The 57,671-nt window shown below is 40.1% G+C and carries 53 protein-coding genes, 8 tRNA genes and 1 pseudogene (1 of these 62 running past the window's edge); 51 read left to right on the top strand and 11 right to left on the bottom strand.

The annotated features are described in order from the left end of the window. From nikB to VRHSUH09_RS05515, 6 genes are all read left to right on the top strand, one after another. Positions 1 to 517, top strand: partial view of a nickel ABC transporter permease gene (nikB, locus tag VRHSUH09_RS05540; RefSeq protein WP_105081627.1) — the 3' portion only. It extends 422 nt beyond the left edge of the window; the window shows 517 of its 939 coding nt (coding positions 423-939); the start codon falls outside the window, past its left edge; its stop codon occupies positions 515 to 517. Then, complete coding sequence (nikC, locus tag VRHSUH09_RS05535; protein WP_054748248.1) at positions 517 to 1,338, top strand: nickel transporter permease; 822 nt, start codon at positions 517 to 519, stop codon at positions 1,336 to 1,338. The genes nikB and nikC overlap by 1 nt, the downstream gene beginning before the upstream one ends. 160 nt (positions 1,339 to 1,498) lie before the next feature. Then, positions 1,499 to 3,067 carry an ABC transporter substrate-binding protein gene (locus VRHSUH09_RS05530; RefSeq protein ID WP_054748250.1) on the top strand — a complete coding sequence of 523 codons (1,569 nt, stop codon included), beginning with the start codon at positions 1,499 to 1,501 and terminating at the stop codon, positions 3,065 to 3,067. A gap of 12 nt (positions 3,068 to 3,079) precedes the next feature. After that, positions 3,080 to 3,877, top strand: coding sequence for an ABC transporter ATP-binding protein (locus tag VRHSUH09_RS05525; protein ID WP_054748253.1), 798 nt, complete (start codon positions 3,080 to 3,082; stop codon positions 3,875 to 3,877). Then, entirely contained in the window at positions 3,870 to 4,685 is an 816-nt protein-coding gene (locus tag VRHSUH09_RS05520; protein WP_054748255.1) for an ABC transporter ATP-binding protein, read from the top strand. Before VRHSUH09_RS05525 ends, VRHSUH09_RS05520 begins: the two co-directional genes overlap by 8 nt. Positions 4,686 to 5,044: 359 nt before the next feature. Continuing rightward, complete coding sequence (locus VRHSUH09_RS05515) at positions 5,045 to 6,598, top strand: ABC transporter substrate-binding protein (RefSeq protein WP_105081626.1); 1,554 nt, start codon at positions 5,045 to 5,047, stop codon at positions 6,596 to 6,598. A 42-nt stretch (positions 6,599 to 6,640) separates the two neighbouring features. Here VRHSUH09_RS05515 and VRHSUH09_RS05510 read toward each other — a convergent pair whose 3' ends face one another. Continuing rightward, positions 6,641 to 7,576 (bottom strand): YiiG family protein, encoded by a 936-nt coding sequence (locus VRHSUH09_RS05510; protein ID WP_105081625.1) that lies wholly within the window; start codon positions 7,574 to 7,576, stop codon positions 6,641 to 6,643. Between the two features lie 315 nt (positions 7,577 to 7,891). On the opposite strand from VRHSUH09_RS05510, the gene VRHSUH09_RS05505 reads away from it, so the two are divergent. The 7 genes from VRHSUH09_RS05505 (at position 7,892) to VRHSUH09_RS05475 (ending at position 15,195) form a co-directional block, all read left to right on the top strand. Beyond that, entirely contained in the window at positions 7,892 to 10,795 is a 2,904-nt protein-coding gene (locus VRHSUH09_RS05505; RefSeq protein ID WP_105081624.1) for a DEAD/DEAH box helicase, read from the top strand. Positions 10,796 to 10,803: 8 nt separating this feature from the next. Continuing rightward, on the top strand, positions 10,804 to 11,208 hold the full coding sequence (locus VRHSUH09_RS05500) for a (deoxy)nucleoside triphosphate pyrophosphohydrolase (protein ID WP_054748259.1): 405 nt from the start codon (positions 10,804 to 10,806) through the stop codon (positions 11,206 to 11,208). A gap of 181 nt (positions 11,209 to 11,389) precedes the next feature. Next, entirely contained in the window at positions 11,390 to 12,208 is an 819-nt protein-coding gene (locus VRHSUH09_RS05495; protein ID WP_054748261.1) for a sulfurtransferase, read from the top strand. Between the two features lie 13 nt (positions 12,209 to 12,221). Further along, on the top strand, positions 12,222 to 12,449 hold the full coding sequence (locus VRHSUH09_RS05490; protein ID WP_054748263.1) for a DEAD/DEAH box helicase family protein: 228 nt from the start codon (positions 12,222 to 12,224) through the stop codon (positions 12,447 to 12,449). A gap of 152 nt (positions 12,450 to 12,601) precedes the next feature. Next, positions 12,602 to 13,357, top strand: coding sequence for an exodeoxyribonuclease III (locus VRHSUH09_RS05485; protein WP_054748264.1), 756 nt, complete (start codon positions 12,602 to 12,604; stop codon positions 13,355 to 13,357). Between the two features lie 68 nt (positions 13,358 to 13,425). Next, complete coding sequence (gene queC, locus VRHSUH09_RS05480) at positions 13,426 to 14,115, top strand: 7-cyano-7-deazaguanine synthase QueC (RefSeq protein ID WP_105081623.1); 690 nt, start codon at positions 13,426 to 13,428, stop codon at positions 14,113 to 14,115. Between the two features lie 588 nt (positions 14,116 to 14,703). Next, positions 14,704 to 15,195, top strand: coding sequence for a QueT transporter family protein (locus VRHSUH09_RS05475; protein WP_105081622.1), 492 nt, complete (start codon positions 14,704 to 14,706; stop codon positions 15,193 to 15,195). Positions 15,196 to 15,292: 97 nt separating this feature from the next. On the opposite strand, the gene VRHSUH09_RS05470 is transcribed toward VRHSUH09_RS05475, so the two are convergent. From VRHSUH09_RS05470 to ispE, 4 genes are all read right to left on the bottom strand, one after another. After that, positions 15,293 to 16,549 (bottom strand): Glu/Leu/Phe/Val family dehydrogenase, encoded by a 1,257-nt coding sequence (locus tag VRHSUH09_RS05470; protein ID WP_054748267.1) that lies wholly within the window; start codon positions 16,547 to 16,549, stop codon positions 15,293 to 15,295. Between the two features lie 399 nt (positions 16,550 to 16,948). Further along, on the bottom strand, positions 16,949 to 18,388 hold the full coding sequence (locus VRHSUH09_RS05465) for an alanine/glycine:cation symporter family protein (protein WP_105081621.1): 1,440 nt from the start codon (positions 18,386 to 18,388) through the stop codon (positions 16,949 to 16,951). A gap of 283 nt (positions 18,389 to 18,671) precedes the next feature. Then, positions 18,672 to 19,370: a GntR family transcriptional regulator gene (locus VRHSUH09_RS05460; protein ID WP_054748271.1), complete on the bottom strand. Its 699-nt coding sequence runs from the start codon at positions 19,368 to 19,370 to the stop codon at positions 18,672 to 18,674. Then, positions 19,367 to 20,263, bottom strand: a complete 897-nt coding sequence (ispE, locus tag VRHSUH09_RS05455) for a 4-(cytidine 5'-diphospho)-2-C-methyl-D-erythritol kinase (protein WP_105081620.1) — start codon at positions 20,261 to 20,263, stop codon at positions 19,367 to 19,369. Before ispE ends, VRHSUH09_RS05460 begins: the two co-directional genes overlap by 4 nt. A 205-nt stretch (positions 20,264 to 20,468) precedes the next feature. Here ispE and VRHSUH09_RS05450 point away from each other — a divergent pair, with 205 nt between their 5' ends. From VRHSUH09_RS05450 to VRHSUH09_RS05365, 18 genes and pseudogenes are all read left to right on the top strand, one after another. Then, a complete protein-coding gene (locus VRHSUH09_RS05450) occupies positions 20,469 to 21,401 on the top strand; it encodes a YitT family protein (protein ID WP_105081619.1) in 933 nt (310 codons plus the stop codon). A 205-nt stretch (positions 21,402 to 21,606) separates the two neighbouring features. Then, positions 21,607 to 23,244 (top strand): phosphoglucomutase, encoded by a 1,638-nt coding sequence (locus tag VRHSUH09_RS05445; RefSeq protein WP_105081618.1) that lies wholly within the window; start codon positions 21,607 to 21,609, stop codon positions 23,242 to 23,244. A 114-nt stretch (positions 23,245 to 23,358) separates the two neighbouring features. Beyond that, a pseudogene (locus VRHSUH09_RS05440) lies at positions 23,359 to 23,538 on the top strand (ACT domain-containing protein); the annotation flags it as partial. Between the two features lie 17 nt (positions 23,539 to 23,555). Further along, complete coding sequence (locus VRHSUH09_RS05435; RefSeq protein WP_105081617.1) at positions 23,556 to 24,878, top strand: PFL family protein; 1,323 nt, start codon at positions 23,556 to 23,558, stop codon at positions 24,876 to 24,878. A gap of 34 nt (positions 24,879 to 24,912) precedes the next feature. Continuing rightward, positions 24,913 to 26,064 (top strand): glycosyltransferase family 4 protein, encoded by a 1,152-nt coding sequence (locus VRHSUH09_RS05430; protein WP_105081616.1) that lies wholly within the window; start codon positions 24,913 to 24,915, stop codon positions 26,062 to 26,064. Between the two features lie 57 nt (positions 26,065 to 26,121). Further along, on the top strand, positions 26,122 to 27,264 hold the full coding sequence (gene wecB, locus VRHSUH09_RS05425; RefSeq protein WP_009352506.1) for a non-hydrolyzing UDP-N-acetylglucosamine 2-epimerase: 1,143 nt from the start codon (positions 26,122 to 26,124) through the stop codon (positions 27,262 to 27,264). A gap of 1 nt (position 27,265) precedes the next feature. Next, positions 27,266 to 27,460 carry an AtpZ/AtpI family protein gene (locus tag VRHSUH09_RS05420; protein ID WP_105081615.1) on the top strand — a complete coding sequence of 65 codons (195 nt, stop codon included), beginning with the start codon at positions 27,266 to 27,268 and terminating at the stop codon, positions 27,458 to 27,460. 10 nt (positions 27,461 to 27,470) lie between these two features. Further along, positions 27,471 to 27,839: a Tat pathway signal protein gene (locus VRHSUH09_RS05415; protein WP_105081614.1), complete on the top strand. Its 369-nt coding sequence runs from the start codon at positions 27,471 to 27,473 to the stop codon at positions 27,837 to 27,839. Positions 27,840 to 28,009: 170 nt separating this feature from the next. Further along, positions 28,010 to 28,708: a F0F1 ATP synthase subunit A gene (gene atpB / locus VRHSUH09_RS05410; RefSeq protein ID WP_105081613.1), complete on the top strand. Its 699-nt coding sequence runs from the start codon at positions 28,010 to 28,012 to the stop codon at positions 28,706 to 28,708. A gap of 20 nt (positions 28,709 to 28,728) precedes the next feature. Continuing rightward, a complete protein-coding gene (gene atpE / locus VRHSUH09_RS05405) occupies positions 28,729 to 28,956 on the top strand; it encodes a F0F1 ATP synthase subunit C (protein WP_004695064.1) in 228 nt (75 codons plus the stop codon). A gap of 18 nt (positions 28,957 to 28,974) precedes the next feature. Then, positions 28,975 to 29,472 (top strand): F0F1 ATP synthase subunit B, encoded by a 498-nt coding sequence (gene atpF / locus VRHSUH09_RS05400; protein ID WP_009352521.1) that lies wholly within the window; start codon positions 28,975 to 28,977, stop codon positions 29,470 to 29,472. A 4-nt stretch (positions 29,473 to 29,476) separates the two neighbouring features. After that, positions 29,477 to 30,028: an ATP synthase F1 subunit delta gene (gene atpH / locus VRHSUH09_RS05395; RefSeq protein WP_105081612.1), complete on the top strand. Its 552-nt coding sequence runs from the start codon at positions 29,477 to 29,479 to the stop codon at positions 30,026 to 30,028. Between the two features lie 16 nt (positions 30,029 to 30,044). Beyond that, positions 30,045 to 31,583, top strand: coding sequence for a F0F1 ATP synthase subunit alpha (atpA, locus tag VRHSUH09_RS05390; RefSeq protein ID WP_105081611.1), 1,539 nt, complete (start codon positions 30,045 to 30,047; stop codon positions 31,581 to 31,583). 3 nt (positions 31,584 to 31,586) lie between these two features. Beyond that, positions 31,587 to 32,441 carry an ATP synthase F1 subunit gamma gene (gene atpG / locus VRHSUH09_RS05385; RefSeq protein ID WP_009352465.1) on the top strand — a complete coding sequence of 285 codons (855 nt, stop codon included), beginning with the start codon at positions 31,587 to 31,589 and terminating at the stop codon, positions 32,439 to 32,441. 18 nt (positions 32,442 to 32,459) lie between these two features. Continuing rightward, positions 32,460 to 33,884, top strand: coding sequence for a F0F1 ATP synthase subunit beta (atpD, locus tag VRHSUH09_RS05380; protein WP_105081610.1), 1,425 nt, complete (start codon positions 32,460 to 32,462; stop codon positions 33,882 to 33,884). Between the two features lie 3 nt (positions 33,885 to 33,887). Continuing rightward, positions 33,888 to 34,295 carry an ATP synthase F1 subunit epsilon gene (gene atpC / locus VRHSUH09_RS05375; RefSeq protein ID WP_054748284.1) on the top strand — a complete coding sequence of 136 codons (408 nt, stop codon included), beginning with the start codon at positions 33,888 to 33,890 and terminating at the stop codon, positions 34,293 to 34,295. A gap of 66 nt (positions 34,296 to 34,361) precedes the next feature. Continuing rightward, positions 34,362 to 34,931 (top strand): transposase, encoded by a 570-nt coding sequence (locus VRHSUH09_RS05370; protein WP_245875992.1) that lies wholly within the window; start codon positions 34,362 to 34,364, stop codon positions 34,929 to 34,931. Then, positions 34,895 to 35,749 (top strand): IS3 family transposase, encoded by an 855-nt coding sequence (locus VRHSUH09_RS05365; RefSeq protein ID WP_233187914.1) that lies wholly within the window; start codon positions 34,895 to 34,897, stop codon positions 35,747 to 35,749. The genes VRHSUH09_RS05370 and VRHSUH09_RS05365 overlap by 37 nt, the downstream gene beginning before the upstream one ends. A 68-nt stretch (positions 35,750 to 35,817) precedes the next feature. Here VRHSUH09_RS05365 and VRHSUH09_RS05360 read toward each other — a convergent pair whose 3' ends face one another. From VRHSUH09_RS05360 to VRHSUH09_RS05340, 5 genes are all read right to left on the bottom strand, one after another. Beyond that, entirely contained in the window at positions 35,818 to 36,726 is a 909-nt protein-coding gene (locus VRHSUH09_RS05360) for a hypothetical protein (RefSeq protein ID WP_105081608.1), read from the bottom strand. Between the two features lie 102 nt (positions 36,727 to 36,828). Further along, positions 36,829 to 37,950 (bottom strand): IS1249 family transposase, encoded by a 1,122-nt coding sequence (locus tag VRHSUH09_RS05355; RefSeq protein WP_009351498.1) that lies wholly within the window; start codon positions 37,948 to 37,950, stop codon positions 36,829 to 36,831. 254 nt (positions 37,951 to 38,204) lie between these two features. Further along, positions 38,205 to 38,280: transfer RNA gene (locus VRHSUH09_RS05350), tRNA-Val, on the bottom strand. A gap of 3 nt (positions 38,281 to 38,283) precedes the next feature. Continuing rightward, positions 38,284 to 38,358: transfer RNA gene (locus tag VRHSUH09_RS05345), tRNA-Glu, on the bottom strand. 4 nt (positions 38,359 to 38,362) lie between these two features. Beyond that, a tRNA-Asn gene (locus tag VRHSUH09_RS05340) sits at positions 38,363 to 38,438 on the bottom strand. Positions 38,439 to 39,176: 738 nt separating this feature from the next. Here VRHSUH09_RS05340 and VRHSUH09_RS05335 point away from each other — a divergent pair. The 4 genes from VRHSUH09_RS05335 (at position 39,177) to VRHSUH09_RS05320 (ending at position 43,284) form a co-directional block, all read left to right on the top strand. Further along, the gene (locus VRHSUH09_RS05335) at positions 39,177 to 40,019 is read left to right on the top strand and encodes a fumarate hydratase (protein WP_105081607.1); all 843 of its coding nucleotides are present in this window, start codon (positions 39,177 to 39,179) and stop codon (positions 40,017 to 40,019) included. Positions 40,020 to 40,040: 21 nt separating this feature from the next. Further along, positions 40,041 to 40,601, top strand: coding sequence for a Fe-S-containing hydro-lyase (locus tag VRHSUH09_RS05330; RefSeq protein ID WP_009352515.1), 561 nt, complete (start codon positions 40,041 to 40,043; stop codon positions 40,599 to 40,601). Positions 40,602 to 40,824: 223 nt separating this feature from the next. Then, the gene (locus tag VRHSUH09_RS05325) at positions 40,825 to 41,376 is read left to right on the top strand and encodes a TIGR01440 family protein (RefSeq protein WP_105081606.1); all 552 of its coding nucleotides are present in this window, start codon (positions 40,825 to 40,827) and stop codon (positions 41,374 to 41,376) included. Between the two features lie 9 nt (positions 41,377 to 41,385). After that, positions 41,386 to 43,284: an LPO_1073/Vpar_1526 family protein gene (locus VRHSUH09_RS05320; protein WP_105081605.1), complete on the top strand. Its 1,899-nt coding sequence runs from the start codon at positions 41,386 to 41,388 to the stop codon at positions 43,282 to 43,284. A gap of 93 nt (positions 43,285 to 43,377) precedes the next feature. On the opposite strand, the gene VRHSUH09_RS05315 is transcribed toward VRHSUH09_RS05320, so the two are convergent. Next, on the bottom strand, positions 43,378 to 44,103 hold the full coding sequence (locus tag VRHSUH09_RS05315; RefSeq protein ID WP_009352426.1) for a Crp/Fnr family transcriptional regulator: 726 nt from the start codon (positions 44,101 to 44,103) through the stop codon (positions 43,378 to 43,380). A 272-nt stretch (positions 44,104 to 44,375) separates the two neighbouring features. Here VRHSUH09_RS05315 and hcp point away from each other — a divergent pair, with 272 nt between their 5' ends. The 16 genes from hcp to tuf all read left to right on the top strand — a co-directional run. Next, positions 44,376 to 45,941 (top strand): hydroxylamine reductase, encoded by a 1,566-nt coding sequence (hcp, locus tag VRHSUH09_RS05310; RefSeq protein WP_009352266.1) that lies wholly within the window; start codon positions 44,376 to 44,378, stop codon positions 45,939 to 45,941. A gap of 680 nt (positions 45,942 to 46,621) precedes the next feature. Further along, a complete protein-coding gene (sdaAB, locus tag VRHSUH09_RS05305; protein WP_105081604.1) occupies positions 46,622 to 47,284 on the top strand; it encodes an L-serine ammonia-lyase, iron-sulfur-dependent subunit beta in 663 nt (220 codons plus the stop codon). An 11-nt stretch (positions 47,285 to 47,295) separates the two neighbouring features. After that, positions 47,296 to 48,168, top strand: a complete 873-nt coding sequence (sdaAA, locus tag VRHSUH09_RS05300) for an L-serine ammonia-lyase, iron-sulfur-dependent, subunit alpha (protein ID WP_105081850.1) — start codon at positions 47,296 to 47,298, stop codon at positions 48,166 to 48,168. 69 nt (positions 48,169 to 48,237) lie between these two features. Then, complete coding sequence (locus tag VRHSUH09_RS05295) at positions 48,238 to 49,656, top strand: CCA tRNA nucleotidyltransferase (protein ID WP_105081603.1); 1,419 nt, start codon at positions 48,238 to 48,240, stop codon at positions 49,654 to 49,656. Next, positions 49,656 to 51,623: a penicillin-binding transpeptidase domain-containing protein gene (locus VRHSUH09_RS05290; RefSeq protein ID WP_174683238.1), complete on the top strand. Its 1,968-nt coding sequence runs from the start codon at positions 49,656 to 49,658 to the stop codon at positions 51,621 to 51,623. The genes VRHSUH09_RS05295 and VRHSUH09_RS05290 overlap by 1 nt, the downstream gene beginning before the upstream one ends. Positions 51,624 to 51,741: 118 nt before the next feature. Further along, the gene (locus tag VRHSUH09_RS05285; RefSeq protein ID WP_009350992.1) at positions 51,742 to 52,569 is read left to right on the top strand and encodes a bifunctional 5,10-methylenetetrahydrofolate dehydrogenase/5,10-methenyltetrahydrofolate cyclohydrolase; all 828 of its coding nucleotides are present in this window, start codon (positions 51,742 to 51,744) and stop codon (positions 52,567 to 52,569) included. Then, on the top strand, positions 52,562 to 52,903 hold the full coding sequence (gene hypA, locus VRHSUH09_RS05280; RefSeq protein WP_054748724.1) for a hydrogenase maturation nickel metallochaperone HypA: 342 nt from the start codon (positions 52,562 to 52,564) through the stop codon (positions 52,901 to 52,903). Before VRHSUH09_RS05285 ends, hypA begins: the two co-directional genes overlap by 8 nt. A gap of 15 nt (positions 52,904 to 52,918) precedes the next feature. Then, complete coding sequence (hypB, locus tag VRHSUH09_RS05275; RefSeq protein WP_105081601.1) at positions 52,919 to 53,572, top strand: hydrogenase nickel incorporation protein HypB; 654 nt, start codon at positions 52,919 to 52,921, stop codon at positions 53,570 to 53,572. After that, a complete protein-coding gene (locus VRHSUH09_RS05270) occupies positions 53,569 to 54,984 on the top strand; it encodes a hypothetical protein (RefSeq protein WP_105081600.1) in 1,416 nt (471 codons plus the stop codon). The genes hypB and VRHSUH09_RS05270 overlap by 4 nt, the downstream gene beginning before the upstream one ends. Positions 54,985 to 55,012: 28 nt before the next feature. After that, a complete protein-coding gene (gene brxF / locus VRHSUH09_RS05265) occupies positions 55,013 to 55,477 on the top strand; it encodes a BREX-3 system P-loop-containing protein BrxF (RefSeq protein WP_043005784.1) in 465 nt (154 codons plus the stop codon). A gap of 311 nt (positions 55,478 to 55,788) precedes the next feature. Next, a tRNA-Thr gene (locus tag VRHSUH09_RS05260) sits at positions 55,789 to 55,864 on the top strand. 10 nt (positions 55,865 to 55,874) lie between these two features. Beyond that, positions 55,875 to 55,959 (top strand) — tRNA-Tyr (locus tag VRHSUH09_RS05255). A gap of 5 nt (positions 55,960 to 55,964) precedes the next feature. Continuing rightward, a tRNA-Met gene (locus tag VRHSUH09_RS05250) sits at positions 55,965 to 56,040 on the top strand. A gap of 32 nt (positions 56,041 to 56,072) precedes the next feature. Continuing rightward, positions 56,073 to 56,148: transfer RNA gene (locus VRHSUH09_RS05245), tRNA-Thr, on the top strand. 5 nt (positions 56,149 to 56,153) lie between these two features. Further along, positions 56,154 to 56,230: transfer RNA gene (locus VRHSUH09_RS05240), tRNA-Met, on the top strand. Between the two features lie 293 nt (positions 56,231 to 56,523). Continuing rightward, the coding region (gene tuf / locus VRHSUH09_RS05235; protein ID WP_105081599.1) for an elongation factor Tu at positions 56,524 to 57,671 on the top strand (1,148 nt) is incomplete at its 3' end.

The raw sequence follows: 57,671 nt of genomic DNA, 5'->3' as shown, positions 1-57,671 counted from the left end.
AGGCGTATCTATGCCATCATTTTGGTTAGGTCTTGTACTTATTTATATCTTCGGTCTTAAACTAGGTCTTGTACCAATTGCTACATCTCGTATAACGCCAATAGGTGTAATTTTGCCAGCTGCTACATTAGCTGTCGTAATTGGTTCTAAGTATATGCGCCAAGTTCGTCTTGTTATCCTTGAAGAAATGGAAAAGGATTACGTTATCGGTGCTCGTGCTCGTGGTGTCAGTGAGATGAAGATTTTATTTGGTCATATTTTGCCAAATGCCGTCTTGCCGCTCATCACTATTCTTGGTGTTGTCATGGGCTGGCTATTAGGTGGTGTAGCAGTTGTAGAAATGGTATTCTCTTGGCCTGGCCTAGGGAACATGGCAGTTTACGCTATTACCATGCGCGACTATCCATTGATTGAAGGCTTTGTATTGTGGGTTGCCTTAGCCTATATGTGTATCAATGCATTAATTGATGCGTCATATGTACTATTAGACCCTAGATTGAAACGGGAGAGAGCATAATGGCAGAATTCATTCAAAAACATAAATTGTTCTCTTTCTATAGCACCTTAATGCTTCTTGTGGTACTCATTGCTATCTTTGCGCCTTGGCTTGCACCTGGCGATGCTTTTTCCTCAAATCTGAGTCAAGCATTACAAGCGCCAAGTAGTCAACATTGGTTTGGTACAGATAAACTAGGCCGTGATGTATTGTCTCGCATCATTTATGGTACACAATTATCCTTGTTCATGGGTGTTACCATTGTTGTCATTATGGTTAGCGTAGGCACTATCATTGGTGCAGCAGCAGGCTATTTTGGCGGTAAAGTTGAAATGGTACTCATGCGTATCACTGACATTATGCTATCCTTCCCTGGTATCGTATTGGCAATTGCCATAGCGGGTATTTTGGGTGGTAGTATCGTGAATACGATTTTAGCCTTATCTGTTGTTGGTTGGGCAAAATATGCTCGTATTGTACGTTCTATGACACTTAAGGTGCGTGGTGAGGAGTATGTAACGGCAGCTGTCATGATGGGTGCTAATACATCTACAATTCTTAGACGTCATATTATTCCTAATATCATGCCTCTCGTTATTACCACAGGGGCTTTAGATATTGGGGCCATCATGATTGAAGTAGCAGGTCTATCCTTCCTAGGTTTTGGTGCTCAGCCGCCAACACCAGAATGGGGCCTTATGCTCAATGAAGGTCGTCAGTACTTGCAGACGAGTCCTTGGCTCATGGCATTCCCTGGTATATCTATCCTTATCGTAGTAGCAATCTTTAACCTTTGGTCTGACTCTTTACGTGACGTAGTGGATCCGAAGAACCAAGGGTAATCTATGAGATGTATTCATTTTCTAGAACTGTCTTTTATGAAAGTGTCTAGGTGGATAGATTATAATGTATGTTTTTTCCATCACTGATTATGTAGGATTGTCATAGTCATGATGTTAAATGTTTTTATGTTTTGTATGTAGTGGTACAAGGAGATTTTACATGAAAAAATCTTGGAAAAAAGCCCTCTTAGCAGGTCTTAGCATTGTAATGATGGGTTCCTTCATCGCAGGTTGTGGCTCCGATAACAACGGCTCTGCAAATAAAGACGTATTGAAAGTAGGCGTAACTAACTTCGCTTCTACTTTAGAACCTACGGAAAACTTCTTCGCTTGGGTTGTAATGCGCTATGGTGTAGGCGAAACATTGGCTAAATTCGACGAGCAAATGAAACCGCAACCTTGGATCGCATCCAAATGGGAAGTATCCCCAGACCATAAAACGTGGACTTTCACAATTAACGATAAAGTAACATTCTCTAATGGTAAAAAAGTTGATGCAGCTGCTGTAAAAGCATCTATTGAACGTGCATTTGAAAAGTCTAACCGTGCGAAAACATTCTTCGAATATGACTCCATTGAAGCTAATGGTCAACAATTAGTTATTCATACAACAAAAGAATATCCTAATATGCCAGGTCTTTTGGCGGATCCACTGTTCCTCATCGTTGACGTACAATCTGAAAAAGATGGTCGTAACTTCGCTAAAGAAGGCCCTATCGGTACAGGCCCATATGTAGTTAAATCCTTCACTAAAGAACGTGCTGAAATGGCAGCGAACGAAAAATACTGGGATGGTGCAGTACCATTCAAAACTGTTGAGATTCCTTCCATCGATGATCCTAATACGCGTGCATTGAGCTTGCAATCTGGCGACGTAGATATGGCCGTTAACATCGGTCCTGGTGAAATTGGTTTATTCCAAGGCAACAATAAATTTAAAGTAGATGAAATTGCATCTCTTCGTGTAGTGTTGGCTCGTATTAACCAAAAAGGTATTCTTGGTGACGACAAGGTTCGCGCTGCTGTTATTTCTGCAGCAGACCGTAAGAGCTATGCCGATGTATTGTTAAAAGGTACATTTATTCCTGGTTCTGCTCCAATTCCGCCATCCATGGACTACGGTTTCAAGGACTTGAAAGATCCTAATGCGTATAATCCTGAACGCTCTAAACAATTGTTAGCTGAAGATGGTTGGAAAGATACTGATGGTGACGGCATCCTAGATAAAGATGGTAAACCATTAACATTTGACTTCGTAGTATATAACTCTCGTGCAGAATTGCCACTTTATGCAGAAGCAGTACAAGCTGACCTCAAAAAAGTGGGCATCGACATGAAAATCAAAACAGTTGACTATAACTTGATTGATAAAATGGGTCAAGATGGCGACTATGATATGCTTATCTCCAACATCGTAACTGCTAATACAGGCGATCCAATCTGGTTCTTAGCTAACTACTGGCATACTAATGTGGATGGTTCCAACCCTCAAAACGGTTCTGGTTACTCCAATCCACAAGTTGACCAATTATTAGATGCTGCTGAAACTGAATTCGATCCTGCAAAACGTCGTGACTATGCAATTCAAATTCAACAAATATTGATGAATGATGGTGCTGCATTGTTCTTAGGTTACCCTAAAACTAATATCGTTACTGGTTCTTACTTGAAAGGTGCTGTAATGTACCCAAGTGACTACTACTGGATTACTAACAAAATTACAAAATAGTAAGGAGCTATAATGGCAGAAAACATACTAACTGTAGAAAACCTTAACATCGCGTACCAAGGTGTGCCTGCTGTTATGGATGTGAATTTTACCTTGGAACGCGGCAAGGTGTTAACCATCGTAGGAGAGTCTGGATCCGGTAAAACTACCGTGATTCGGGCCCTCATGGGTTTACTACCTGTAGGTGGTGAAGTTACAGAGGGTTCCATGATTTTTAATGGTCATGACCTTCGCAACTTGTCTAAATCTGAATGGAGATCTTTGCGCGGCAAAGATATGGCCATGATTTTCCAAGATAGTGGTAGTGCATTAGATCCAATCGTACGTATCGGTAAGCAGTTCAGAGAATTATTTAAGTCTCATATTGAAATCGATAATGACGAATGTGATCGCCGTGCTATTGCCTTACTAGAAGCTGTATCCTTGCCTAATGGTGCTGATATATTGCGCCGTTATCCTCATGAGCTATCCGGTGGTCAGCGACAACGTGTGGGCATTGCTATGGCACTAGCCTTAGACCCAGCGTTGCTCATCGGTGATGAACCGACATCGGCACTAGATGTAACGACACAGTCTCAAGTGGTTATGCAAATGCTAGAACTTGCTAAAGAGCATAATTCTGCTATCGTAATGGTTACGCACAATCTTGGTGTAGCGGCCTATATGTCCGACTATATCATTGTTATGAAAAAGGGCCGTGTTGTTGATGCTGGCACAACGCAAGATATTTTAGAAAATCCATCTAATGAATATACGAAGCAATTAAAAGATGCGGTACCAACATTGGGAGGAGGTCGTTACATTGACTAACTACGCTGTAGAATTAAAAAATGTATGTAAACGATTCCCACTTCCTACTGGTGGTGAGCTCGAAGCGTGTAAAACTATCAATATTACCTTAGAAAAAGGCCAGTCCCTTGGGATTGTAGGAGAATCTGGCTCTGGTAAAACGACTTTGGTTCGTATGATCATGAAGATGCTGCCTATTACGGAAGGTGAGATTTACGTAGATGGCGTAGAGATTCAGCATATGAACTCTGAGCAAACAAAAGAATACCGTAAGAAAATTCAAATGGTATTCCAAGACCCATCTGCGGCGTTTAATCCGCGTATGAAGGTAAAGGATATTATTCTTGAGCCACTATACAACTTTGGTCTTCTTGAAAAGGGAACAGAGGAACAAATTGCTGGTGATTATCTTGAAATGGTAGATTTACCTCGCGAGTTTATGCATCGTTATCCTCATGAAATGTCTGGTGGTCAACGTCAACGTGTGGCCATTGCGCGTGCTATCGTGTTAGAGCCTGAAATTCTTGTATTAGACGAGGCTACTAGTGCTCTAGACGTATCTGTACAAGACTCCATTGCCTATTTATTGGCGCGTTTACAAAAAAAGAAAAACTTAACATACCTATTTATCGCTCATGATATTGCGTTTATTCGTACCATGTGCCACAAGGTGGTCGTAATGTACAAAGGTGCTATCGTTGAAGAGCTAGATGCACTCCACTTAGCTGATGCGAAGCATCCTTATACAAAGGTTCTATTGAGCTCCATCTTTGAAATTGGCCAAGACCATAAGCCACTTACACTGGAAGAGGCTGCATTAGAAGCATAGTATAAGAAATACATTTAAGCATATATATTTTTTTTAAATCTTATAGGTACATTACAATAGCAGTTAGCTTGTAAGCTAACTGCTATTTTTTATATGAAATATAGATATGGTCGTTCTAAAATAGATATATCGAAATCTTTCGTAAATATTTATTGTGTTAGCATCGAATATATAGTATAGTTGACTGTGTGAAATATACCCCTATGGGTATAATAAAATATGCTCATATGAAGTGATGTACATAGATTCCTGATGGATGTAAAGTAAGCAGGAATTATGCTAACTATATAATATTTAAACAGTTTATAGGAGTCTGAGCGAGAATAATGTTAATGTGTGTAGAAAGGTTAGGTGTGTAAATGAAAGGTTTACGCAAGGCTTTATTAATTGGTATGACCTTAGGTATGACTGTGCTAGGCACTGTTGGTTGTATGAATCAAAACGCTGCTCCGTCTAATGATGTGTTAAAGGTAGGGGCCATTAGCTTTGCTGGTACATTAGAACCAACAGAAAACTATTTCAGCTGGGCGGTTGTACGCTTTGGCGTAGGTGAAACGCTTATCAAGTTTGACGATCAAATGAAAGCGACACCATGGCTTGCTACTTCTTGGAAACAAGGAGATGACAAGCTGACTTGGACTTTCACCATCAACGATAAAGTAAAATTCTCAAATGGTAAAAGTTTGACAGCAGAGGCTGTAAAAGCATCTCTCGAAAGAACCTTTGCGAAGAGTAAACGAGCAAAAACGTTCTTTAACTATACAGAAATCTCGGCTAAGGGGCAAGAGCTTACAATTAAGACTGACAAGGAATACTATAACTTGCCAAGCTTACTTGGGGATCCATTGTTCCTAATTATGGATGTTACAGCAGAGGCTGATGGTCGTGATATTGCTAAGGAAGGTCCTATCGGTACGGGTCCATATGTAGTATCCTCTTTCACAAAAGAGCGTGCAGAACTCAAACGTAACGATAATTACTGGGATGGCAAGGTAGGCTTTGCTAAGGTTGAAATTCCATCTATTAACGATGCCAACACACGTGCCATGGCATTACAAGCGGGTGATGTAGATATGGCTGTTAGCATTGGCCCTGGCGAATACGGTATATTCCAAAATGATAAGAACTTTACTGTCTATGAAGTAGCTTCCTTGCGTGACGTATTTGTTCGTATGGGGCAAAAAGGTAAGCTTCAAAATCCTGATTTGCGTGCAGCACTCATTGCCGCTGCAGACCGTGAGTCTTATGCAAAGAATCTCATGAAGGATACATTTGTAGCAGGTAAGGCTCCATTGCCACCATCCATTGATTATGGCTTTGACCAATTGCGCGATCCTAATAAATACAATGTAGAACGTGCTAAAGAATTACTTAAACGTGCAGGCTATCAAGATACGAATGGCGACGGCATTGTAGATAAAGATGGTGAAAACCTAGTACTTGATTTCTATGCTTATACATCTCGTCCTGAATTGCCATTATATGCAGAAGCATTACAAGCAGACTACAAAAAAATCGGCGTAGATTTACAAATTAAAATCGTAGACTATGCTGTGATTGACACATTATCTCAATCTGGCGATTATGACATGATTATCTCTAGTGTAGTAACTGCTAATACAGGTGAACCAGTATGGTTCTTGAAACAATATTGGGGTACCGGTGTTGAAACTAATGGCTCAGGCTTCTCCGATCCACGTTTTGATGAATTGTTAGTCCTTGGTGAAAGCGCTAACGATCCTGTGGCACGCCGTAATGCTGTTATCAACGCACAACAACTCATGCTAGATAACGCTGTAGCATTATTCTTAGGCTATCCTAAAGTCAATATCGTAGGTAATAAGAAGATTGATGGTATTAAGATGACACCGTCTGAATACTATATTATTACAAAAGATCTTAAACTTAAATAGACAAAAAAGAAGAGGACCATTTGGTCCTCTTTTTGTATATCTTTATTTTTTATTTTTCTCTGTTACATCTAAGTCTGCCATATTTACAGAATTAGCTTTATTAATCATCTTATTATACTTAATAAATAATTGCGTATAGGCTTCGCCATAAGATGAGTTAATAATAATATAGTTGCGGGCTTCTGCAACAAACTCTTTTACAGCATCTTGATACTCTCGTACAGCATTTTGTGTTTCTGGAGTCGTACCAGGTTGTAATTTGTTAATACGTTGTGAAATTTGCTGTAAGTTAGCTTCAACCTTTTGCGTATCCGTATTTCCATCTGGATCAATAAGGTCGATAGTTTGTGCTGTCATGAGGTTTAATTCAATAAAATTAACCGCATTATCGCGTTTTTCGCCTTGATACTCGTTCATGCGCTCAGTGTAGAGTTCGTTGTTACGATTATCTAAAGCTAAATCTAATGCATTATACGTAGCATAGAATTGTTCAGCTAATGGTACATATTGTGCAGCTAGTTCATCGCTGCCTTTAAAATTATCTTTTTCAAATCGACGTTCTACATAGTAAGCTTGCAACTGATCTGCAATCGGAATAATTTGATCAAGTACGGCGAGTACGTCATTTGTTGCTTGGTTTACGTCTTCATATGGAGTAGAACTATCTTGTTTTGCTGCTTCTAAAGCGGTTTTGAGATCCTTATATTTAGGCAAGGTAATCGTCGTGTTATGGGAACTATTACGCAACTCTTCAAGAGTTGGTTGTAATTGGTTAGCATAAGCTACGCTGTACGAGTTATATGTGTCTAATGCAACAATATAAGGACGAATTGCGTTGATCTTATCGTCAACTGTTGATCGATATAAAATTGTCGTTGTATTGGATGACAGAAGTGTATACACTCCATAAATCCCACCACCGATAATAGCCGCACCGAGTACAATGGCCGCTATTAACTTGATGTACCCCTTTTTCAACTGCGTACGCTCCTTGCAAACACACTAACTCTTTTGGATCCATTTGGGCACACTACGCCCCTAAGAGTAATTAGTTACATTATATCACAACTCTAAGCGACAAAAAAGACGTATGCCAGTAATAATCATAAGGGATTGATGAAATTATTCGATGTGAACATATATTAATATTTATACATTACGATTTACAGATGAAATAGAGTGCATATCAAATGAATATATAAGGTTTTGGGTATAAAAATATATATACTCTAGACGCTGTTGCTGCGGCTGGTATAATAGCAAGTATAGTATTAATTATATGGGGAGTTCGTTATGTCAGAATCGAATCGTTTAATTAATTTTGCTACATCTTCAGAACTTATTGCTAATGGGGAAGGTCGTAATGTTTTATCAGCTATTGAAGATGGCTTACGAAGTTGTGATGAGTTTTTAATATCTGTAGCATTTATAACACCAGAAGGTTTACTAACATTAAAGCCAATTCTTAAGGAATTAGAAGAGCGTGGTGTTCGAGGTCGTATATTAACGACAGACTATCTTGGCTTTAATAGTCCAGAAGTTTTAGAAGACTTAGGAAATTTAAAGAATATTGATTTAAAAGTCTATTGCACTACAAATGGTAGTGGTCATGGCTTTCATACAAAAGGGTATATCTTTAGAAAAGATGAATCTTATCAAATTATTGTCGGCAGCTCTAACTTAACTATTAATGCATTAAAGAAAAATCGTGAATGGAATACTCGGTCTGAAGCGCATTGTAGTGATACGTATGCCCGGGAAATTACAGAAGAGTTTGACCTATATTGGAATTCCGAGTTTGCCATTCCTTATGAAGCGTTTATTCCTTGGTATAAACCTAGATGGGTACGGCCTGAGCGAGCCTCTCAAAAAACTGTAGCAGAACAATTTAGAGCTATAGATTTGGTTCAGTTAGAACCAAATAGCATGCAACAACAGTTTATTGCTAACTTCAATGAGCTAAGAGCTAATAATGCAAGAAGAGGCCTTTTGATATCTGCTACGGGTACTGGTAAAACTTATGCAGCCGCTTTTGCTATGCGAGAGATGAAGCCTAAAAGAATTTTATTCTTAGTCCATCGTGAACAAATTGCAAAGCAAGCGATTGCAAGCTTTGAACGAATTTATAACGACAGTTCAATTCAGTTTGGACTCGTATCAGGAAATGCGAAACACTATAATGCAACACATGTATTTTCGACCATGCAAATGATGGGTCGAGATGATGTAATGAAACAGTATGATCCGAAGGAATTTGATTGTATTATTATTGACGAAGTACATCGTGCAGGTTCAGATGGTTATCAACGCATAATTGAATACTTTGAACCACAGTTTTTATTGGGGATGACTGCAAGTCCAGAACGAACTGATGGTTATGATCTGTATGAATTATTTGACCACAATATTATTTACGAAATTCGTTTACAACAGGCTTTAGAAGAGGATTTACTCTGCCCATTCCACTACTTTGGGATTAGTGATTTATGGGTGGATACTCAAGAAGATATATCCGATATGGACGTATCTTTCTCGAATTTATCTACAAAGGAGAGAGTAGATAAAATTATAGAAAAGATTCGCTACTTCGGACATAGTGGTAGTCGTGTAAAAGGACTTGTTTTTTGTGCTAATAGAATTGAAGCCAAAGAGTTATCTGATGCATTTAACGAACGTGGTGCTTATCGTACGATTTGTTTAACTGGTGAAGATAGCCAAGAAATTAGGGAGAAAGCAATTGCTCGTTTAACTGGTACAGGAGAATACCAAGGTCGTATAGATGAGCAGCTTGACTATATCTTTACGGTGGATATATTTAATGAAGGTGTTGATATCCCTGAGATTAATCAAGTTATTATGCTACGTCAAACTGAAAGTCCAATCATTTTTATTCAGCAACTCGGACGTGGTTTGCGTAAATTTGAAGACAAGGAATATGTTGTTATTTTAGATTTCATCGGTAACTATACCAATAATTTTATGATTCCTTTAGCATTATCTGGTGATAGGAGCTATAACAAAGACACTTTGCGTCGTTATGTACAGGCTGGCAATCGTATTATTCCAGGTACCTCGACGGTGCATTTTGATAAAATAGCTAAACAGCGTATTTATGAGTCTATTGATACTGCTCGATTTTCAGATATGAAATTAATAAAGGAAGCGTATTTTAATTTACGTTTTAAATTGGGGCGTATTCCTAAAATTGCTGATTTTGCTGATCATGGCTCCATTGATGTAAGTAGAATTTTTAGTAAATTTAAGTCCTATCATCATTTCTTGATAAAGATTAAGGATAAGGACTATGATATATCCTTTACGCCTGTTCAGGAGCGAATGCTGCATTTTATATCTCAAAAATTAACGATAGGGATGCGTGCCAGAGATCTTATAGTTTTACAGGCATTATTAGATGGTCGTGACGATATCATTAACTATGTATCTGAAGTGCTTTATAATAATTACAATGTAGATTTATCTGAATATGGACGAATTAATCTTATCAATATAATGACAAATCGATTTGGCGTTCAAGTAGCACAAAAGACTTTTGAAGATAGTGAGTTTATTGAGTTCTCTAATGGTAAGTATGGTATATCCCAAATTTTTAAACAGGCTTTAGAAGATAATAATTTTAAAGAACAAGTTCAAGAACTTGTTACATATGGTTTCAAGCAGTTTAATGAAAGGTATAAAGATAATATTTATGGTAATACGCCATTTGCTTTATATGAAAAATATACATATGAACAAGTTTGCCTATTATTAGAGTGGCCTCAAAATGAAGTACCTCTCAATATTGGAGGATATAAATTTCATAAGGAAACAAAAACATACCCTGTGTTTATCAACTACCATAAAGCTGATGATATTCAAGATACTATTAAGTATGAGGATAGATTTGAAAATCCAGGATTACTAAAAGCTATATCTAAGAATAAACGAACCTTTACCTCTGATGATGTACAAACTGCATTTAATGCTGATGCATTAGGTGTTGCAATGCATTTGTTTGTGAGGAAGAACAAAGATGATGAGGAGTCTAAAGAGTTTTATTATTTAGGACCCATTCATTCTACCGGTCAGGAGAATGCTAAAGAAATTTCAATGGCCAACGGTACTGCGGCAGTAGAATTAGAATATGTGCTTGAAGTACCTGTACGGGATGATATTTATGATTATATTGTAAATGGATAAGGATATATATGAGTGAACAACGAAAACATATTGAAGTTGTAGCTGCTATTATAAGAAAGGACAATACCATATTAGCAACGCAACGTGGTTATGGTGATCTAAAGGATGGATGGGAGTTTCCAGGTGGTAAAATTGAACCAGGTGAAGCTCATGATGTAGCCCTTATTAGAGAAATCAAAGAAGAGCTAGAAGCTGATATTAATGTTCAAGAGCATATTATTACCATTGAATATACTGGCTATGAAAAGTTTGATTTAACAATGCATTGCTATTTATGTTCCTTAGTAAATGACTCTAATATTACGTTAGTAGAGCATGAAGCAGCTAAATGGTTATCAAAAGATACTTTATATTCTGTGGATTGGCTTCCTGCTGATATTGATGCGGTAGATGCCATACATAAATGTCTATAAGCCTAATATTGAATTATGCTTAGGCCTCTATCTTAGATAGGGGCTTTTCGTATTTGCTTTACATCTTAAGATATTAAATAACTTTCACTATACCAAAATAAATTGTATATCCTCTTGTACTCGTATATAATAATATTATCAGATTTGTATTTTTCGATATAATTATATGAAAGGAGTACCTATGTCAAATTTTATCACTCCTAATGAATTGTTAGCTTGTCTCGATGAGGTCATTATTTTAGATGCTCGAGGCTATCAAGATTATAAAAAAGGCCATATTAAAGGTTCTTACGCGGTGGATTTAAACAAGGATTTAACAGGTCCTTTGGGCGAGCATGGTGGTCGTCATCCATTGCCAGATATGGAGCGTTTGGCTCATACATTTGAGTCTTACGGGATCACTCGTGATTCCAAGGTTGTTGTGTATGACTCTTGGCTCTTCTTGGCGGGACGCCTTTGGTGGATGTTGCGTTACATGGGCTTAACTGATGTGCGCGTATTGTCCGGTGGTGTTGAACGTTGGGTTAAGGAAGGTCATAGTCTAACTAAAGAACCAACTCCGTTACCTGCAGAACCGTCTGTTTTTAACTATGAATTGCAAACGCATATGGTGATGAGTCGTGATGAGGTACTCAAGGCTAGTGAAAGTGGTGACCATGTTATCATTGATGCTCGTGCGCCTTTCCGTTACGATGGATCTCAAGTAGATACGATGGATGGCATGACAGGACATATTCCTGGTGCTGTTAATCATTTCTATGAAAGTGGCTATACAGTCGATGGTCCGAAGCCTGTGAAAGACTTAGAGGCTGAGTATTATAATGAAATTTATCAAAATCGACCTGTTGTAACCTATTGCGGTTCTGGTGTTACAGCTTGTAATGCATTGTTAACTATGAGCGAAGTTGGCTTGGAATCTGCATTATATGTTGGCAGCTCTAGTGATTGGGTAACTTATGATGGGTTCCCACTTAATACAGGTGTAGAAACATTAAACTAACACAGGAGGTCAAATGAATCTTTTAAAGCAATTGTTAACGGTTGTTGCCTTTGCCTATATGTGTTATCACATTTATAATTTTGGCCCAGGTATGTTTAATGTTACTGTGTTAGTAGTTCTTATTTTGTCTACAGTGGCTAATTATTTCCGTGAGAAACGTGAAAGCGACCTTAAGGCCAACGAAAATGCACGCAAGGCTCGCGCTGAAGCTAGACATGCAAAAAAACATAAAAAGCAGTAATATAGTCATAATATAACCCTTAGATTAGCTTATATTTAGCATAGATTAAGTGCAAATCAAGTAAAACCTTATTTTTTGTAAACGAGACTTTCACCAAGTTGAATAAGGTGAAACGTATTAGATTGATGCGAAGTATCGGAAAGGAGTAAGCATTGAAATTAATTTCTTGGAATGTAAACGGCCTTCGTGCGGCTGTAACAAAAGGATTTATGGAATCCTTTAACGAACTGGATGCAGATATTTTCTGTTTACAAGAAACAAAATTGCAACCTGATCAAATTTCTTTAGAATTGCCAGGTTATGAGCAATATTGGAATAGCGCTGTAAAAAAAGGCTATAGTGGTACGGCTGTATTCACGCGTATTAAACCGTTGTCCGTAACTAACGGTATTGGCATTGAAGAACATGATCAAGAGGGCCGTGTTATTACTGCTGAATATGACAATTTCTATTTAGTATGTTGCTATACGCCAAATAGCCAACGTGAATTGGCTCGTCTTGAGTACCGCATGACTTGGGAAGATGCATTCCGCAACTATTTGCTTGAATTAGATAAGAAAAAACCAGTCATTCTCTGTGGTGACCTCAATGTAGCACATCAAGAAATCGACCTTAAAAATCCTAAGACAAACCGTAAAAATGCAGGCTTCTCCGACGAAGAGCGTGCAAAAATGACCGAACTGTTAGGTGCTGGTTTTACAGATACATTCCGTCACCTGTATCCAGATGCTATTGAGGAATATAGTTGGTGGTCCTACATGGGTAAAGCTCGTGAACGAAATACGGGATGGAGAATTGACTATTTCATCACCTCTAAACGTCTTGACGACAAAATTCAAGAAGCTAAAATTCACCAACAAATCTTTGGCTCTGATCACTGCCCAGTAGAATTAGATATCGATTTATAATATATTGAAAGTATAATCTACAGCCTCATCTTAGGATGGGGCTGTTGTAATAGGTGAAAGGAGACCTTATGGCTCAAAAACAAAAGGCTGTTGTCTTATTCAGTGGTGGGGTAGATAGTACTACATGTTTAGCGTTAGCTATTGAAAGATTTGGCAAAGATAATGTAGTGCCGTTATCCATTCAATATGGTCAAAAACATAGTAAAGAATTAGAGGCTGCTACATCTATTCTCGCTTATTATGGAATTGAAGGTAAAACGATGAATGTCACTAAATTGTTTGCCTTCAGCAATTGCTCTTTATTGACCCAATCCACAGAGGAAATACCTCAAGGTTCATACAAGGAACAACAAGAAACAGAAGGAGAAGGCACCGTTAGCACCTATGTGCCATTTAGAAATGGCCTATTCCTATCTGCGGCGGCTTCCTTAGCCTTATCTCTAGACTGCGGCTATATCTACTATGGTGCCCATAGCGATGATGCGGCTGGTAACGCATACCCAGACTGTACAGAACACTTCTATAAATCCATGGGCGATGCTATCTTTGAAGGATCCGGTAAAGAATGCTCTCTAGAAGCACCATTTATCAACTCCAATAAAGCGGATATTGTAAAAGAAGGCCTACGACTCGGCGTACCATACCACCTAACCTGGTCCTGCTACGAAGGCGGCGACAAACCATGCGGACACTGCGGTACCTGCATCGACAGACAAGCCGCCTTTGAGGCCAACGGCGTCGAAGACCCAGCACAATAATAGAACTTCTCTAAATCCACTAAAACTGGATTATATTAGTAGTCGCCGTTTAGGCGGCTACTTTGCATATAAACTAATAGATAAGATAATATATTGAGGATTAGGTGGACTTATATGTCACTAGCTCGCCTCAACTGGCTTAGACTAGTTGAGGCGCTTTGATGAGTAATATACTTCATATTATTTATCATTTGGAGGATGCTGAGTTAAAGCGGCCTTTAGAATTACTAATATCCGTAACATTGATTTGCTAAATTCGCAGTGGTGGTAGATACCTTTTCAAAGAGCGACTTTGGCAGGTCGAGGCCCTAGGCCGATGACCGTATAGCCAGTGGAGCGATGCGGAAAGGTATCTGCCACCGCCCCGTCTATGCCTACATTAGACCGATATCAGGAGTTAGTAAAGGCCGCTTTAGTACTCTATATCTCCTCATGACTTGTAAACATCGAAAATATATGATATTATAAGTGCACAACTAAATAAGACAGTTTGAAACCATCCTGTCTCTAAACAAAACTACGGAAATTCATAAGCATTTATAGCATGGTAGTTTTGCCATGCTTTTTTTATTTGAGGAGGTGAGTGTTATGATTACTACACGTAAATTGACTATTTCTGCCATGGTTGTGGCATTGTACATCGTTGTACTATATTTAACGCAAAGCGTTTCTTTTGGAGCGTATCAAATTCGTATAGCAACATCATTATATGCACTTGCTTATGCCTTTCCGTTTTTGGTAATTCCCATGGGGATTGGCAACCTCATTTCTAACTTCCTGTTCGGGGGTCTTGGTATCCTCGATATGGTAGGCGGCTTTGGCGTTGGTATTTTAACAACAGGTATTATCGTAGGTATGCGTAAGCTTGGTCTCAGCGCTTGGTGGGCGATGCTTCCTATTATCTTTGTACCTGCATTATGCGTACCGTTATGGCTCAGCCCGTTGCTTGGCCTTCCATACTGGCCATTAGTATTGAACCTTATCGTAGGTCAAACAATCCCAGCCGTTCTTGGCTCTATTTTAGTGAAAGCATTAATCAGCCGTCCTAGTGTGGCAGCTTTGGTAGGCGCTTTCAAGTAAAATAGATAAATAAAAAGATTTATAGGCAAACAAAAAGGCGTAAGCTCAAATGAGCTTACGCCTTTTTTATGGCTAAATGTTATGGAGGTAGAATGGATTAGCAGTTATAACCGCGCCATCTAGTTTCAACTACGAGACGTTCAAGAGCAACCATGTACGCTGCTTGACGAGGTGGTACATTGTATTTATGTTGCATTTCCCAAACAGCTTCGAAGCTATTTTGCATGTTTTTAGTTAATCTTTCGTTAACTTCTTCTTCAGTCCAGTAGAAGCTTGCTTTGTTTTGTACCCATTCATAGTAGGATACAACTACGCCGCCGCCGTTAGCAAGAACGTCAGGGATGATGTCGATACCTTTTTCATAGAAGTATTTATCTGCATCATTAGTAGTAGGGCCATTAGCACCTTCCAAGATGATTTTAGCTTGGATGTTTTCCATGTTGTCTTTGTTCAATTGGTTTTCAAGAGCTGCCATGTACAATACATCAACTGGTTGAGCCAATAATTCTTGAGCGCCAATTGTAGTCATACCTGGTTCGCTGTAACCTTCAAGAGAACGACCATGGGAGTTAGCATATTCGTATGCTTTTTCCACATCAATACCGTTAGGGTTGTAGATGTTAACGCTTACGTCGCCGATAGCCACAACTTTAGCGCCTGCTTGAGCGATAAGACGAGCACCTACGGAACCTACGTTACCGAAGCCTTGAACTGCTACAGTAAGGTTTTTGATGTCTAAGTTTTTCTTAGCTAAGTAACTTTGTAATGCGATGAGACAGCCGCGACCAGTCGCTTCATTACGACCTAAGGAACCGCCTACTTCGATAGGTTTACCAGTAACGATACCAGGGCTCCATTCGCCTTTTAATGTGCTGTATTCGTCAGCGATCCAGCTCATGATTTGAGAGTTTGTATTTACGTCTGGAGCTGGAACGTCAGTATTAACACCAATGATTGGCGCAATACGACGTACGAAGTTACGAGTTAAGCGTTCTAATTCGCGAGGGTTTAAAGTTTTAGGATCAACTTTGATACCGCCTTTACCGCCGCCATAAGGAATGTTAGCGATGGCGTTTTTAATAGTCATCCAAGCTGCCAATGCACGAACTTCGTTTTCATCGGAATCTGGATGGAAGCGAAGACCACCTTTAGCGCTGCCGCGTAATGTGGAGTGTTGGCAACGATAGCCTTCGTATACGCGAACATCACCATTGTCTAGTTGAAGAGGTACTGCTACCTTTAATTCGCGTTCTGGATGACGTAATACTTCGTAATCGCTACGAGAGTAGCCGAGTTTCTCAGCTGCTACGTCTAAAGTGTTTAGCATGTTTTCATATGGGTTGTAACCGCTCATAATTGCCTCCTGAATATCAGAGTAAATTTATTAATTGTGCTAAATTTTCACATACTTATGTATTCGACGTTGTATACATAATACCCTTTTCGTTTTTATAAATATATTCTATAGTTTTAAATCGTTGAAAGTAAGTAAAAATATAGATAAATACTGTGATTTTACTCACTGCTATTAAAGGAGAAAAAATTGCTTTAGCCTTCCACGGCTAGTGTATAAAATTGCTCAGTTATTTCGATTTAATGTATAAATTTGCTTTAGTAGTTTTGGCGTAGTGTATAAATTTCTTTTAGTTGACCGAGATTAGTATGTAAATTAAAAGCTTTCACAAAAAAATAAGAGCCCTTATTCGGAGGAATAAGGACCCTTATGTGTGTAATGATTTAATTAATCGATTGATTAATGTTTTTCAGCAGCAGAGCTGTCTGTAGTTTGGCCATCGCCCCACCATACTAAACCTTCTTGAGTAGGTAGTACTTTTTTGTTGAATACAGGGACTTTGATGCCACGGCGTTTTTGATCTACGTAGTCAGCAAGTGCAGCAACTGCTTGTTTGTTAAGAAGCACGATAGCTGTTACGTTTGTAAGAACTAGAAGTGCCATGAATAAATCGGCAGCATTCCATACAAGTTCAAGGGATGCAACGGAACCAATGTAAGACATTGCTACTACACCAAGACGGAAGAGATTTAGGTAAATCTTTTTATCTGTAAGGTGAGTGATGTTGATTTCGCCATAGTAGTAGTTACCAACTAGGGAACTGAAGGAGAACATAACGATGAACAATGCCATTGCGTATGGAGCCCATGGACCAAGTTCTTGTGCTAAGTTATGTTGTACCAATGCAACGCCTGTAAGACCTGTAGTCGTGTAATCGCCAATGATAAGAACGATGAACGCAGATGCTGTACAGATGATGAATGTTGTTAAGTATACGCCGAACGCTTGGATTAAACCTTGTTCAACTGGGTGATTTGCAGTAGCTGTAGCCGCTGCGTTAGGAACGGAACCTTGACCAGCTTCGTTTGAGAATAGACCACGTTTGATACCAGTCATCATAACGGCACCGAAGAGACCGCCACCAGCTGCATCAAGTGTGAATGCATGAGAGAAGATGGAGTAGAATACATGCGGCAATTGTGTAATGTTAGTAATCATAACGTATAATGCTGTGCCGATGTAAGCAAATGCCATTACTGGAACTAGGATTTCTGCAACTTTTGCAACTGCACTTAAGCCACCGAATACGATGAATAAAATTAAGACAGCTACGATACCGCCAGTAATATGAGCAGGAACATCGAGAGTTACCAAGGATGCTGCTAATGTATTAGCTTGTACGGAGTTGTAAATCCAACCGAATGTGATCGTAATAAGTACTGCGAATAAAACGGAGAAGCCAGGGCTATTTAAACCTTGACGGATGTAGTAAGCTGGACCGCCATAGAAACCACCATTAGCTAGAGGTTTTTTGTAGATTTGGGCCAATGTACATTCTACGAATCCTGTGGAGGCACCAAGAAGTGCGATAACCCACATCCAGAAGATAGCACCAGGACCACCGATTACTACGGCAATCGCGATACCTGCGATGTTACCAACACCTACACGAGATGCTGTGGTTACGCAGAACGCTTGGAATGAAGAAATGTGATTCTTTTCAGTTTTCTCACCAGCACTACTTGCAATGAGTCGAATCATTTCACCTAAGTATCGAATTTGTACGAATTTAGTTGTAAATGTGAAATAAAGACCTGCACCGATGAGGATGAAGATAATAAGATAATCCCACAAATATCCATTGATCAAAGATATTGTAGCGTTTAACTGGGCTTGCATTGAGTATCAGTCCTTTCTCTAAATAAAGCCATATAAATCGCACGCCTTTAGAATAAATTATACAACGAATGTATGTAAAAAAGACATAGTATCATGACTAAAAGCTATGCTAATTCAGTACTAGGTTTAGTAAAAAAAATTATAACTTAGGCAGGAAAACTTTAAAAGTTCAATTAATATGGGAGTTAGAGGTATATGAGAGAAATGCATAATACTGGATACAAAATACAAAATCACAGCTCAAAGAGCTGTGATTTTATGTTTTTTCATATGTAGTTGTGTATTACTTCTGAGAATGACCGAATTCTTGGGACTCTTCCATACCTTGTAATAAGGTTTGTTCTGAATGCTCCATGTGTAGTCTAGCTAACTTGCGAGCTTGAGTAGCATTATGAGAAGCGATAGCCTCTACGAGTTGCCGATGTTCTTCCCAAGTTTTTCTAAGTCGACCAGGTTGGTTCATAGAGAAACTACGGAAGCGGTAGGTTTGTTCACGCAAGTTATGAACAATATCTGCTAGTCGTTCATTTCGAGATGCGCGGTACAGCACTTCGTGGAACTCTACATCCGCAGCTACGACAGAATCCATGTCTTTATTTTCCATGTGGTCGCCGATTTCCACGAGCATTCTTTCCAAGGTTTCAATTTCTTCTTCGGTGATGCGTTCTGCTGCAAGACCTGCGGCTAATTCTTCGAGGGCCGATCGAATTTCAAATACTTGGGTAATATCTTTTAAAGAAATATTGGCAACGTAAGTACCACGACGAGGAATCATAACGACAAAGCCTTCTAGTTCTAATTTACGAATGGCTTCGCGAATCGGTGTGCGGCTCACGCCCAACTCTTCAGCGAGAGGGATTTCCATGAGACGTTCACCAGGCTTTAACACACCATCTTGGATGGCTTGACGCAATGTTTCACTTACAACTTCTCTCAGTGGTTTATACGCATCGAGTCGTATAGGTTGTAACCGTTTTGTCATGGTAAGTCCTCCTGTGTACATGTTTTACTAATGAGGGAAAGCCAATCGTGGCCAGCTGCTTTAATTTCCTCTTGGAGCTGTAATGCCTCCATTGGTTTATTAAGTAATACTACCATCGTTGGACCGCTGCCAGTCATGATGGTTGGGTATCCACGGCTTGTAAAGAACTCTTTACAGATTACAAGTTCTTCGTGATCTGGGAATAATAGTTCTTCAAAGGTATTGGCGCTACTAGTGAAAGCAGATGTCAAGTCGTTGTTTTCAACGTGGCTTAATACGGTATCAATTGTTTTCTTAGTAGCTTCTGATTTACCGTTAAAGCGACCATAAGCAGCTGCTGTAGAAACAGATACCTTTGGTTTAACGAGTAATAACCAGTGCGGTTCTGGCGATTGTTTATAGGTTAGTATTTCGCCGCGACCTGTGCCGCGTGCTGTACCACCTTGCAATAGAAATGGTACGTCAGAGCCGAGGGTGGCACCGATTTTTAACAGCTCCTCTTGCGTGAGGCGTAAGTCCCAGAAGCGATTGAGGCCTAATAGCATGGCTGCTGCATCTGCACTGCCACCGCCGAGACCTGCTTGAATAGGAATGCGTTTTAATAAATGAATAGCAGCACCTGCCTTACAACCTGTATAGGCTTGTACTGCGCGTAACGCTTTGAGCGCTAAATTGTCTTCGTCGTAGGTTACCAGTTTTTGCATATAGTCTGGCAACTCTGGAGCACCTCCAGAAAACACTACGGAATGGTGTTTAGCAAAATAAATAGAGTCGCTAAGACGAATGGATTGGAAAATGGAATCGATATCGTGGTAGCCGTCATCACGCTTACCCGTAATAGCCAGACCGATGTTGATTTTACTGCAACCGAGTTGCTCAAAACTTTTACTCATAATAGCCTCGTTCATAATGTACATAATATATGCAGTTTATATGTTTATTTTATACTGTTATAAAGTGATTGAAAATAACCATTAAGTGGTTTATGATGATTTTGTATACACATGTTGTTCGATTCTTAACAGTATTGTAAATAGCGTATAGTTTAGTTAGTTCATTATAGAATATTTATAGTGAAATAGCAATTTGGAGGGAGCTATGTTCGCCAAGTATAAAGATGTTGTGTATCAATGCCTTATGGTCGCCGTTGGATGTGCCATATTTGGTGCCGGTATTGATGCTTTTGTATTGCCCCATAAACTAGTTAGTACTGGTATTAGTGGGGTCGGTTTGATTTTATATTATGTAACGGGCTTATCCGTTGGTTCTTGGAATGTGATTTTAAATATTCCAATATTCTGGGCTGCTTGGAAATGGCTTGGTACGCGTGTCGTAGTAAAGACGCTATACGGCACACTCATGTTATCTTGGATGATTGATTTCTTTAATTTCCTGCAGTATGACATGATTATTAAGGATCCGTTGTTGAGTTCTATGATGGCCGGTATTACGACTGGTGTAGGCCTTGGTATTGTCTACCGTGTAGGTGGCAATACAGGTGGTCTTGATCCAATTGCTCTTATCGTTCGAAAATATTATGGCCTTCAAATGGGTTCCATTAATAGTGCCATCAACTGTGCCGTTCTATTAGCTGCTGTAAGCGTTGTCGGTCTTGAAGCAGTAGCGGTAACACTTATTAGTGTGTATGTATATACTATTATTACCAATAAGGTTGTCATTGGTTTCAACCAACGAAAGGTTGCTTTCATCATCACCTATCGTACCGATGAGATTTGCGAATGTATCATCAACAAGGTAGGACGTGGAGCGACGATCATCGAAGGTGTTGGGGCCTATACTCGAACGCCAAAAAATATTGTTATGGTCGCAGTTAACCTATTACAAGTCAATAAATTGAAAGAAGTTATTGAAGCAGCAGATCCCAATGTATTTATCTTGATTACCGATGCTCAAGAGGTTATTGGTCAAGGTTTTACTCGGCCTATTTTGCCAACTGAGGTAACCAATCAGTTGAAAGCACAAGGCACAATAGCTCAAGATGCTACTGCTGTTGCGACTGATAACAAATAAAAACAACCTATAAGAAGTAAAAATGACAAATATAAATAACATTTTTTATTGAAATTGTTGTTCGTTGTCATCTTATATTAATTATGTGTAAATATAATGTTTTATGAATGTTATATACATTTTGTAAATTACTCGTATCTGATTGTAAACATATAAAATTAATAATTCCAGAGAGAGTCTCTCATGATGAGGTTAGGAGGTTCCTATGGCTCACAAATTAGCAGGTACGCCTGTACAAGAACAAGATATTATTGATGTGCAAACCCTTGTGGATGCTTATTTTGATAATGCACCGGATATTACAGATCCGACACAACTCGTATCTTTTGGCACATCTGGTCATCGTGGTACATCTTTAAATGGGACTTTCACCGATTTACATGTGGCGGCTATTACGCAGGCTATTTGTGATGGGCGTGGGCAATTTGGCGCTACTGGTCCGCTCTTTGTTGGGCAAGATACACATGCATTGTCACAGCCAGCTCTTGTGACTGTGCTAGAGGTGCTCGCTGGTAATGGCGTGACGGCTATGGTTGATGCGGATATGGATTTCGTACCGACTCCATCTGTATCTCGCGCGATTATTCGTTATAATGAAAGCCACGATCATAAGGCGGATGGTATTGTTATCACACCATCCCATAATCCTCCAGATAATGGTGGTATCAAGTATAACGCGACGAATGGTGGTCCAGCAGACACGCTCATTACAAAATGGATTGAAACTCGTGCTAATGAATATGTGCGTGCCTACTGCGAATTAGAAGGTTTCAAACGGATTAGCATTGATAATATTGAACCAGACCAACAAATTCCATATGATTATAAAGGTTTATACGTAGAAGAATTATCTTCTATTATTAACATGGAAGCCATTCAAAGTGCTAAACCGAAAGTTCTTGTTAATGCCTTAGGTGGTAGTGGCCTCGGTTACTGGCGTGCTATTAAAGAGCGCTATAATCTCAATATGGATATTATCAACGATGAGTACGATCCAACGTTCAGCTTTATGACGTATGACCATGATGGCAAGGTTCGCATGGATTGCTCCTCTGAATATGCCATGGCCGATGTTATTAAACAAATCGGTAACTATGATCTTGCCGTAGGTAATGATCCTGATTATGACCGCTATGGTATCGTTAGTGCGTATGGCCTTACCTCTCCAAATGCATTCCTTGTAACTGCGGCAGATTATCTGTTTACAACCCGTGGTTGGACAGATAAAGGGGTTGGTAAAACCGTTGTTTGTACCACCATGATTGACAAATGGGCAGCCATCAAAGACGTTCCTGTTTATGAAGTGCCTGTAGGTTTTAAATATTTCAGCTCTCTATTATTTGACGGTGAGATTGGTATAGGCGGTGAAGAATCCGCAGGTGCATCGTTCCTTAAAAAAGACGGTACCGTATGGACTACCGATAAAGATGGTATGGTAATGGCTCTATTGGCCATGGAAATGTACGCTGTAATGGGCGCTACTGTAGATAGACTATATAACAACATTGTTGAAGGTTGTGGAGACCCTCGTTTTGGTCGTATTGATGCGGCTTGTACGAAGGCAGCCAAGGCTAAGTTGAAACAGTTAAATGCAAGTTCTATTACGGCTACAGAGGTCGATGGAGATACTATTACGAATGTACGCACTACGTCCTTGTACAATGATATGCCTATCGATGGCGTTCGTGTAGAAACGGAAACAGGTTGGTTTGTGGCTCGTCCTTCTGGCACTGAAGACTTGTATAAAATTTATGGTGAAAGCTATAAAGGGGATAAAGGTCTTATTGCACTTTTAACGGCGGGTGAAGAAATTGTTACAGCCGCATTGTCTGACGAAGTGTAATCTCATAAAGATTTCACCGTCTAAAAGTAATAAATGTGATATAATATATTAATATAGTTTATTGAATGCCCTATATTGGCTATATAGTTTGTAGTGCTTAGAAAAGGTGATGTTATGAAGTTAGTTGTTACCGTTGTCGGCGTTGACCGCGTTGGTATCATAGCTGGGGTTAGTACAGTACTTGCTGACCACGGTGTAAACATTATGTCTATTAATCAAACCATTCTTGATGGCGTTTTCAATATGATTATGATGTGTGAAACAAAGTCTGAGGATATGAAAAACCTTACATCTTTTTAGAAACGAATCAGATGATTCACGATAACAAGCTTGACGTTCGTACGATTACGATGGGGATTAGCTTGTTAGAATGCGCGTCTAGCTCTGGTAAAGAGCTATGTGATCGCATTTATGATCGCATTACAAAAGAGGCAGAACATCTTGTATCTACAGGTGAAGATATTGAGCGCGAGTTCGGTATTCCTATCATCAACAAGCGTATTTCTGTAACGCCAATTTCTTTAGTGGCTGGTGGTAGTGATCTAACATCTTATGTTCCTGTAGCGGAAGCTATGGATTGCGCCGCGAAGGCCGTAGGGGTTAACTTTATCGGCGGTTTCTCTGCCCTTGTAACAAAGGGAGCTACACGAGCTGACCGCATTTTGATTGACTCTATTCCTGAAGCATTAGCAACGACGGATATCGTATGTAGCTCCGTTGCAGTAGGTTCTACTAAAACTGGTATCAACATGGATGCAGTACGTGACATGGGTATCATCGTTAAAAAAACTGCTGAGCTCACAAAGGATAATGATGCTCTTGGTTGTGCTAAGCTAGTTATTTTCTGTAATCCTGTTGAAGATAATCCGTTTATGGCGGGTGCCTTCTTCGGTGTTACAGAAGGGGATAGCGCTATTTCTGTAGGCGTATCTGGCCCAGGTGTTGTTAAACATGCTCTTGAATCTGTTCGTGGACAATCCTTTGATGTTGTAGCAGAAACCATTAAACGTACTGCTTTCAAAATTACTCGTGTAGGCCAATTGGTAGCACAAGAGGCATCTCGTCGTCTTGGTAAACCATTTGGTATTATCGACTTGTCCTTGGCGCCAACACCTGCTGTAGGTGACTCTGTAGCTCACGTTCTTGAAGAAATGGGCTTGTCCTCTTGTGGATGTCACGGCACTACGGCAGCCCTTGCATTATTGAATGATGCAGTGAAAAAAGGCGGCCTTATGGCGTCCTCTCACGTTGGTGGTCTCAGTGGTGCATTTATCCCAGTATCTGAAGATGCGGGCATGATTGATGCTGTATCTTGTGGCAGTTTGACACTTGATAAATTAGAGGCTATGACATGTGTATGCTCCGTAGGTCTCGATATGATCGCTATTCCTGGTGATACAACGGCTGATACAATTTCTGCTATTATTGCCGATGAATCAGCTATTGGTATGATTAATAATAAGACAACTGCGGTTCGTGTAATTCCTGTACCTGGAAAAACAGTAGGTGAGGTTGTTGAATTTGGTGGCCTTTTAGGTTACGCTCCAATTATTGAAGTGAGTCCATATAGTGCTGCTGAGTTCATCGCCCGTGGTGGTCGTATTCCTGCACCTATTCGTAGCTTAACGAACTAATCCCGTTTTTCAACCTAGTTGTTGGAGGTGTCTTATGAGTGATTATGTGCTCGATTATGTATGGGCCTTTGCTCTAGCGCTCATCATAACCTTTGCACTAACCCCTTTGGTGAAACGCTTTGCCGTTGCCGTCGGGGCAATAGATAAACCAGATGCCCGTAAGGTGCATCATGGCGCGATTCCACGACTTGGTGGATTAGCAATCTTTCTCGGTTATGTCGGGTCGGTCCTCTTTAATGGATCTATCCCGCATGATCATAAATTATTTGGCTTTGTACTTGGTACTGTTATTCTTGTGCTTGTTGGCATTTGGGATGATATTAAACAGATTGAGCCAAAAACTAAGTTAATGGGCCAAATCATAGCAGCCGCTATTTTGGTGGCTTATGATATTCGTGTAGATTTCATCAACCTTCCTTGGGGTGGGGTAGTATACCTTAAATATTGGGCAGCTCCATTGACGATCTTCTGGATTGTAGGCTTTACGAATATTGTAAACCTCATCGATGGCCTTGATGGGTTGGCAGCAGGTATTTCCTTCATTGCTTGTATTGCTGTATGTGCGATGACATTACAACTTGGTCAAACTGACTTAGCATGTATATCTCTTGCACTTGCAGGTGCAACAGTAGGGTTCTTGCGGTATAACTTTAACCCAGCGAAAATTTTCATGGGTGATACGGGTTCTATGCTCCTCGGTTATACTTTAGCAGCTATTTCTGTAATGGGTGCTGTTAAAACAGCAGCTACTATTGCATTAGTAGTTCCTGCAATCGTACTTGGCTTACCAATTCTAGATACATTATTTGCTATCGTACGCCGTAAAATTAGCGGTCGTCCAATTTTTAAGCCTGATAAAGGCCATGTGCATCATCGTTTGTTAGCTCAAGGTTTATCTCAAAAACAAGCGGTGCTAATGATGTATGCCGTAACAGCTCTGTTTGGTGGCGTGTCCGTCATCGTAGCAGAGGTCAATGCTTGGATTGGTATTGCATTGGTACTCGTTATCTTCTTAGGCAGTATTTTTGTGGCTCGTCGCCTTGGGGTTATTACCCATAGTGATGCGGCTGGACATCCATTACCACGTCCTACAATTGAACGCAGCGATTCAGATGAAACTATTTCCTTTGATCGTGAAGAATTGGCAAAAGCTTTAGAGGAATCAGAGGGTTCCCATAAGGAATAACCATATGTGGGGCGCTTGGCGCCCCATTTTTTCTATCCTACTATGTTGGAGGCAACTATGTTAAAAGTTATGACAATCTTTGGTACAAGACCTGAGGCTATCAAGATGGCTCCTCTTGTGAAAGCATTAGAAGCAGCACCAGATATGGAACCGATTGTAACCGTTACAGCGCAACATCGTGATATGCTCGACCAAGTACTAAACTTGTTTAATATTACCCCGGATTACGACTTAAATATTATGAGCCAAGGCCAAACCTTGTACGATGTGACAAATCGTGCCTTGTTAGGTCTTAAGGATGTACTAGAAGAAGCAAAACCTGATGTAGTACTCGTTCATGGTGATACTACAACTACCTTTGCAGGTGCTTTGGCATCTTTCTATCAAGAGATTCCTGTAGGCCATGTAGAAGCGGGCCTTCGTACTGGTGATATTTACTCTCCGTTCCCAGAAGAAATGAACCGTAAATTGACGGGTTCTATTGCGACCTATCACTTTGCACCGACTTCTAGCTCTGAAAGCAATCTTAAGAAAGAAAATATCAATACAGATCATCTATATGTAACAGGTAATACAGTTATCGATGCCCTTGATACAACCGTACAAGATAATTATGTATTCGACGATGCGGCTATTAATGGTCTAGATCCTGAAAAACGCACAGTTCTTGTTACTACACATCGCCGTGAAAACTTGGGTGAGCCTATGCGCCACGTATATCAAGCTATTCGCGATTTAATTAATGAATTTGAAGATATTCAAGTTGTGTTCCCTGTACATAAGAATCCTAAGGTTCGCCAAGTGGTGCAAGAGGAACTTGGTTCTGTAGAACGTGTTACCTTAATCGATCCACTTGATTATGAACCCTTTGCGAACTTAATGGCTAAATCTTATTTGATTCTTACTGATTCTGGTGGGATTCAAGAGGAAGCGCCAGCCCTTGGTAAACCGGTTCTCGTATTGCGCGATACAACAGAACGCCCTGAAGCTGTTGAAGCTGGTACAGTTCGCCTAGTAGGTACTGATAAAGATGCAGTACATGCAGCGGCTCATGAATTGTTGAGCAATACAGCAGCTTATAAATTGATGTCTAACTCCGTTAACCCTTACGGTGACGGCAAAGCATCTGAACGCATCATCCAAGCGTTGCGCCATGAGTTCTTAGGCGATCCTAATCGTCCTGAACGATTTGGTAAATAATATGGATAAGGATCTTGTGAAAGCCCTCGCTATGGCAACATCAGCGGGGCTCACACTCGTTTTCTGTATAGGTGGTTTCATTTGGATTGGATATACACTGGATAGTTGGTTTAGAACTGAACCGTTATGTATGATTGTATTTGGTCTTATTGGAGCTATAACAGGTTTTTATATGTTATACAAACAAGTTAAGTAGTGAGGTATATATGAATCAATATGTAAAATTCATAGTGCGTGTGCTGCTGACTTGTTTTTTTATTGCCTTTTTAGGCGGTATAATACAAGTTTTATGTGGCCTAGAACAGTATCTATGGGGATGGTTTTGGGGGATTTTTATAATGGTACTCTACTTGCTAAGTTTAGCTTTGCATGGTCAATCCATTGTATCCGGGGATCCTTACAAAGCCGTTCGTAAAGCTCGTAGACAGATGATATGGCGTCTTATGTTAGTAGGTTCATTAGTAGTCTTAGGATTAAAGATTCCCGGTATAGAGGCTATTAGCATGTTTGTTGGTGTGGCACTTATTCAGCCCGCATTATATGTTGTTTACTGGTGGCTTAGTCGACATTTTTAATCTAATGATGTGTTAAATTATAGATATATTCCAATAATGCATTATACACAATACATTTATGAGTAATTAGAATTGTTTACCTTTCAAGTGTTGATTATATATCTATAACGATGTATGATGATACATATATATTATATTTATATTTATTGTAAATATATTAGTTCTTTATTATGTCTATGGAAGGGGTTGAGAACGTGGAATTACATGCGGGACACCATGAAGTCGTGCAGTGGTTAGGGTTGACATTTAATTTGGATACTTTAATTGCTACATGGGTTACTATGGCTATTGTAATACTGATAACAGTACTAGCCACCCGGGGACGAAAATTGGTGCCTGTAGGCTTGCAAAATATAGTTGAATCTATATTGGAAGGCTTAGAGGGGCAATTAGCTCCGAACTTAGGTCGTCATTGGCCGATGGTGAGTTCCTTGTTATTTACGTTTTTCTTATTTATTTTTGTAGGAAACGAACTGGGCTTAATGCCAACGTTTAAGGCTTTAACATCACCAACATCCGATATTAATACTACAATTGCATTAGCTCTATGTAGCACATTAGTGGTATGGGTTATGGGGATTAAAGTTAAAGGCTTATCCTATTTCAATCATTTTGTTCAACCATATAAGGCTTTGTTAATCCTTAATATCTTTGAAGAAATTGCAAAACCAGTTACACTTGCTTTCCGTCTATTCGGCAATATCGTAGCTGGTGAAATTCTCTTAGAAGTATTGTACAATTTGCCTTGGTTTGTGCCGGTACCATGGGTATGGATTGCTTTTAGTTTGTTTATCGGCATTATTCAAGCCTTTATTTTTACCGTTCTTACTGCCTCCTACTTGGGGATGGCTCTTAGTGAGGAACATTAATTTTTTACGGAGGGTATATTATGGAAGCTCAAGGTTTATTCGCATTAGCAGCAGCAATCGCAGTAGGTTGTGGTGCCATTGGTGCAGGTATCGGTGACGGTCTTGTATCTAGCAAAGTAATTGAAGGTATTACGCGTCAACCTGAATTGCGTGGTCAATTGATGTCTACTATGTTCGTAGCGATTGGTTTGATTGAAGCGATGCCTATCATCGGTGTAGTAGTAGCATTTATTTTGTTATTCAGATAATAACGAGGAGGAATAACCTTGGTTGACTTAAGCCTTGGAACGATTCTTGCTCAAATGTTGAACTTTTTTATATTAGTTTGGCTATTAGCTCGTTTTGCATATAAACCATTATTGGCTATGATGACAGAACGTAAAGAACGAATTGCTAAAGACTTAGAAGCTGCAGAAAAAGCTCGTGTAGAGGCAGAGGGCTTTAAAGCTGATTATGCCGCTCAAATTGCTAAAGCACGTCAAGAAGCACAACAAATTGTTGAAAAAGCAGTTCAAGAAGCAGAACATACAACACGCGAACAATTAGCGACAGCACGTGAACAAATTGAACAAGAAAAAAATCGTGCTCGTCAAGATATCGCTATTGAACGCGATCGCGCTATGAACAGCTTGCGCAATGAAGTTGTTTCCTTATCTGTAGCTATGGCTGGTAAAGTTGTTGCTAAAGATATGAACAGCGAAACTAATACAAAATTGATCGAAGACGCTATTCGTCAACTTGATAGTAAAACGATAGGGTTGTGATACGATGAGCATAGAAATTGTAGCAGATAAATATGGTTCGGCTATGTTTGAATTAGCTCAAGAACAAAATAATTTGGAACTCATGGAGGAGCAATTAGGCTATGTAGCTTCCGTTATGGCAGAACAGCCTGAACTTCGTTCATTCCTTGAAAATCCAATCGTTACTGAAGATGCGAAGATTAAACTTGTTGGTAGAATCTTTGAATCTAGTATCGACAAAGTGGCTCTACACTTTATCTATGTGATGATTAAACGTGGACGTCATCGTTATATAGCGGAAGCTATTGCAGCGTTTATTCAAAAATCACGTGAAGCTCGTGGTATTTTGGAAGCTACTGTAACTGTGGCAGAACCAATCACAGCTGATGTAGAATCATCTGTACAAGCTAAACTAAGAGAGGTTACAGGAAAAGATGTCATCTTATCCGTGCGCCAAGATCCATCCATTATGGGGGGGATCATTATCCAAGTAGGGGATAAACGCATCGATGGCTCTGTAGCTCGCCGTTTAGAAGAATTAGAAAAATCTTTATTAAGAACGAACTCTATTAGATAGGGGTGAATGGGTATATATGAAAATGAAGCCTGAAGAAATCACTGCTATAATCAAACAGCAGATTCAGGACTATGATGTTGACCTCAATGTCGATGACGTGGGTACTGTTCTCGACGTAGGGGATGGCATCGCCCATATTTATGGTCTTGAAAGAGCCATGGCAGGTGAGTTGTTAGAATTGCCTCACGGCGTATATGGCTTGGTTTTGAACTTAGAATTAGATAATGTTGGTGCCGTACTATTAGGTGATGACTTCTTGATTAAAGAAGGCGACCAAGTACGCCGTACTGGCAAAATTATGGACGTTCCTGCAGGGGATGCCTTGATTGGCCGCGTAGTAAACCCTCTTGGGCAACCTCTTGATGGTAAGGGTGCTATCCAAGCTACTGAACGCCGTCCTGTGGAACATCCAGCACCTGGTATTGCGGATCGTCAATCTGTAAACGAACCTTTACAAACAGGTCTTAAAGCAATTGATGCGATGGTACCAATCGGCCGTGGTCAACGTGAACTTATCATTGGTGACCGTGGTACTGGTAAAACTGCGATTGCATTAGATACTATTTTGAACCAAAAAGGCAAAGATGTTATTTGTATTTATGTAGCCATTGGTCAAAAAGAATCTACTGTTGCTCGTGTAGTACAAAAGCTTGAAGAAGCAGGCGCTATGGAGTATACAATCGTAGTATCTGCTAGTGCATCTACTGGTGCACCTCTTCAATATATCGCTCCGTACGCTGGTGTTGCCATGGGTGAATACTTCATGTACCAAGGCAAACACGTATTATGCGTATATGATGACTTAACAAAACAAGCGGCTGCATACCGTGCTATGTCCCTATTGTTACGCCGTCCACCAGGGCGTGAAGCGTATCCAGGCGACGTATTCTACTTACACAGCCGTCTATTAGAGCGCGCTGCGAAACTTTCACCTGAACTTGGTGGCGGTTCCATTACAGCGTTGCCTATTATCGAAACACAAGCGGGTGACGTATCTGCATACATCCCAACAAACGTAATCTCCATCACGGATGGTCAAATTTTCTTGGGTACAGATATGTTCTACTCTGGTATTCGTCCAGCTGTTGACGTAGGCTTGTCCGTATCCCGTGTAGGTGGTAGTGCGCAAACGAAAGCGATGAAACAAGTAGCGGGCCAATTGCGTTTGGACCTTGCTCAATATCGTGAGTTGGCTGCCTTTGCTCAGTTCGGTTCCGACCTTGATGCGGCTACACGTGCTCAACTTGATCGTGGTCAACGTTTAACTGAAATGTTGAAACAAGGCCAATATGAGCCAATGAGCGTAGCTGAAATGGTTATTAACCTCTATGCTGGTACAAAAGGCTATTTAGCAGACATTCAAGTTGAGGATGTATTGGCATTCGAAGTGGAATTGTTGCGTTATGTGAAAGCTAACTATCCTGAAATTATCACAAATATTGAAACGTCCAAGAAAATCGAGGACGAAACTGAAAATCTATTGAAACAAGCAATCCCAGAATGTGTAGAAGCATTTGGTTCTACTCATACATTAGTGTCTCGTAAGGAGGCGTAATGTATGGCTAGTGCACAAGATTTGCGAAAACGCATAAAAAGTGTTACCAATACGCAACAAATTACTAAAGCGATGAAGATGGTAGCCTCTGCTCGTCTTCGTAGGGCACAAACAAAAGCGGAAGCTACGCGTCCTTACGCAGAAAAGATTGGGCAAATCTTGCGTCATATGTCTAATAGTGATTTAGAAGGCTTTGAAAGTCCTCTTTTAGATGTTCGACCTGTTGAACGTACTTGCTATATTGTAGTTGGTGCGGATAAAGGTCTTGCTGGGGCATTCTCGTCTAATGTACTTAAGTTTGCTATGGAAGAATTAAAGGGCAAAGATCCTAGTACATACCGTGTAATTACGGCGGGTAGAAAACCTAGAGACAGTATGAAATCCAGAGGTATTCATATCGATAAGTCTTATGCGGGCTTCTCCGATAAACCTTCCTATGAACATGCTCGTGCCATCATGCATGAAGCACTTTCATTATATGAACGTCATGAAGTTGACGAAGTCATCATGATCTATACACGTTTTGTAAATTCTATGACGCAAATTGCACAGGCTGAGCGCTTGTTGCCGATAGAGCAACCACAAGATGAGGTAAAGGGCGAAGAGTATGATTTCATGCCATCTGCTGTATCTGTCTTGGAGGCGTTGCTACCAAAATATTTAGAAATTACTGTTTATAATGGATTGTTGCAATCTGCAGCTAGTGAATTAGGTGCTCGTATGACTGCCATGACATCTGCTACAGATAATGCAGGGGAACTCATTGAGTCCTTAGGCCTTGAATATAACAAGTTGCGTCAATCTAGTATTACAAACGAAATTTCTGAAATCGTTGGTGGCGCTAATGCCTTGCAATAAATAAGGAGACATCTGTCGATGAGTAATAATATTGGTAAAGTTGTGCAGGTCATCGGCCCAGTTGTAGACGTGCGCTTCGATGCTGGTCATTTACCAGCCATCTACAACGCCATCCACATCTACCATGACCATAAAGCACACGATAGACAAAAAATCGTAGTAGAGGTTATGCAACATTTAGGTGACGACACAGTTCGTTGCGTTGCGATGAGCTCTACTGACGGTATGACACGTAATATGGAAGCGGAAGATACTGGCAATCCTATTTCCGTCCCTGTAGGGGAAGGCGTATTGGGCCGTATCTTTAACGTACTTGGTGAAACTGTAGACCATGATCCAGCTCCAGTTGCAGCTGATGAAAAATGGCCGATTCACCGTCCAGCACCTAAATTTGATGACCTTTCTCCAGATACACAAATCTTGGAAACAGGTATTAAGGTCGTTGACCTTATTGCTCCATACGTAAAAGGTGGTAAAATCGGTCTTTTCGGTGGTGCCGGTGTAGGTAAAACCGTATTGATCATGGAATTGATTCACAATGTTGCCACAGAGCACGGTGGTTACTCCGTATTCTCCGGCGTAGGCGAACGGACTCGTGAAGGTAACGACTTGTGGAACGAAATGAAAGAGTCTGGCGTTATCAACAAAACAGCCCTCGTATATGGCCAAATGAATGAGCCACCAGGGGCTCGTATGCGCGTAGGTCTTACAGGCCTTACAATGGCTGAATACTTCCGTGATGTGAAGAAACAAGACGTGCTCTTGTTCATCGATAACATTTTCCGCTTTATCCAAGCGGGCTCTGAAGTATCTGCCCTCTTAGGTCGTATGCCATCCGCCGTAGGTTACCAACCTACATTGGCTAATGACGTAGGGGCATTACAAGAACGTATTACATCTACAAAAGAAGGTTCTATTACTTCTGTACAAGCTGTATACGTACCTGCCGATGACTTAACTGACCCTGCTCCAGCGGCGACATTCGCTCACTTGGATGCGACAACAGTATTGTCTCGTTCCATTGCGGAACTTGGTATCTATCCAGCGGTGGATCCGTTAGATTCTACAAGCCGTATTTTGGACCCACATGTACTTGGTGAAGAACACTACGCTGTAGCGCGTGGCGTGCAAGAAGTATTGCAAAAATATAAAGATCTTCAAGATATTATCGCAATCCTTGGTATGGAAGAATTGTCTGACGAAGATAAATTGACTGTATCTCGTGCGCGTAAGATTCAACGTTTCTTGAGTCAACCGTTCTTCGTAGCTGAAGTATTTACTGGTTCTCCTGGTAAATACGTACCATTGTCCGAAACATTGAGAGGCTTTAGAGAAATCCTTGATGGTAAACATGACGATTTGCCTGAAGGTGCATTCTACATGGTTGGTACCATCGATGAAGCCGTTCAAAAAGCAAAGGAAATGCAAGAGAAGGGGGAATAATCCATGGCGGAACCTATGTCCCTACAGATCATCACACCTGATGCAGTCGTATTCGAAGGTCAGTCTACTTTTTTTGTAGGTAAGGCTATCGATGGTCAATTTGGTATCTTGCCAAATCATGCACCTATGATTATTGCATTAGACTTAGCGCCTTTACGCATTGATCAACCTGATGGAACATCTCGTGAACTTGCTGTATTTGGTGGCTTCTGTGAAATCGAACATAATAAGGTGAGTATTGTAACACCAGATTGCCAAGATCCAGAATCTATTGATGTGGAACGTGCTCAGCGTGCCAAAGAGCGTGCTGAAGGCCGTTTGGCTAATCCTACACCTGATATTGATGTAGAGCGAGCAGAAGCGGCATTGCAACGTGCCTTGTTGCGCTTGCATGTAACTAAACAACTATAAGATAAAAGGCTAGCCGAGGGTGATATGTACCCCCTTTACTGGACAACCAGTAAAGGGGGTATTTTCATGAGATATAGTTATGAATTTAAAAAAAAAGCAATTGAATTATTTAATCAAGGTGAATGGCCAGAGACGCCAACTGGAGTATTGACTCATACTTTTCACGAACAAATAATAAAATGGGCTAAACAGGAAGAGTTTAATGGCCCAGAAATCAATAAGCATAATCCAGATAAGCGATGTTGGTCTCCAGAGAAGAAATATGAGTTAGTATGCCAAGTATTATTTGGAGAATCTATCCGCTCTGTATCTATTAGGGCTGGAATTAATACTGGCCAACTGTATCAATGGGTTCATAAATACAAAACTTTGGGATACAATGGTCTTATTAATAAACCTAAAGGACGATCACCAAAGGATTGCAAAATGAAAGTACCTAAGACTATCTCACCTCGAGAGCTCAAAGAGAGTGAATATGAGGAACTCATTCGCTTACGAGCTGAAATTGCTTATATTAAAGCTGAAAATGAAGTCATAAAAAAAGAGATTGCCTTGAGAGAAGAAAAAGAGGCTGCGCGACTCAAGGCGAAAAAGCAGCGATTATCAAAACGCTCCGCCAACAAGGCTATCAACTAAAACATCTTTTGAAAGCTATGCCAATGTCCAAATCTACCTATTATTTTGAACTTACTAAAGTAGATCTTGTAGATAAAAGAAATACAGAGCTAAAAGATGAAATTCAAAAGATTTTTACAGAACATAAAGGCCGGTATGGTGTACGCCGTGTATATCAAGAGCTTCTTAATCGAGGCTTTGTAGTCAATCATAAACGAGTGCAAAGACTTATGCATATTATGGGGCTCGCAGGAAAGCGACCGAAAGAAAAGTACCACTCTTACAAAGGGAAAGTCGGTAAGGTAGCAGAAAATATCGTCAATAGAGATTTTAGTACAACTGCACCATTACAAAAATGGACTACTGATGTGTCTCAATTTAATTTCTCATGGGGAAAATGCTATTTGTCGCCTATTTTAGATATGAATACGAATGAGATTGTTGCTTATGACTTAGCATTAAGTCCTAACTTAGAACAAATTTCTCGTATGTTAGAGAAGGCATTCAAGAAGTTTACTAATCTTTCAGGATTAATCCTCCATTCTGATCAAGGATGGCAATACCAACATAAGTACTTTAGGAGAACACTCAAAGAGCATGGTATTATTCAATCTATGTCTCGAAAAGGAAATTGTTATGATAACTCTGTGATGGAAACCTTTTTTGGTAGATTGAAAACGGAAATATATTATGGTTTTGAGAGAGAATATTCATCTTTTAATGCTTTTGCAGCAGCGATAGAAGAATACATTAACTATTACAATAACAAAAGGATTCAAGCAAAAACAAAATGGATGCCCCCTGTGAAATACAGAGAAGCATCCATGTGTTTAGGCTAGTAAATAATATGTGTCCAGGAAAATGGGTACATATCAGGGGCTAGCCTTTTCTTGTGTATATTTGTTTATTATAATACGCTAACGCCTTTTAAGGAGTACGCTGTATTTCTAGGTTGTTCTACTTGGAAATCAAGTACAACTGGTGTTTCAGAGTTAATACCAGGTGCTTGGTAGCGGTCACGGTCTGTCGGAATGCGTTTGTATGGCAATTTATCAAGTAATACGGTCATAACTTTGTTCCAAACAGCCTTATGCGTTGGCATAGTCAAAGAATCATCAGTTTGATTGAAGCCTGTACGAACAGTGTGAACAACTTTGTCGTTTACATCGTAGTAGTACAATAATGCATTCACTTTTGCAGTAATGTAGATTTCACGATCTTCATCGTTATATGCATATGGACTATTAATACCATTAACTTGTACATAGATATCTTGTAATGGTACTGGCATAATAACAATTTCAGAATTTTGGGCCGCTGCAATTTGAGCAAGATCAACAGCTCTGATTTGTGCAGTTGGTGTATTAGTACTTACAATAGCAGTATCATAATACGGATATTTAAGCGTATTAGACAAGCGATCTGTCATATAATGACCAAATTGTGCTGTATTTTCATTGCGTAATTTAGCCGGTACAACAATCGTTACTTTACGGCTCGGGAAGTTCTCTAAATGGCCATCATAATTAGCGTTAGATGGATTAATAGTCGCCTTTTCTGGAGTGACAGAAATTGGTGTAGATACAGGTGTATTTGCCACCTTTGTAGTAGGCTGTGTATTGGTTTCGATATTTACGATAGGTGCAGCACTATTTTGGTTGGCTGTCGTAGAACTAATTACGACAGGTTTAGCTCCATTAGAAGTCAATTGACTCATATCAATTGTAGCAGCATTAGCTGTTGCTAATGTAGATGCAAGTAGTACACCTAGTACTGAAAGTAGGGGACGTTTACAGAGTCCGAAGTTACGAAACATAATTCCTCCTCTTAATAAAACTCTTTTAAAATCACAATTTAAAATTACAAACAAAACAACTGGTACTATTATATGGGTTATAGGACAAAACGTGTTGGTACTTTAATCCCAATCATTGAAAGATAATTTGTCATAGTTATGCAAATCACCCCAAGAAATGGCATCCCCCCAAGTTGGAATTATGCCTTGAAGTTGGGCTCTTTCATTCATAGAACTATATATTTTAGAAATACTTGCATCAGTTGGCATTACCTTAAGTATTTCTTTTGCAGAAAGCGGTCTTGGTGAGTGTAAATAACACCACCAAAAGACCGCTTTTATGCGTTTTTCTACAGACATCCCTCGATGGTAACGCAATAAACGTCTGAGTTGTGCGTTTACTCCGCCTTCAATAGGGTTATTAGTCCTCGGACATTCTTTATCCAACACCAATGTTTCATCTAAATATCGAAACATTGTCTCTGTATTAATTAATACCACTAGAGAGTTATAGGCTTTTAATAATCGTTCATGCGTAGCTCTTAAATTATCATTACTATCACGTGTCATTTCACTTAGAAACTCTTTAAAAGTCACCCTCCAATTAAATAATCGTTGAATCCATATTTTTGCATCTTCCTGTGTTTTTACGTTATATAAATCGCTTGCTAAATCTTTTAACATAATGCCTGCTAATGTCTTAGGCCGCCTAGTAGTGTAACGATGTACTTGCCATACGGCATGAACAATACAACGTTGAAGCTTGGCGGTACGCCAAACTTTTTTTAATGCTTTTCTAAGACCAGGTCCACCATCAGAAACGACCACAATGGGTGTCGCTATTCGCTGCATAAGAGCTTGCCATGAGCGAGACTGTTCTGACCTACATAAATACCACCCTAATACATATTCACCATCATAACAGATCAAAATACAAGCTTTTTTAGCTAAGTAAATACCATCAACGAATACCACATCTCTCGAGGTTTCAATTTTGGGCGGCATAGGCCATATTTGCCAGAAATCAGCTATCTGTCTACGAAATGTACGGCCCTGCCCAGGCATGTCCTGTTGTGTTTCTTTACTAAATAACCAATTTAGAAATCGATGAAAACATTTAGTAGTATTATCAATAGTTTGTGTAAAGGTGATGTTACACTGCTTACAATGCCATCGTTGTGATCCAGCTTTAGTTTTCCCATATTTTTGACAAGAAAATCCACAATTTATACATCTTACCAGCATGATTATTCCCTCCACTTAGAACACGATTTTCTAAGAAGATATAACCTTATTGAAGCCAGTAAAATCAAGGGGTTTGGGACTTTTTACCAACACATTTTGTCCACCCTCTAAGTTTATCAAAAGAACTTAAAATGGCGATGGAAGCAGTAATTTACTGGCCCCATCGCCTATAAAACCAACACGTTTTGTCCTATAACCCTATTATATCACATATACAAAAAAAAGAAGCAAGCAGTATGCTTGCTCCTTTGGTCTGGTGGACGATGACAGGATCGAACTGCCGACATCCTGCTTGTAAGGCAGGCGCTCTCCCAGCTGAGCTAATCGTCCATGTGGTGACCCGTCCGGGAATCGAACCCGGGATACCGCCGTGAAAGGGCGGTGTCTTAACCGCTTGACCAACGGGCCAGAATGGCTCCTCGAGTAGGACTCGAACCTACGACCGATCGGTTAACAGCCGATTGCTCTACCGACTGAGCTATCGAGGAATGGTACGATTGTTATTATATGTTAGATTAATTATAAAAGCAAGCCTTTTTTTTAAAATTACTATAAAATAGACCTCGTTAAGTATGACTAAAACACATAACTTTATACGTAAAATTAGTTATTAAAAATATTGATAAGAAAGTCACTAAAATTAATAAAGTCTATAGAGTTTGAAAAATACAGTTAGTTACTGTGTTTATAAGGGTTTAAATGACGATATATTAATGAGAGTTAGCAATATAAGTATATTGAAGATAATCGGTATACATATGCATTGTAGAAAAGTTTAAAAGGTTTATTTGAAAAGAAATATCAGTTAATAAAAAAGTGTATTTATCTTATTAGATATAGTCTGGGTTTGTGGTTAATTATAAACTAAATCTATATATTAGAAAGCCTCTATAGAAAAGGGGTGTGAAAATAGGATTAATGTATGATAAACTATGACTTTTGTCACATTATGAAAGAGTTTTCATCATTATAAAACATGGTATATATAGTCTATTGAAATACCGAAATATATACAAAAATATTCATGAAAACTATTCTCAGAAAGCTAAAAAGCATTGAGAAAACTGTATAGTTGAGGCGTTGAAAGGCTGTATATTGTGTGTTACGATTGATGCATAGAGTAAATCTCAATGTGTATGAGTTTTACATATCTTATACGCTTGAGAATTAAAAGTTATCTCACGGTATTAGAATTAATATTCAATTTTTCCTGAGGAGGGATTATCTTGCGCGAGATCCAAGTATCTGAAATTACAAAAACTATCCGTCAATTATGTATGGATGCAGCTTACCACTTGCCAAAAGACATCTATGAAGGCTTGAAAAAAGGTCGTGAAACAGAAGAGTCTCCAGTAGGTCGTATCGTTCTTGATCAACTCATCGAAAACGCTGAAATCGCTGATGCTGAAGATCGTCCATACTGCCAAGATACTGGTATGACAATGGTATTCTTAAAAGTAGGTCAAGACGTTCATTTCGTTGGTGGCGATCTTACTGAAGCTATCAATGAAGGCGTTGCAGCTGGTTACATCGAAGGTTACCTTCGTAAATCCGTTGTAGGTGAGCCATTGTTCAACCGTAAGAACACTCAAAACAACACTCCAGCTATTATCTACACTGATATCGTTCCTGGCGATAAAGTAGATATCCAAGTAGAGCTTAAAGGTTTCGGTTCCGAAAATAAATCTGGCGTAGCTATGCTTGTTCCTGCTGACGGCGTTGAAGGCGTTAAAAATGCAGTTCTTGAAATCGTTAAAAAAGCTGGCCCTAACCCATGCCCTCCAATCGTACTTGGCGTAGGTATCGGTGGCACTATGGACCAAGCAGCAGTTATGTCCAAAAAAGCTTTGCTTCGCGATATTAGCACACCTCATAAAGATGCTGACTATGCAAAATTAGAAGAAGAAATCATGGAAATGGTTAACAAAACTGGTATCGGTCCACAATTGGGCGGCACTACAACTTGTCTTGGTGTAAACATCGAGTGGGGTGCAACTCATATCGCTGGTCTTCCTGTTGCAGTTACTATCATGTGCCATGCAGCTCGTCATGCTCACGCAGAACTTTAATCGATAGGAGGTAACATTACAATGGCTGAAACAATTCGCATTAACACTGAAGAATATAATGAAGAGTTTTCCCGTAAATTAAAAGTTGGTGATAGCGTTCTTATCACTGGCAAAATTTACTCCGCTCGTGACGCTGCTCATAAAGTTATGACTGAAGCTTTAGCACGTGGCGAAAAATTACCAATCGATTGGACTAACAAATTCGTTTACTACCTTGGTCCAACACCTGCAAAACCTGGTGATCCAATTGGTTCCGCTGGTCCTACAACTTCTGGTCGTATGGATGCTTACACACCAACAATGCTTGATCAAGGTATCAAAGGCATGATTGGTAAAGGTTCCCGTAAACCAGCAGTAGTTGAATCCATGAAGAAAAATGGTTGCACATACTTCGCAGCAGTTGGTGGCGCTGCAGCATTGATTGCAAAATCCATCAAAAAATACGAAGTACTTGCTTATGGTGAGCTTGGTCCAGAAGCTTTGGCTGAATTGACAGTTGAAGACTTCCCTTGCATCGTAGTTGGCGATACTGAAGGTAACAACTTCTACGAAGAAGGCCAAAAACCTTACAGAAAAATCTAATATCACCGTTGAGTGATTAAAAGAGGCTTGCATTTGCAAGCCTCTTTTTGTTGTCTTCATTCTTTAATAGTATGATAATAATATAAGGATATACTTTTACAGTTTATAAGTTAATATCAGGAGATGTTCACTACCTATATGTAGAGTAAAGTCTACCGATTTTGTCTATTTTATGATAATATACATATAGATTTTATACATTCAAAGTGAGTGAGGCGATAACATGACTTCTGTAGAAACTATTCGTCAGTCAGTTCGCACAGCGATGGCTGAATTACTTGATTTGGCAAGGGTTCGAGAAGGTCAACTATTCGTTGTGGGCTGCTCCACTAGCGAAATTATAGGTAAAAAAATCGGCACTGATTCCCATCTAGATGTGGCGCAGGTCGTATTTGATGAAATATATACAGCTGTTAAAGCGAGAGGTCTTAATTTGGCCGTTCAATGCTGTGAACATATTAATCGTGCTCTTGTTATGGAGCGTAGTGCAATGACTTGGGAGGAAGAGGTAAATGTAGTACCTCAACGTCATGCAGGTGGCGCTATGGCAGTAACTGCGTATGAACGTTTTGATGATCCTGTAATGGTTGAGTTTATTCAAGCTGATGCAGGAATCGATATTGGGGATACTTTCATAGGCATGCACATGAAACATGTTACAGTACCAGTACGGCTTAGTTTAAAGGAAATTGGGGAAGCCCATGTAACTGCTTGTCGTGTTCGTCCAAAGAGCATCGGCGGCGAACGTGCTGCATATAATGAAGCGTTGATGTAGGGGGATAGTATGTCAAACGTAATACCATATTTTGTATTAGCCGTCGTAGCATTAGGCTTCTTTGCTATTTGCTACGCCGTTTTTAGTCGAGGTGATGGTGAAAGTCAATCAAAGCCTAAGACGCATAGAAATTCACATGTAGACAATAATATTGAAGCGAAGAATGATAGTCCAACTGCAACGGAATCTAAGCGTGGTGATGTAACGATAACGCATGCAGGTGGTACTAATGTATATACTGCATCGATTGTTGATTCTACTGAAGGTCAATCTGGCGAAGTTTTACAGAATAAATCTACAGAGGTTTTAGATGATGAATCTGGAGAGGTTTTAGTTGATTCTACAGATACATCTTTCAATCGAAGAGATGGTAAGAATACACATGTAGAAAATACATCTACCGGTTACGCCTTAGCCTTAGGTAATCACAATGATGCTGTGACTAGTGCTGAGTCTAATACAGGTGAAAACAGTAAATCTCAAGCTACAAGGACTGAGCCTGCAGCTGATGATACAAAAGGTGAAGTTTTACATGATGAACCTACTGTCGTTGAAAATGAGAAAGTGGTAACTCCTTCTGTTTCAGATGAAACTATTGTGATGACTGCTGTTTCCGATATCAAGCATTCTAATGGCAATCAAGGTACTCCATTAATGGATAAAACTATTGTCTTAGATAAGGTAACTGATGAGCTTCGTAATCGACCGATTTCTGTAGAGGATACCATTGCTATGGGCGAATCTGTAGAGGTCTTAGCTGCTGATGAAGTTGAAAATATGGAAGTCACTCAAATGATTGGCGGCGCTGATGAGGTACAAACTGCGGAAGGTCCATCTGTATTAGATGAAACTCGCCTATTTGATGCATCTGAAATTGAGGCACAGTTAGCTGCAGCAAGTTTAGTTGATGAAGAGGTTCCTACTGGTCAATGGGCTAAAGCTGCACATGAAGATAGATGCATTGAACTAGCTATTGCTCCATTTGTACATGCTTTTGGTGTACTACATGGGGATACACAATATTATGTAGAAGATATTACAAGAGATGCTTTAGCAGCACTTAACATTACAAAGCTAGCTGAAGTAAATGCGTTGTTAGATAATATTGTTATTCAAGAAGCTTTGATGAGTATGCAAAAGGCGTATGCTGCAACAAATACGGAGTGGATGAAGTCCGCTGCGTTAGGGGCTTTCCTCGATGTTGTGCAATCTCCTAAATCTAGTACGCCGTATCTAGTAGCCTTTGATGCATTGCGCATATTACCACATTTAACACTAGGCCACTTCCAAGTTATGGCGTTAACTTTATTATTGCAATATTCTAGAAATTCCAATAACTATGGATTGATTCATTTCCAACATTACGTAGAAAAATATATTGAGCCATTTATTTCTGATTTGCCTCAAAATCATTCCTTCTATCGTCAGCTTGATTACTTGCGCTGTACTCAAGAGGAACGTGAGCCAATTACATTGGCACAAGTATTATCTAATTCTTATCCGCTTGTATTTAACTACCGTGGCTTCTCTAAGGAAGAACTATTCCGTGCTACCGATGGTCGCGGTGTAGATCCACGCTATGTGGTGCGTAGCTTAAACTCCAATTTATATAAATTGGCTTTAGTTGATGAATCCTTGGCACCACGCTTCTTTAGACAAACTCGTATTTCTGACTCCATGGTTCAACGAGATCTATTGGCACTCATGAAGAGCAAACCAACTGCTTTTAGAGGGCAAGAGGCGCGTGATATTATGGATGATATTTCTCCAGTTCTTTTGGACTTGGCAGATGTGTTTGATAAAACGCCGATGTCTAAAATTAGCTTGACCTTGCTAGGTCTTTACTTAGGCCGAGCTCATGTGAAAGCAACGATTGGTGAAGAGTTTGATTTATCTCATTGGTTCTAAGCGACATAGCTTTACAATAGGTAATATGTAATAAAAAGGTCTCCCTAAGATTTAGGGAGACCTTTTGTGTTTTGTAGAACTGATTAGATGGTACTAAAAGCTATTAAAACCAAATTCTTCAATTTCTTCAATATTTAGTAGTTTTACGGTACGACCTGTAATGTCGATAATGCCTTCATCACGTAAACGGCCTAGTTCACGGCTAAGCGCTGTGCGAGATACGTTGAGCACCTCGGCCATTTGCTCACGGTTGTGCGGCAATTGGATTGTTTTAGAGTGTTGGCGTTTATAAATATCTGTTAAGTATGCAAAGATCTTCTCACGCATCCCTTTTAATGTAAGATAATGTACTTTTCTCGTTAAGAGAATTGCTTTTTCCGATAAGTCTTCTAATAGATTAGATAAGATTGTCGTTTGACATTGATGGCATTCTGGCAATGTTTCGATAAATGTTTCAAGTGGTATGAACATAATTTTTGTAGCCTTTGTTGCTTTAATCGTAGCAGGCCATAAAGGTTGCTTACTGAATAGTAATGCTTCGCCGAATATATCGGATTGCTCTAGATTGGCCATGATAACACGTTGGCCCATTATATTTTCTCGAGTTAAAAGAGCACTGCCTTCTAAAATAACGCCGATGCCATCCATTGGATCACCCGAGAGGGCGATGAAGTCATTTTTCTTGTAGCTATGAACAATTACTTTAGCATTGTGTAAATAGCCACGCAATTCATTTTCTCCAAGTTTATTGAATAGCGGGCAATTTACGAGGGTAGGCATATATTGATTGATAATATCTTCAGAAAGTATTTGCTTCATAAGCACCTCCGATGTGACAAAGTCTATAGCAATTAAAAATGATTATTGTATAATAGAAGTATAGGACCAAATGGTCTACCTGTTCCACAAGGGGAGCCAGGAAAAATTTTTGAAAAAGTTTTTATTTGTTGCTCAAGCTACAGAAATTGTATCACCTTTACGTTATACTTTCAAATGTAATCGAACAGAGAACTGATAAAACATCAGTGTAATGTATAGGTTTTATATTATCTAGCTTGAATGCGAGGAAGTCTCGCAAAGGAGGATTTTAAATGAGCATGTTCTGTTATCAATGCGAACAATCTGCAGCACCAGCTGGTTGTACAGTACAAGGTGTATGTGGTAAAACTGCACCAGTTGCAAACTTACAAGACGAATTAACTGCTGCTTTGGTTGGCTTGGCTCGCGCTTTAGACGTAAAAGGCCACACTAAAGAAGGTATCGATTATTTAATGCGTGGTTTATTCATGTGTGTAACAAACGTTAACTTCTCTGAAGACCGCGTTCAAGCGTTCATCGACGAAGTAAACGCTTACCATGCACAAGTGGACAGCACTCAACAAAACTTTGATTGGGAACAATTGTGGAAAGGTGAAGAAGATATCGTATCCCTTCGTTCCACATTATTGTTAGGTATGCGTGGTATGGCTGCATACGCATGGCATGCTGCTCGCCTTGGTTTCCACGATGCTGACGTTGACGCTTGGTTCGTTAAAGGTCTAGTAGAAATGGCGAAAGATCACAGCGCTGAAGAATGGCTTGGTCTTTTGATGGAATTCGGCGAAGTTAACTTGAAATGTATGGCTGTTCTTGATAAAGCTAATACAGAATCTTACGGTACACCAGTACCAACTACAGTACCTTTGACTGTAGAACCAGGTCCTTTCATCGTTGTAACTGGTCATGACCTTCACGACTTGAAACAATTGTTGATCCAAACTGATGGTAAAGGTGTAAATATCTATACTCATGGTGAAATGTTGCCTTGCCACTCTTACCCTGAATTGAAAAAACATCCTCAATTAAAAGGTAACTTCGGTACTGCATGGCAAAACCAACAAAAAGAATTCGTTGACGTTCCTGGCGCATTCTTGTTCACTACAAACTGCATTATGCCACCAAAAGAAAACTACAGAGAAAATATCTTCACTACAGATATGGTAGGTTTCGACGGTTGTGCACACATCGAAGAAAATGCAGATGGTACAAAAGACTTCTCCGCAGTTATCAACCGTGCTATCGAATTGGGCGGCTACAAAGAAGCTCAAGAATTCACTGGTATTAACGGTGGTCATGAAGTAACTACTGGTTTCGGTCATGGCACAGTATTGGGCATTGCTGATACAGTAATCGACGCTGTAAAAGCTGGCGCAATCAAACACTTCTTCTTAGTAGGTGGTTGTGACGGTGCTAAAGTAGGCCGTAACTACTACACAGACTTCGTAAAACAAACTCCAGAAGATACAGTAGTATTGACATTGGCTTGTGGTAAATTCCGTTTCAACGACCTTAACATCGGTGAAATCGGTGGTATCCCTCGTATCCTTGATATGGGTCAATGTAACGATGCTTACTCCGCTATTCAAGTAGCAGTAGCTTTGGCTGGTGCCTTTGAATGTGACGTAAACGACTTGCCATTAACATTGGTATTGTCCTGGTACGAACAAAAAGCGGTATGTATCTTGTTAACATTGTTGGCATTGGGTATCCGCAACATCTACATCGGCCCATCCTTGCCTAAATTCTTCTCCAATAATGTATTGAACATTTTGGTAGAGAAATTCCAATTGCATCCAATTACAACTCCAGAAGCTGACTTGAAAGCTATCTTGGGCTAATCGGATCATTAATCTGTTAACCACAGTCCTACTTCCCCTCTCTTTTATGATTTAGGACTGTTGTTATAAATAACGCACCTAGGGTTATCCTTAGGTGCGTTTTTTACTATTTTGTAAAAGCTATCTGTTAGTGGCTGTATATTGATGGGGCCCAGTTTCGTATCTACAACCTAGTTAAAAAGGAAGGACTATACTTCTTTGCTCCTCGTGACCTGATGTCGCTGCATAAGTATAGTCCTTCCTTTTTATAACTGTAGATATGGAGGTGTCCCATCAATATACTACTTCTCTGATAGATTTTCCCAAAATAGTATGTGCTGGGAGATAGACGCGTTTCGGCCCTCAATAGGTGGTGCCCATTAGTAAAACGTTTGCGGAACATAAGTCCCATCAATATACTATTCCCTACGATAGCTTTTATAAAACTAGTGTGTTGAGGGGAGATCGCTGCATAAGTATAGTCTTTCCTTTTTATAACTGTAGATAAGAAGGCGTCCCATCAATATACTACTCTTTTGATAGTTTTCATATAAATAGTGCTAGGGGAGGAGGTGTGTTAGTCCTCTGTATGCGCACAAATATATCACTAATGTGCATATAGACATTGGTCAATATTGATTGTTATACTATAGGTAAAGTAAGAATTTTCTCACATTATTTATGTGTATATAGAGGCGTGTATGAATAGTATTTTTGATATTATAGGGCCTGTTATGATTGGTCCGTCTAGTTCGCATACAGCGGGTGCTGCGCGGCTAGGTAAGATGGCGCGGTGTATTTTCCGATCCACTCCTAAAAAGGTAGATTTAACTTTATATGGTTCTTTTGCGAAGACCTATAAAGGTCATGGTACAGATCGTGCTTTGGTAGGCGGTTTGTTAGGTTATAAAGAGGATGATACGAATATTCGCATCGCTCATGATTTAGCAAAAAAAGAGGGGATGGAGTATACTTTTATCGAGTCTCCTTTAGATGTTGGTCATCCTAATGTGGTTCGTTTTGATATGTATGATGACCATAATCGTCATATGACTGTTATCGGTAGATCTCTCGGTGGTGGTCAAATAATGATTACCGAAGTGGATGGTAATGATATGTCTATTACCGGTGATGAGTTCACGCTCGTCGTATTCCACGAGGATCGTCCTGGTGCGATTTCTCTTATCAGCCAAGCCTTGAGTGAGTCTGATATTAATATTGCAACGATGCGTGTATTCCGTAAGGGTAAGCACAAGGATGCAGTCATGGTCATTACTACCGACACGGTGGTAAATCCCATTACAGTTCAGTTTATGCGCGAGTGTCCAGGCATTCAAGATGTCATGACCTTTGAAGCGTTATAGGAGGGTGAATGATGAGCTATGCATATGATACAATTGCAGATATTATTCGCCTAGCTGAGGAAAACAACATTTCCTTCGGTGATGTAGTGCTGCGTTATGAATTAGAAAATTATGACCGCAATGAAGAGGCGGTTATTCGGGAAATTGAGCATCGCTTAGATATTTTTGAAATGTCTATCCAAGATGGTATTGCATATACTGATAAAACGGCGTCTGGTATGTCCGGTGGTCAGGCGGCACAGCTTGACGGTCAATCTCCACGTTTTATGAGCGAAATTGCGTATAAGGCGATGACTTATGCTATTGCTGTAAACGAGGCAAATGCAAAAATGTTCCGCATCGTTGCCTGTCCAACAGCGGGGTCTTGTGGTGTTATGCCTGGTGCTGTGAAAGCCGTGGCTGATCACTATCAACTAGATAAATCTACTGTAGTGAAAGGTTTCTTAGCTGCTTCCGGCATTGGTAATGTAGTGGCTAATCGCGCTTGCGTTGCTGGTGCAGTAGGTGGTTGCCAAGCTGAAATTGGTACAGCTGCATGTATGGCTGCAGGGGCTATCGTAGAAATGATGGGTGGTACGCCACGTCAGGTAGGCCATGCCATTGCATTGTGTATGAAAAATTTATTAGGTCTTGCTTGTGATCCTGTGGCGGGTCTCGTAGAGGTGCCTTGCGTTAAGCGTAATGGTTTCTATGCAGTCCACGCTATTACTGCATCTGAGATGGCTTTGATGAATATTGAAAGCCAAATTCCACCAGATGAGGTTATTGAAGCAATGAATAATATTGGTCGCGCTATGCCTGCTGCATTGCGTGAAACAAGTGATGGAGGTCTTGCGGTAACACCGACAGGTACAGCTATTGCTGAAAGAGTGCAATCCTTATAAGGATTGCACTTTTTTCATGCTTTCATTTGTAGTAAAATAAAAGTTAGACTAGTTCAGAAAGGAGTGTGCATGATGGAACAAGCAAATCGAATATTGACTGTATTAGAAGAAGCAGGCTATGAAGCTTATATCATTGGTGGAGCAGTGCGCGATATTTTGATGCATCAAAAGCCTCATGACTTTGATATTGTGACGTCTGCACGTCCTGATACGGTCATTGAAGTCCTACGCGGTCAAGGTATTCAAACGACAGACTTAGTAGGAAAATCCTTTGGTGTAGTAGTAGCTACATTAGAAGGTAAGCAATATGAAATTGCAACGTATCGAACTGAACGATATGGAGCGGATAGTCATCGACCAGAAGAAATCACCTATGCCGATACATTAGAAGAAGATGTATTGCGTCGTGACTTTACTGTAAATGGCATGGCTATGAATCGCTTTGGTGAGGTCATTGACCTTGTAGGTGGACGCCGTGATATCAAGCATAAGACCTTGCGTACCATTGGCGATGCGCAGAAACGTTTTGAAGAAGATGCATTGCGTCTATTTAGAGCGTGTCGTTTTGTGGCGAAGTTAGACTTCTTGCCTAGCAAAGATTTATTAGAAGCTATGCCTAAGGCTTTTCATCGCGTCTCTGGATTATCCTTAGAGCGCGTTCGGGATGAAATAAATCGTCTCATGCTTGAGCCAGCGGTGGCTAAAGGATTAGATGTATTGGTGCAATCACGCTTGGCAGAATGTTCATGTCGAGTAGTTGAAAACGGCGTGGCTCGAGAGGTTCCTATTCTGCCTGAGCTATATCACCTTGTGAATTTACCGCAAGAAAAAGACTTTCACCAGTTCGATGGTTGGTACCATACATTAGCCGTTGTATCTAATACAGAGCCTGATTTGACCTTGCGATGGGGTGCATTACTACACGATGTAGCGAAGGGGATGCCTACGGTGCGTGCTGTGGTGAATGGTCGCCTCACAGATCGTGGTCATGATACCTTAGGGGCTGAAATGACAGAAACCTTGCTTACTCGTTTAGGTTACCCTAAAGCTTTTGTACAGCGAGTAGCGTGGATTGTAAAAAATCATATGCGTTTCCATTATTTTGTACAAAATGGCGATGCGAATGAGAAAAAATGGCTTCGTAAAGAGGCTCGTAGTGGTGAATTCCGTGATAGCCAAATCATGCGAACTGCATGGGAGCAATTAGCCAAGGTTTGTGCTGCCGATGTGTTAGGCTGTGGGAAGCCTTATGCATCGACTGATGGAACCTTAGCCTTTGGTGAATGTATGGCAGATCTGAGCCTAGAGATGCCTATCCATACAAAGGATTTAAATTATGATGAACGTGTTATTAAGCTTGCAGGGAATAAAGTGGGGGAAGGATTGCAGTATTTATTAGGTCAGGTACAAAATGGAGTGATTACCAATGAACCAGATGCGCTATATGATGCATTAGACCATAAGTTACGCCGTCCAGTGGAGAAATGATGAAGTTATTAAATAAAGCGTTATTACGCATGAGTGATTGGAGTCGCACTACATGGTGCCTTGCCATACTCATGACCGTTGCTTTCGTCCTTATCGGTCGTTTAGCACAGTTACAGGTCTTTGATACCTTTGACCTAGAGAAGAAAAACTTATTACAAGTTCAAGTAGATAGAAAATTACAATCGCCGCGGGGTACAATCTATGACCGTAATGGCAAGCCATTGGCGATGAGTGTAGTTACAAAATCTTTATATGCGGATCCGAAGATGATTAAACAGTCTCCTCAAGAGATTGCGGAGCTCATCTCACCGTATGTAACGATGTCAAAAGAGAATATTGTAAAAGCTTTGCAAGAGGATACCGCCTTTGTCTGGTTGAATCGTATGATGGATGCAGACAAATCAAAAGCGGTACAACAAGTTATTAAGGATAATAATATTGCAGGCCTTAATTTCGTTGAAGAATCTAAGCGCTATTATCCAAATGGTGTCTTAGCGGCACAAGTATTAGGCTTTGTCGGCACTGATGATAAAGGGCTTGATGGTCTAGAAATGGTTCTCGATGACGAATTAAAGGGGGGCGTACAACAAGAAATTGTAGCTACTGATAATAAAGGGAATGCCATCTTTGGTTCCGTACTATCTAAATTTTTACCAGATAAGGGTAAAAGCGTAACCTTAACCATCGATGCAACAATTCAATTTATTGCAGAACGCGCTCTTGATAAGGCGATGGTTGATACAGGAGCTAAGCATGCCAGCGTTATCGTTATGGATCCAAAGACCGGTGAAATATTAGCGATGGCCAATCGTCCAAGTTATGATCCTAATAACTACAACCAAAGTGGTGAAGAGGCTTTCAAAAATATTGCGGTTACCAATTTATATGAACCAGGTTCTACATTCAAACCTATCATTGCATCTGCAGCTCTTGCAGCAGGCAAATGGAAGTTAGACACTGTGTATAACGATAAAGGGGCCTTCGCTGCCAATGGACATATCATTAGAAACTGGAATGGTGAGGGATATGGTCCTGTTCGTTTGCTAGATATTTTGAAGTACTCTATTAATACTGGTATGGCTGAAATTGGTACATTAACAGGGGCAGATATTCTCTCGAAATATGTACGTGATTATGGCTTTGGTTCTGAAACAGGTATTGAATTGCCTGGTGAAGGAGCAGGTATTTTGTATAATCCAGAGGATATGAGTAAGCTAGACGTGGCAACCATGTCTATCGGTCAAGGTATTGCGGTTACACCATTACAAATGGTTCGCGCCTTTGGTGCACTTTCTAATGGTGGGGCTATGATGAAACCACATATCATCAAGTCTTATAGTAACTCTCAAGGCGATGTAACAAGTACGACTGAAACATCTGTTGTGGGACAACCAGTTCCGGAGGAAACAGCTAAAACCATTGTAGATATTCTAGAAAAAGAAGTATCTGAAGGTGGCGGTACAAAAGCGATGGTAGAAGGTTATCACTTCGGCGGTAAAACTGGTACGGCGCAAAAACTAGATACTAAACATGGCGGTTATCTCGACGGACAATATATTGCGTCCTTTATTGGTTTTGGCCCTGTAGAGGATCCAAAATTTGTAGTTCTTGTCGTTATTGATGACCCACAAAAGGGTTCTTATTATGGTAGTCAAATTGTAGCCCCTGTATTTAAGGACATCGTATCTCAGCTTGTACGGTATTACCAAATGAGTCCGTATGTTAAAGAAAGTACACCAGTAGCTGTTAAAGCTGCTAATACACTACCTGAACCAAAACCGGGAAGTGATGGTTCTGTTACATTGCCTAACTTTACTGGTTTTACCTATGGTGAAGTGCGTGATTGGTTACATAAGGCGGGACTTGCCTTTAAACCGGATGGAACTGGTACGGCTACATCTCAAGATGAAAGTAGCGGTACAACTGTTCAGGCTGGTACAGCAATTACTGTTCATTTCCGTAGATAAAACGAATTCGGTCATAATTAGAAATTATAGACAGTTCGTTATATAATAGAATAAGAGACTTAGGTGCCTCTCCGGAGGCACCTTATTTTATAGATAGTTTGAATGAATGGAGATACACATGATCGAATTACGCGGTAAAGCAGTAGCAGATGCTCACAAGGCGATTTTACAAGAAAAAGTTGCAGCAGTAGGCGACTCTGTAATTACTATGGCAGTATTACTCGTTGGTGAAGACCATGGGGCTCATATGTATGCTACATTTATGGAAAAGACAGCTAAGAACTTTGGCTATGGCTTTGTATTAAAGGAATTACCTGAAACGGCTACACAGGATGAAGTAGTTACAGCATTGCAAGAATTAAATAATGATGCGGCTGTTCATGGAATTTTACCGTTAATGCCGATGCCTAAACACATTGATACAGAGGCTCTTATTGATATGCTAGATCCTAAAAAAGATATCGATGGTTTAACTACGTATAATATTGGCCTTGTAACTGCAGGTAAAGGTGGTTTTGCCCCTTGTACAGCTAAGGCGTGCATGGCAATTTTGAATCACTACGATATTCCTGTAGAGGGGAAACATGTGGTAGTAATCGGTCGTAGCCAAGTTATTGGCAAACCAGTAGCTCTTATGACCCTTGGTGCACATGGTACTGTTACAATGTGCCATTCTAGAACTCCTGATTTGGCAGAGCAAGTAAAACGAGGCGATATCGTTATTGCTGCAGCGGGTCGTGCTCATATGATTACAGCAGATATGATTAAGCCAGGTGCTGTTGTTATCGATGTAGGCATTAATGAACTAGAAGGTAAGACGGTAGGCGATGTTGATTATGAAGCGGTAAAAGATATTGCGTCTGCAATTACTCCAGTACCTGGTGGTGTAGGCTCTGTAACGACTACTATGATGCTTGAAGCTGTATATGAGGCATACCATGCATGAGATGTCTATAGCAGAAGGCATACTTGATGTAGCCCTCGATACGTTACGCCAACACGATGCATCTGTGATTCATTCCGTTCAACTCGATTTGGGCCTTATGAGTGGGGTAGAGCCAGATTCGTTGCTTTTTTGTTGGGAAGCCGTTACTAAAGGAACTCCTGCTGAAGGGTCACGCATTGAAATCAACACAATTCCCATAGAAGGAAAGTGCTTAGATTGTGATAAGACATTTCCTGTAGAAAACTATAAGTTTATCTGTCCTCATTGTGACAGTCATTTCGTACAAACCATCGGGGGCCGCGAATTACAAGTGACCTCCATGGATATCGATTGATAGAAAGGTTTGGACATGCAAGTTCAAGTTAAAACCAATGTACTGGCAAAAAATGATGCCATTGCAACGTCCTTGCAACAGTTGTTTAAGGAAAAAAATATATTTGTATTTAACTTGTTAGGTTCTCCAGGGGCTGGCAAGACATCTCTTTTAGAGGCTACCTTACAAGATTTAAAAAAGGATTATCGTCTAGCTGTTATTGAAGGTGATTTGTTTACCGCTAAGGATGCAGAACGAATTCATGCCTTAGGCGTGCCTGTTATCCAAATTAATACAGTTGGTGGTTGTCATCTCGATGCACAGATGATTCAAGATGCCTTAGGTGATTTAAATCTTGATGATCTTGATATGATCATTATCGAAAATGTAGGCAATTTAGTATGTCCTGCAGAATTTGAGATTGGTGAAAGTATGAAAGTAACAGTTTTATCTGTTACTGAAGGGGAAGATAAACCACTTAAATATCCATTAATCTTTAAAGAGTCTAAGGCCATCCTCATTAATAAGATTGATTTGTTGCCGTATGTGCCTTTCAAAAAGGAACAGGCCATACAAGATATTCGTAATTTAAATCCTAATGGAGAGATATTTGAAGTAAGTTGCACGGCCCATAATGGTCTTGAACCTTGGCTGACATGGTTGCGTGCACAATTGGAGACTAATCGATGAACTATTCTATGAAGAGTCGTATTGTAGCGGCCCTCCTTGTAGGTTTATCTGCTACTACTATCGGATATGCAGAGGAGCCTGCAATTTCTACAGTTAATCCTTTTGCAATAGAAACTACTGATGAAACGAACGAGGCGGCCCAAGATGCTACAATTGGTCAAGGCGGCGGAGAGGCATCTGGCGAAGCTGATAGCTTAGCCTATCTTGATAATGCGCCCATAAAAGTCGTTAAACCTGAAGCAACGACTAAAAATGAGCGCACTAAAACAGGGTGGTTGGCGGAACAAATGGCAGTTACTGAATTTGGTGACTCTATACAGTTCTGGCAAGCGGCTAGCGAAAATGAAGGGCCGTTGCCGAGCATTACTCAAAATAATTTAGCAGATATTGGTAAGTCCTATACCGCTAATGATTTGCCATCCTTAGGTTCTGAAGATGATTATGCTATTGCTACCTACCGCTTGGGAGACAAATTTGTCGTGCCTAAAGATGTAGACAAGACAGAAGTGCGAGATAACTTTACTACCTATCATATGAAAGATCTTGCCGTAACTGTATATACAGGTCCTTCTGTAGAGCGCTTGGTAAATGATCCATTGCGTGGTCAAGGGGCGACGTATTTCTTTGAACCAAATACTATTACCAATATTCATAGTACGAAAAAAGGCGTCAATACTGTACGTGATATTGGCCCTGGTAGCACGCGTATGGAATTGGTATTTGCTTATGGCAGTCCTAATGCGATGTGGCGTGATCAAAAAAATGAGACATATATTTTCCTTTATGAAGGTCATTCTGAAAATTCATGGCCACAAAAAAAGGATTTTAAGAGTCCTGTAGAGAATACAAATAGTAATAGTCAACAACAATCTATGCTTGGTCAACAGAAGGAATATATTGCTTTTACTATTAAACAAAGCAATATAGAGGCTGTTGATATGATTAGTGGTCAAGTATGGCCTAGATTTGGTTTACCAAAAGCACCGGTATATGATTTCGAAGCGGGCAAATTGACTGCTGATGACTTCGTGTTGCGTGGCTTACAGCTAAATGATCACTTTATCAACGATTCTAATAATGACTGGAAACATCAGGGCATGCTCTTCGGCTCTGCGTTCATTGGCTATAATGAATACGGCGTAAGTGTAGATAAAAAGAATCTCATCAATCGTGTACTATTAAATATTTACACGCCAACACGTCGCGGTATTGCGATGGGCGATACTAAGTATTTATTGCTCTTTGTGTACGGTATGCCAACTCGTATCGTTGAATCTACAACGAATTCGGGCACGTCTACTGTATATGAATATAAAAATCCAGCGGCAAGCAATTCTTATTTACAGTTTGCCCTAGATGAAAAAAACCAATATATCAAATCCGTTATGTTATCTGACCGTCCGGTTAAGTAGGATAGGTCACAGCGAGGAGGCAAAGGATATGGTTACTGTACAAGATGTAAAAGAACGTTGGGAAAAAATTCAAAACGATGATGAACGTATATTGTTTATCGTTGGTGGTCCAGGTTCTGGTAAAAGTTTGCTAATTCGTGAATTGTCCGAGCAAAAGGGTTGGAAATACTTGGAAGCTAAACAGCTTATCGAAGAAGAATTCCTACTTGTGCCTCGTGATGAACGTCCTCAATTAGCAGAAGAAGTTATTTGTCGTGCTCTTAGCCGTAGTGATACTGAAGTAGTATTGCTCGATGGCATTAATGTATTCTTTGCGCCAATCTTAAATTTAGAACCATTTGAATTACTAAAAACTATTAGTAAGAAGTATCCTATTGTCGTTGGCTGGCGTGGTCACCTTGAAGGGAATCAGTTGTACTTAGAACATAACAATGATCCAAAACATGCTGTAGTTACTATTGCACATCCAGATCATGTTGTTGTAATCGACTAACTACAAAATTGAACATATTGGTAAAATATAGGGAAAACTATAAATGTATCAAAAGGAGATAGATTACTATCTCCTTTTTTGGTTGCTTTTTTAATAACTACTCCATAAAAACTTGAAATTACTGTATTTTATGTGGGTTTAATGAAATGTAAATTTTTTTTGACAAAATACTTGCATAGGGTATCGTTTCATGTTATTATGATTAAGCACTAAGGGATACCGCAGTGAACGATGAAAAGCTTCAAAAAAGTTTTTAAAAAGTTCTTGACACTTAGTGTGGCAGATGATACAATTCATCTTGTCGTAATGATGCTGGCGTAGCTCAATAGGTAGAGCAGCTGACTTGTAATCAGCAGGTTGTGGGTTCAATTCCTATCGCCAGCTCCATTTTATTTATGGAGGGATTCCCGAGCGGCCAAAGGGAGCAGACTGTAAATCTGCCGTCTTCGACTTCGAAGGTTCGAATCCTTCTCCCTCCACCATCTATAGCGGGGTGGAGCAGTTGGTAGCTCGTCGGGCTCATAACCCGAAGGTCGCAGGTTCAAGTCCTGTCCCCGCAACCACAAATATTCACAGTGAAATGATCGTTCATTGTGCTGGTGTAGCTCAGTCGGCAGAGCGTATCCTTGGTAAGGATAAGGTCACCGGTTCAATCCCGGTCACTAGCTCCATACATGGCGGCATAGCTCAGTTGGCTAGAGCAATCGGTTCATACCCGGTGTGTCCGCGGTTCAAGTCCGTGTGCCGCCACCATTAAACCTCACGTTGGTGAGGATTTTTTTATTTCTACCCATAAACCATAATAGCAACACTATAATATTTAATCTTTAATACTAAGAAAGATTAAGATTATAAAGTAAGAGATGTGACGTTATAAAATAAAGTCGATAGATAGGAGTGATTCGTATCGGTCGACTTTTTTGTGCATTTGTATATATGGTATAATAATTTGTAGGAGAATGTTATATTCCATTGATAAATTAGGGTTAATATATTATATTAATACTAGAATGTAATTTGTTTTTGTGAAGGAGGATACAATCCTAATGGCAAAAGAAAAATTTGAACGTACGAAACCGCATGTTAACATCGGTACAATCGGTCACGTTGACCATGGTAAAACTACTTTGACTGCTGCAATCACTAAAGTATTGGCTGAAAAAGGCCAAGCTGATTTCCAAGATTACAGCATGATCGATAAAGCTCCAGAAGAACGTGAACGCGGTATCACAATCAACACTGCACACGTTGAGTATGAAACTGCTAACCGTCACTATGCACACGTTGACTGCCCAGGCCATGCTGACTATGTTAAAAACATGATCACTGGTGCGGCTCAAATGGACGGCGCTATCTTAGTATGTTCCGCAGCTGACGGCCCTATGCCACAAACTCGCGAACACATCTTGTTGGCTCGCCAAGTTGGTGTTCCTGCAATCGTAGTATTCTTGAACAAAGCTGACATGGTTGACGACGAAGAATTGATTGAATTAGTAGAAATGGAAGTTCGTGAACTTCTTTCCTCCTACGAATTCCCTGGCGACGAAGTACCTATCGTTGTAGGTTCCGCTTTGAAAGCTTTGGAAGGCGACGCTCAATATGTAGCTAAAATCGACGACTTGATGGACGCTGTAGACTCCTACATCCCAACACCAGTTCGTGATACTGACAAACCTTTCTTGATGCCTGTAGAGGACGTTTTCACAATCACTGGTCGTGGTACAGTAGCAACTGGCCGTGTTGAACGTGGTCAAGTAAACGTTGGCGATACTATCGAAGTAGTAGGCTTGAAAGAAAAAGCTGAACAATACGTAGTAACTGGTCTTGAAATGTTCCGTAAAGTGTTGGATTCTGCAGTAGCAGGTGACAACGTAGGTGCATTGCTTCGTGGTGTTGACCGTAAAGACATCGAACGTGGTCAAGTATTGGCTAAACCAGGTTCCATCAAACCACACACAAAATTCAAAGCAGAAGTTTACGTATTGACTAAAGAAGAAGGTGGCCGTCATACTCCATTCTTCTCCAACTACCGTCCACAATTCTACTTCCGTACAACAGACGTAACAGGTGTTGTAAACCTTCCTGAAGGTGTAGAAATGTGTATGCCTGGCGATAACGTAACAATGAACATCGAATTGATTACACCAATCGCTATTGAAGAAGGTCTTCGTTTCGCGATTCGCGAAGGTGGCCA

It is taken from the genome of Veillonella rogosae JCM 15642 (assembly GCF_002959775.1).
GTDB lineage: Bacteria > Bacillota > Negativicutes > Veillonellales > Veillonellaceae > Veillonella > Veillonella rogosae.
Note: the sequence above shows the minus strand (reverse complement) of the source record. Positions and strands in the feature narration are given on the sequence as shown.

Coding starts and splice junctions, on each gene's coding strand:
- VRHSUH09_RS05270 (WP_105081600.1), top strand. CDS start 53,569: ATGAACTATTCTATGAAGAGTCGTATTGTAGCGGCCCTCCTTGTAGGT.
- VRHSUH09_RS05475 (WP_105081622.1), top strand. CDS start 14,704: ATGATTACTACACGTAAATTGACTATTTCTGCCATGGTTGTGGCATTG.
- VRHSUH09_RS05500 (WP_054748259.1), top strand. CDS start 10,804: ATGAGTGAACAACGAAAACATATTGAAGTTGTAGCTGCTATTATAAGA.
- brxF (WP_043005784.1), top strand. CDS start 55,013: ATGGTTACTGTACAAGATGTAAAAGAACGTTGGGAAAAAATTCAAAAC.
- atpA (WP_105081611.1), top strand. CDS start 30,045: ATGAAAATGAAGCCTGAAGAAATCACTGCTATAATCAAACAGCAGATT.
- queC (WP_105081623.1), top strand. CDS start 13,426: ATGGCTCAAAAACAAAAGGCTGTTGTCTTATTCAGTGGTGGGGTAGAT.
- atpB (WP_105081613.1), top strand. CDS start 28,010: ATGTCTATGGAAGGGGTTGAGAACGTGGAATTACATGCGGGACACCAT.
- atpG (WP_009352465.1), top strand. CDS start 31,587: ATGGCTAGTGCACAAGATTTGCGAAAACGCATAAAAAGTGTTACCAAT.
- VRHSUH09_RS05505 (WP_105081624.1), top strand. CDS start 7,892: ATGTCAGAATCGAATCGTTTAATTAATTTTGCTACATCTTCAGAACTT.
- sdaAB (WP_105081604.1), top strand. CDS start 46,622: ATGAATAGTATTTTTGATATTATAGGGCCTGTTATGATTGGTCCGTCT.
- VRHSUH09_RS05290 (WP_174683238.1), top strand. CDS start 49,656: ATGAAGTTATTAAATAAAGCGTTATTACGCATGAGTGATTGGAGTCGC.
- nikC (WP_054748248.1), top strand. CDS start 517: ATGGCAGAATTCATTCAAAAACATAAATTGTTCTCTTTCTATAGCACC.
- VRHSUH09_RS05470 (WP_054748267.1), bottom strand. CDS start 16,549: ATGAGCGGTTACAACCCATATGAAAACATGCTAAACACTTTAGACGTA.
- VRHSUH09_RS05315 (WP_009352426.1), bottom strand. CDS start 44,103: ATGAAGCAAATACTTTCTGAAGATATTATCAATCAATATATGCCTACC.
- ispE (WP_105081620.1), bottom strand. CDS start 20,263: ATGAGTAAAAGTTTTGAGCAACTCGGTTGCAGTAAAATCAACATCGGT.
- hypB (WP_105081601.1), top strand. CDS start 52,919: ATGCAAGTTCAAGTTAAAACCAATGTACTGGCAAAAAATGATGCCATT.
- VRHSUH09_RS05415 (WP_105081614.1), top strand. CDS start 27,471: ATGAATCAATATGTAAAATTCATAGTGCGTGTGCTGCTGACTTGTTTT.
- hypA (WP_054748724.1), top strand. CDS start 52,562: ATGCATGAGATGTCTATAGCAGAAGGCATACTTGATGTAGCCCTCGAT.
- wecB (WP_009352506.1), top strand. CDS start 26,122: ATGTTAAAAGTTATGACAATCTTTGGTACAAGACCTGAGGCTATCAAG.
- VRHSUH09_RS05360 (WP_105081608.1), bottom strand. CDS start 36,726: ATGTTTCGTAACTTCGGACTCTGTAAACGTCCCCTACTTTCAGTACTA.
- VRHSUH09_RS05355 (WP_009351498.1), bottom strand. CDS start 37,950: ATGCTGGTAAGATGTATAAATTGTGGATTTTCTTGTCAAAAATATGGG.
- VRHSUH09_RS05530 (WP_054748250.1), top strand. CDS start 1,499: ATGAAAAAATCTTGGAAAAAAGCCCTCTTAGCAGGTCTTAGCATTGTA.
- sdaAA (WP_105081850.1), top strand. CDS start 47,296: ATGAGCTATGCATATGATACAATTGCAGATATTATTCGCCTAGCTGAG.
- VRHSUH09_RS05435 (WP_105081617.1), top strand. CDS start 23,556: ATGATTCACGATAACAAGCTTGACGTTCGTACGATTACGATGGGGATT.
- VRHSUH09_RS05515 (WP_105081626.1), top strand. CDS start 5,045: ATGAAAGGTTTACGCAAGGCTTTATTAATTGGTATGACCTTAGGTATG.
- VRHSUH09_RS05495 (WP_054748261.1), top strand. CDS start 11,390: ATGTCAAATTTTATCACTCCTAATGAATTGTTAGCTTGTCTCGATGAG.
- atpD (WP_105081610.1), top strand. CDS start 32,460: ATGAGTAATAATATTGGTAAAGTTGTGCAGGTCATCGGCCCAGTTGTA.
- VRHSUH09_RS05285 (WP_009350992.1), top strand. CDS start 51,742: ATGATCGAATTACGCGGTAAAGCAGTAGCAGATGCTCACAAGGCGATT.
- VRHSUH09_RS05450 (WP_105081619.1), top strand. CDS start 20,469: ATGTTCGCCAAGTATAAAGATGTTGTGTATCAATGCCTTATGGTCGCC.
- VRHSUH09_RS05465 (WP_105081621.1), bottom strand. CDS start 18,388: ATGCAAGCCCAGTTAAACGCTACAATATCTTTGATCAATGGATATTTG.
- atpC (WP_054748284.1), top strand. CDS start 33,888: ATGGCGGAACCTATGTCCCTACAGATCATCACACCTGATGCAGTCGTA.
- VRHSUH09_RS05330 (WP_009352515.1), top strand. CDS start 40,041: ATGGCTGAAACAATTCGCATTAACACTGAAGAATATAATGAAGAGTTT.
- VRHSUH09_RS05420 (WP_105081615.1), top strand. CDS start 27,266: ATGGATAAGGATCTTGTGAAAGCCCTCGCTATGGCAACATCAGCGGGG.
- VRHSUH09_RS05460 (WP_054748271.1), bottom strand. CDS start 19,370: ATGACAAAACGGTTACAACCTATACGACTCGATGCGTATAAACCACTG.
- VRHSUH09_RS05490 (WP_054748263.1), top strand. CDS start 12,222: ATGAATCTTTTAAAGCAATTGTTAACGGTTGTTGCCTTTGCCTATATG.
- VRHSUH09_RS05295 (WP_105081603.1), top strand. CDS start 48,238: ATGATGGAACAAGCAAATCGAATATTGACTGTATTAGAAGAAGCAGGC.
- VRHSUH09_RS05320 (WP_105081605.1), top strand. CDS start 41,386: ATGTCAAACGTAATACCATATTTTGTATTAGCCGTCGTAGCATTAGGC.
- atpE (WP_004695064.1), top strand. CDS start 28,729: ATGGAAGCTCAAGGTTTATTCGCATTAGCAGCAGCAATCGCAGTAGGT.
- VRHSUH09_RS05325 (WP_105081606.1), top strand. CDS start 40,825: ATGACTTCTGTAGAAACTATTCGTCAGTCAGTTCGCACAGCGATGGCT.
- VRHSUH09_RS05430 (WP_105081616.1), top strand. CDS start 24,913: ATGAGTGATTATGTGCTCGATTATGTATGGGCCTTTGCTCTAGCGCTC.
- VRHSUH09_RS05525 (WP_054748253.1), top strand. CDS start 3,080: ATGGCAGAAAACATACTAACTGTAGAAAACCTTAACATCGCGTACCAA.
- VRHSUH09_RS05445 (WP_105081618.1), top strand. CDS start 21,607: ATGGCTCACAAATTAGCAGGTACGCCTGTACAAGAACAAGATATTATT.
- hcp (WP_009352266.1), top strand. CDS start 44,376: ATGAGCATGTTCTGTTATCAATGCGAACAATCTGCAGCACCAGCTGGT.
- atpH (WP_105081612.1), top strand. CDS start 29,477: ATGAGCATAGAAATTGTAGCAGATAAATATGGTTCGGCTATGTTTGAA.
- VRHSUH09_RS05370 (WP_245875992.1), top strand. CDS start 34,362: ATGAGATATAGTTATGAATTTAAAAAAAAAGCAATTGAATTATTTAAT.